Source organism: Pseudotamlana agarivorans, assembly GCF_001642835.1.
Lineage (GTDB): Bacteria > Bacteroidota > Bacteroidia > Flavobacteriales > Flavobacteriaceae > Pseudotamlana > Pseudotamlana agarivorans.
Genome location: NZ_LXEI01000002.1, coordinates 288358 through 346028, shown reverse-complemented (window position 1 = coordinate 346028; position 57671 = coordinate 288358). Strand labels below are relative to the sequence as shown.

The 57671-nt window shown below is 34.4% G+C and carries 51 protein-coding genes and 1 tRNA gene (2 of these 52 only partly in view); 25 read left to right on the top strand and 27 right to left on the bottom strand.

The window, feature by feature from the left end; all coding sequences use genetic code 11:
- Window positions 1-138 carry the end of a cytochrome ubiquinol oxidase subunit I gene (locus A6I66_RS04850; protein WP_067146173.1) on the top strand. The gene continues 1167 nt to the left of window position 1, outside the view, so 138 of the gene's 1305 nt are visible here — the last part of the coding sequence; the start codon falls outside the window, past its left edge; its stop codon occupies window positions 136-138.
- 1 nt (window position 139) lies between these two features.
- Entirely contained in the window at window positions 140-1159 is a 1020-nt protein-coding gene (locus A6I66_RS04845) for a cytochrome d ubiquinol oxidase subunit II (protein ID WP_067146171.1), read from the top strand.
- A 208-nt stretch (window positions 1160-1367) separates the two neighbouring features.
- On the opposite strand, the gene A6I66_RS04840 is transcribed toward A6I66_RS04845, so the two are convergent.
- Both A6I66_RS04840 and katG read right to left on the bottom strand, forming a co-directional pair.
- Window positions 1368-1838: an ankyrin repeat domain-containing protein gene (locus A6I66_RS04840; protein ID WP_067146169.1), complete on the bottom strand. Its 471-nt coding sequence runs from the start codon at window positions 1836-1838 to the stop codon at window positions 1368-1370.
- Between the two features lie 76 nt (window positions 1839-1914).
- Window positions 1915-4122 carry a catalase/peroxidase HPI gene (katG, locus tag A6I66_RS04835; protein ID WP_067146167.1) on the bottom strand — a complete coding sequence of 736 codons (2208 nt, stop codon included), beginning with the start codon at window positions 4120-4122 and terminating at the stop codon, window positions 1915-1917.
- A 198-nt stretch (window positions 4123-4320) separates the two neighbouring features.
- Between katG and tpx the strand changes: the two genes are divergently transcribed.
- The 7 genes from tpx to A6I66_RS04800 all read left to right on the top strand — a co-directional run bounded on the left by tpx (window position 4321) and on the right by A6I66_RS04800 (window position 13005).
- Entirely contained in the window at window positions 4321-4818 is a 498-nt protein-coding gene (gene tpx, locus A6I66_RS04830) for a thiol peroxidase (protein WP_067146165.1), read from the top strand.
- Between the two features lies 1 nt (window position 4819).
- The gene (locus A6I66_RS04825) at window positions 4820-5188 is read left to right on the top strand and encodes a diacylglycerol kinase (RefSeq protein ID WP_067146163.1); all 369 of its coding nucleotides are present in this window, start codon (window positions 4820-4822) and stop codon (window positions 5186-5188) included.
- A 110-nt stretch (window positions 5189-5298) separates the two neighbouring features.
- Window positions 5299-7716: a DNA translocase FtsK gene (locus tag A6I66_RS04820; protein WP_067146161.1), complete on the top strand. Its 2418-nt coding sequence runs from the start codon at window positions 5299-5301 to the stop codon at window positions 7714-7716.
- Window positions 7717-7727: 11 nt separating this feature from the next.
- Entirely contained in the window at window positions 7728-8363 is a 636-nt protein-coding gene (locus A6I66_RS04815; RefSeq protein WP_067146159.1) for a LolA family protein, read from the top strand.
- Between the two features lie 8 nt (window positions 8364-8371).
- Entirely contained in the window at window positions 8372-10393 is a 2022-nt protein-coding gene (locus A6I66_RS04810; protein WP_084399463.1) for an LptF/LptG family permease, read from the top strand.
- Window positions 10394-10448: 55 nt separating this feature from the next.
- Complete coding sequence (gene ribB, locus A6I66_RS04805) at window positions 10449-11615, top strand: 3,4-dihydroxy-2-butanone-4-phosphate synthase (RefSeq protein WP_245683424.1); 1167 nt, start codon at window positions 10449-10451, stop codon at window positions 11613-11615.
- A 235-nt stretch (window positions 11616-11850) separates the two neighbouring features.
- The gene (locus tag A6I66_RS04800; RefSeq protein ID WP_067146155.1) at window positions 11851-13005 is read left to right on the top strand and encodes a serine hydrolase domain-containing protein; all 1155 of its coding nucleotides are present in this window, start codon (window positions 11851-11853) and stop codon (window positions 13003-13005) included.
- A gap of 66 nt (window positions 13006-13071) precedes the next feature.
- Here A6I66_RS04800 and A6I66_RS04795 read toward each other — a convergent pair whose 3' ends face one another.
- The 4 genes from A6I66_RS04795 to A6I66_RS04780 all read right to left on the bottom strand — a co-directional run bounded on the left by A6I66_RS04795 (window position 13072) and on the right by A6I66_RS04780 (window position 17885).
- Window positions 13072-13821, bottom strand: a complete 750-nt coding sequence (locus A6I66_RS04795) for a hypothetical protein (RefSeq protein ID WP_067146153.1) — start codon at window positions 13819-13821, stop codon at window positions 13072-13074.
- Between the two features lie 328 nt (window positions 13822-14149).
- Window positions 14150-14231: transfer RNA gene (locus tag A6I66_RS04790), tRNA-Tyr, on the bottom strand.
- A 61-nt stretch (window positions 14232-14292) separates the two neighbouring features.
- On the bottom strand, window positions 14293-17004 hold the full coding sequence (locus A6I66_RS04785) for a TonB-dependent receptor (RefSeq protein ID WP_067146151.1): 2712 nt from the start codon (window positions 17002-17004) through the stop codon (window positions 14293-14295).
- A 26-nt stretch (window positions 17005-17030) separates the two neighbouring features.
- On the bottom strand, window positions 17031-17885 hold the full coding sequence (locus A6I66_RS04780) for a GLPGLI family protein (protein ID WP_067146149.1): 855 nt from the start codon (window positions 17883-17885) through the stop codon (window positions 17031-17033).
- Window positions 17886-18227: 342 nt separating this feature from the next.
- On the opposite strand from A6I66_RS04780, the gene A6I66_RS04775 reads away from it, so the two are divergent.
- Window positions 18228-19007: a hypothetical protein gene (locus A6I66_RS04775; protein WP_067146147.1), complete on the top strand. Its 780-nt coding sequence runs from the start codon at window positions 18228-18230 to the stop codon at window positions 19005-19007.
- Between the two features lie 4 nt (window positions 19008-19011).
- A complete protein-coding gene (locus A6I66_RS04770) occupies window positions 19012-19626 on the top strand; it encodes a deoxynucleoside kinase (RefSeq protein ID WP_067146144.1) in 615 nt (204 codons plus the stop codon).
- A 174-nt stretch (window positions 19627-19800) separates the two neighbouring features.
- Here A6I66_RS04770 and A6I66_RS04765 read toward each other — a convergent pair whose 3' ends face one another.
- Together A6I66_RS04765 and A6I66_RS04760 are read right to left on the bottom strand one after the other, a co-directional pair.
- The gene (locus A6I66_RS04765) at window positions 19801-22146 is read right to left on the bottom strand and encodes a sodium-translocating pyrophosphatase (RefSeq protein WP_067146142.1); all 2346 of its coding nucleotides are present in this window, start codon (window positions 22144-22146) and stop codon (window positions 19801-19803) included.
- Between the two features lie 428 nt (window positions 22147-22574).
- A complete protein-coding gene (locus A6I66_RS04760) occupies window positions 22575-23108 on the bottom strand; it encodes an inorganic diphosphatase (protein WP_067146140.1) in 534 nt (177 codons plus the stop codon).
- 338 nt (window positions 23109-23446) lie between these two features.
- On the opposite strand from A6I66_RS04760, the gene trmD reads away from it, so the two are divergent.
- From trmD to A6I66_RS04735, 5 genes are all read left to right on the top strand, one after another.
- Complete coding sequence (gene trmD, locus A6I66_RS04755; protein WP_067146138.1) at window positions 23447-24124, top strand: tRNA (guanosine(37)-N1)-methyltransferase TrmD; 678 nt, start codon at window positions 23447-23449, stop codon at window positions 24122-24124.
- 317 nt (window positions 24125-24441) lie between these two features.
- A complete protein-coding gene (gene rplS, locus A6I66_RS04750; RefSeq protein ID WP_067146553.1) occupies window positions 24442-24792 on the top strand; it encodes a 50S ribosomal protein L19 in 351 nt (116 codons plus the stop codon).
- A 798-nt stretch (window positions 24793-25590) separates the two neighbouring features.
- Window positions 25591-27801, top strand: coding sequence for an NADP-dependent isocitrate dehydrogenase (locus A6I66_RS04745; RefSeq protein WP_067146136.1), 2211 nt, complete (start codon window positions 25591-25593; stop codon window positions 27799-27801).
- Between the two features lie 120 nt (window positions 27802-27921).
- The gene (murQ, locus tag A6I66_RS04740) at window positions 27922-28743 is read left to right on the top strand and encodes an N-acetylmuramic acid 6-phosphate etherase (RefSeq protein ID WP_067146134.1); all 822 of its coding nucleotides are present in this window, start codon (window positions 27922-27924) and stop codon (window positions 28741-28743) included.
- Window positions 28730-28969, top strand: coding sequence for a DUF6095 family protein (locus tag A6I66_RS04735; RefSeq protein ID WP_067146132.1), 240 nt, complete (start codon window positions 28730-28732; stop codon window positions 28967-28969). The genes murQ and A6I66_RS04735 overlap by 14 nt, the downstream gene beginning before the upstream one ends.
- Before the next feature lie 9 nt (window positions 28970-28978).
- On the opposite strand, the gene A6I66_RS04730 is transcribed toward A6I66_RS04735, so the two are convergent.
- Window positions 28979-29482, bottom strand: a complete 504-nt coding sequence (locus A6I66_RS04730; RefSeq protein WP_067146130.1) for a DinB family protein — start codon at window positions 29480-29482, stop codon at window positions 28979-28981.
- A gap of 161 nt (window positions 29483-29643) precedes the next feature.
- Window positions 29644-32085 carry a helix-turn-helix domain-containing protein gene (locus A6I66_RS04725; RefSeq protein ID WP_067146128.1) on the bottom strand — a complete coding sequence of 814 codons (2442 nt, stop codon included), beginning with the start codon at window positions 32083-32085 and terminating at the stop codon, window positions 29644-29646.
- A gap of 144 nt (window positions 32086-32229) precedes the next feature.
- Here A6I66_RS04725 and A6I66_RS04720 point away from each other — a divergent pair, with 144 nt between their 5' ends.
- The 3 genes from A6I66_RS04720 (at window position 32230) to A6I66_RS04715 (ending at window position 36833) form a co-directional block, all read left to right on the top strand.
- Window positions 32230-36159, top strand: a complete 3930-nt coding sequence (locus tag A6I66_RS04720) for a two-component regulator propeller domain-containing protein (RefSeq protein WP_245683423.1) — start codon at window positions 32230-32232, stop codon at window positions 36157-36159.
- A gap of 109 nt (window positions 36160-36268) precedes the next feature.
- Window positions 36269-36406, top strand: coding sequence for a hypothetical protein (locus A6I66_RS16720; protein ID WP_169815706.1), 138 nt, complete (start codon window positions 36269-36271; stop codon window positions 36404-36406).
- A 13-nt stretch (window positions 36407-36419) separates the two neighbouring features.
- Window positions 36420-36833: a lipocalin-like domain-containing protein gene (locus A6I66_RS04715; RefSeq protein WP_067146126.1), complete on the top strand. Its 414-nt coding sequence runs from the start codon at window positions 36420-36422 to the stop codon at window positions 36831-36833.
- Window positions 36834-37020: 187 nt separating this feature from the next.
- Here A6I66_RS04715 and A6I66_RS04710 read toward each other — a convergent pair whose 3' ends face one another.
- From A6I66_RS04710 to A6I66_RS04650, 13 genes are all read right to left on the bottom strand, one after another.
- A complete protein-coding gene (locus A6I66_RS04710; RefSeq protein WP_067146124.1) occupies window positions 37021-37725 on the bottom strand; it encodes a response regulator transcription factor in 705 nt (234 codons plus the stop codon).
- A 4-nt stretch (window positions 37726-37729) separates the two neighbouring features.
- Entirely contained in the window at window positions 37730-39298 is a 1569-nt protein-coding gene (locus tag A6I66_RS04705) for a sensor histidine kinase (RefSeq protein ID WP_067146122.1), read from the bottom strand.
- Between the two features lie 62 nt (window positions 39299-39360).
- A complete protein-coding gene (gene coaE, locus A6I66_RS04700) occupies window positions 39361-39951 on the bottom strand; it encodes a dephospho-CoA kinase (protein ID WP_067146120.1) in 591 nt (196 codons plus the stop codon).
- A complete protein-coding gene (locus A6I66_RS04695) occupies window positions 39948-40850 on the bottom strand; it encodes a YbbR-like domain-containing protein (RefSeq protein WP_245683422.1) in 903 nt (300 codons plus the stop codon). The genes coaE and A6I66_RS04695 overlap by 4 nt, the downstream gene beginning before the upstream one ends.
- A 61-nt stretch (window positions 40851-40911) precedes the next feature.
- Window positions 40912-41910, bottom strand: coding sequence for a glycosyltransferase (locus A6I66_RS04690; RefSeq protein WP_067146116.1), 999 nt, complete (start codon window positions 41908-41910; stop codon window positions 40912-40914).
- Window positions 41911-42018: 108 nt separating this feature from the next.
- The gene (locus A6I66_RS04685) at window positions 42019-42840 is read right to left on the bottom strand and encodes an enoyl-ACP reductase FabI (RefSeq protein ID WP_067146114.1); all 822 of its coding nucleotides are present in this window, start codon (window positions 42838-42840) and stop codon (window positions 42019-42021) included.
- A 51-nt stretch (window positions 42841-42891) separates the two neighbouring features.
- Window positions 42892-44544 (bottom strand): DNA repair protein RecN, encoded by a 1653-nt coding sequence (recN, locus tag A6I66_RS04680; protein ID WP_067146112.1) that lies wholly within the window; start codon window positions 44542-44544, stop codon window positions 42892-42894.
- Between the two features lie 66 nt (window positions 44545-44610).
- The gene (gene porD, locus A6I66_RS04675; RefSeq protein ID WP_067146110.1) at window positions 44611-45498 is read right to left on the bottom strand and encodes a type IX secretion system protein PorD; all 888 of its coding nucleotides are present in this window, start codon (window positions 45496-45498) and stop codon (window positions 44611-44613) included.
- Window positions 45498-46703, bottom strand: a complete 1206-nt coding sequence (gene coaBC, locus A6I66_RS04670; protein ID WP_067146108.1) for a bifunctional phosphopantothenoylcysteine decarboxylase/phosphopantothenate--cysteine ligase CoaBC — start codon at window positions 46701-46703, stop codon at window positions 45498-45500. The genes porD and coaBC overlap by 1 nt, the downstream gene beginning before the upstream one ends.
- Before the next feature lie 9 nt (window positions 46704-46712).
- Window positions 46713-47042: a DNA-directed RNA polymerase subunit omega gene (locus tag A6I66_RS04665; protein WP_067146106.1), complete on the bottom strand. Its 330-nt coding sequence runs from the start codon at window positions 47040-47042 to the stop codon at window positions 46713-46715.
- An 11-nt stretch (window positions 47043-47053) separates the two neighbouring features.
- Window positions 47054-47854 carry an outer membrane protein assembly factor BamD gene (locus A6I66_RS04660; protein ID WP_067146104.1) on the bottom strand — a complete coding sequence of 267 codons (801 nt, stop codon included), beginning with the start codon at window positions 47852-47854 and terminating at the stop codon, window positions 47054-47056.
- A gap of 118 nt (window positions 47855-47972) precedes the next feature.
- A complete protein-coding gene (gene dapA / locus A6I66_RS04655) occupies window positions 47973-48851 on the bottom strand; it encodes a 4-hydroxy-tetrahydrodipicolinate synthase (protein ID WP_067146102.1) in 879 nt (292 codons plus the stop codon).
- Between the two features lie 3 nt (window positions 48852-48854).
- A complete protein-coding gene (locus A6I66_RS04650) occupies window positions 48855-49376 on the bottom strand; it encodes a DUF6913 domain-containing protein (protein WP_067146100.1) in 522 nt (173 codons plus the stop codon).
- 58 nt (window positions 49377-49434) lie between these two features.
- Between A6I66_RS04650 and A6I66_RS04645 the strand changes: the two genes are divergently transcribed.
- Both A6I66_RS04645 and A6I66_RS04640 read left to right on the top strand, forming a co-directional pair.
- Complete coding sequence (locus A6I66_RS04645) at window positions 49435-50193, top strand: 5'-nucleotidase C-terminal domain-containing protein (protein WP_067146098.1); 759 nt, start codon at window positions 49435-49437, stop codon at window positions 50191-50193.
- A gap of 4 nt (window positions 50194-50197) precedes the next feature.
- On the top strand, window positions 50198-51109 hold the full coding sequence (locus tag A6I66_RS04640; protein ID WP_067146549.1) for a bifunctional metallophosphatase/5'-nucleotidase: 912 nt from the start codon (window positions 50198-50200) through the stop codon (window positions 51107-51109).
- Window positions 51110-51305: 196 nt separating this feature from the next.
- On the opposite strand, the gene A6I66_RS04635 is transcribed toward A6I66_RS04640, so the two are convergent.
- The 4 genes from A6I66_RS04635 to A6I66_RS04620 form a co-directional block, all read right to left on the bottom strand.
- Window positions 51306-52028, bottom strand: coding sequence for a hypothetical protein (locus tag A6I66_RS04635; protein WP_067146097.1), 723 nt, complete (start codon window positions 52026-52028; stop codon window positions 51306-51308).
- Between the two features lie 92 nt (window positions 52029-52120).
- Complete coding sequence (ligA, locus tag A6I66_RS04630; protein WP_067146095.1) at window positions 52121-54121, bottom strand: NAD-dependent DNA ligase LigA; 2001 nt, start codon at window positions 54119-54121, stop codon at window positions 52121-52123.
- Window positions 54118-54966, bottom strand: coding sequence for a peptide chain release factor N(5)-glutamine methyltransferase (prmC, locus tag A6I66_RS04625; protein WP_067146547.1), 849 nt, complete (start codon window positions 54964-54966; stop codon window positions 54118-54120). Before prmC ends, ligA begins: the two co-directional genes overlap by 4 nt.
- A complete protein-coding gene (locus tag A6I66_RS04620) occupies window positions 54963-55454 on the bottom strand; it encodes a GNAT family N-acetyltransferase (RefSeq protein WP_067146093.1) in 492 nt (163 codons plus the stop codon). The genes prmC and A6I66_RS04620 overlap by 4 nt, the downstream gene beginning before the upstream one ends.
- A gap of 54 nt (window positions 55455-55508) precedes the next feature.
- On the opposite strand from A6I66_RS04620, the gene A6I66_RS04615 reads away from it, so the two are divergent.
- The 4 genes in view from A6I66_RS04615 to A6I66_RS04600 are tightly spaced (at most 8 nt apart) and all read left to right on the top strand, a layout consistent with a single transcriptional unit that may run on beyond the window.
- On the top strand, window positions 55509-55964 hold the full coding sequence (locus tag A6I66_RS04615) for an LEA type 2 family protein (RefSeq protein WP_067146091.1): 456 nt from the start codon (window positions 55509-55511) through the stop codon (window positions 55962-55964).
- 3 nt (window positions 55965-55967) lie between these two features.
- Window positions 55968-56972 (top strand): bifunctional diaminohydroxyphosphoribosylaminopyrimidine deaminase/5-amino-6-(5-phosphoribosylamino)uracil reductase RibD, encoded by a 1005-nt coding sequence (gene ribD / locus A6I66_RS04610; protein ID WP_084399460.1) that lies wholly within the window; start codon window positions 55968-55970, stop codon window positions 56970-56972.
- Window positions 56965-57579, top strand: a complete 615-nt coding sequence (locus A6I66_RS04605; protein WP_067146089.1) for an HAD family hydrolase — start codon at window positions 56965-56967, stop codon at window positions 57577-57579. Before ribD ends, A6I66_RS04605 begins: the two co-directional genes overlap by 8 nt.
- A gap of 8 nt (window positions 57580-57587) precedes the next feature.
- Window positions 57588-57671, top strand: the beginning of a protein-coding gene (locus A6I66_RS04600) for an IMPACT family protein (protein WP_067146088.1). It continues 525 nt past the right edge of the window; only the first 84 of its 609 coding nucleotides appear in the window; its start codon is at window positions 57588-57590; its stop codon lies beyond the right edge, outside the window.

The window sequence follows — 57671 nt, the reverse complement described above, 5'->3', positions numbered from 1 at the left end:
AAAGATGCCGTAACACCTATGCCTGGTATGATATATAGCTTTTACATGTATATGGGACTTTATGCCATATTAACTCTTGCAGTAACCTGGCTTATGATGCGTCAAATAAAATCACTTAACCACCCAAACTTGAATTAAAATGTTAAACGTTGTACTGTTTTTCTTAATGGTGTCGTTATTGCTCTATGTGATATTAGCTGGAGCTGATTTTGGTGCTGGAATTGTTGAATTATTTTCCACCAAAAAAAATCAGCAACTCACCAAAAAAACCATATATCGCGTGATGGGTCCTGTTTGGGAAGCCAATCATATTTGGATTATTATTTTGGTGGTTATCCTTTGGGTGGGATTCCCTGAATTTTACAATGTTTTGGTGGTGTATTTACACATTCCTCTCACTTTAGTATTACTGGGCATTACCATGAGAGGCGTCGCTTTTGTTTTTAGACATTATGATGCTTTTAAAGACAAATCTCAAATTTTATACGATTGGATGTTTCGCTTTTCTAGTTTGGTGACACCTATTTTCCTGGGTATGACCGCTGGTTCTATGTTATCAGGGCAACTTGTAATCACAGATGATTATGCCAACTACAACTTTATAGACCTTTTTGTACAACCTTGGTTTAATGGCTTCTCCATTTTAGTTGGTGTGTTTTTCGCATCGCTATGTGCCTTTTTAGCCTCCATTTTACTCATTGGAGAATCGCATGCTAACGACCGTAAGGTATATGTTTCTAAATCTGAAAAAGCCACTGCTGCCGTTGTTGGAATCGGTTTTATTATCATCTGTTATGGCTTTTATCACAACATTACTTTTGTAACCGATTTTATTAAAAACCCAGTAACCGTAGGATTAGTTATTCTATCCTTTATCTTAATTTTTCCGTTAATAATAAGCATCAAAAAAGCTAAAAAAGTTACCACAAGAATGTTAGCAGGCATACAAGTTTCTTTAATTTTAGTCGCTGCGTTTGTAACGCATTTCCCTGTGCTCATTATAGCCTATAACAAAAACATTAACCTGTTAGAAACAGCTTCTCCTGATAAAGTAATTAACGTACTTGGTATCTCCTTAATAATTGGTGGCCTCGTTATTCTACCTGGGTTATTTCACTTAATGAAGTCTTTTAAAATGATTAAGGTTTTAGACGATTAATCGGACGCTTAATGGATTATTGAATAATTATAATTGATTATTAACTTACCTAAGGCCACGAAATGTCATCTTGAACCTGTCGAAGGACTAGAAATGGTGAAGTTAAATATTAGATATGGGAAGTGAAAAGTATAAAGTTTAAAAGTTACGTCTAACGATTAACATTATCCAGACACGAGTTACACACATTTAGCATAAAGCTTACAGCCTATTGCAAATAGCTAACTACCTCCTCAAACCCTTTTGACTCTGCATGCTGAAATGCTGTTTTTCCTTCATTATCCTGAAGTGTTTTATCGGCACCTTTATCTAACAGAAACTTCACCATATTTGCTTTACCATACATCGAAGCAAAAATTAGAGCCGTAACACCATGATTATTTTTTGCATTAATATCTGCGCCATGAGTTAGCAAATATTCGGCTACCTCTTGGTTGTCTTTAAAAGCTACGCCTATTAAAGCGGTATTTCCCATGGCATCGCGCGCATCAACTGGCGCATTTTTATCAATTAAAACTTTAGCCAAATCATTCTTATCAAAATAAGACGCTAAAATTAAAGGTGTAAACCCGCGAGCGTCGGTAGCATGAATTAATTCAGGTTGATTGTCTATCAAAGACTTTACTGTTATAAGGTCTCCTGATTGTATTTTACTAAAAAAAGTTTCTACGTTTTCCATTACTTTATATTTTAAAATAGAATTGGGATAAGCATAATATACACCTATCCCAATATTAATAAACTACTTATTTCAATTATTTTAAATCAAAACGATCTAAATCCATCACCTTAGCCCAAGCCGCAACAAAATCGTTAACAAATTTTTCGTGCGCATCATCGGCTCCATATACTTCAGCAATAGCTCTTAACTCAGAGTTTGAACCAAAAATTAAATCGGCACGAGTTCCTGAAAAAGTTTCAGTTCCAGATTTTCTTTCAGAACCAACAAAAAAGGCATCATCATCAGAAGACGCTTTCCAGGTATATCTAAAATCTAAAATATTGGCAAAGAAATCATTCGTTAAATGCCCCACTTTATCAGTAAAAACACCATGTTTAGAACCATCATAATTGGCTCCTAAAACACGTAAACCACCAACTAAAACGGTCATTTCTGGAACGGTAAGTGTTAGCAAATTTGCTTTGTCAACCAATAAATCTTCTGAAGAAACTGATAATCCTGGTTTTAAATAATTTCTAAAACCATCAGCTTGAGGCTCTAAATAATTAAATGACTCGACATCCGTTTGTTCTTGCGTAGCATCACCTCGACCTCCAGAAAACGGCACATTAACAAGGTATCCTGCATTTTTAGCAGCTTCTTCAACGCCAAGTGCACCTCCTAAAACGATTAAATCGGCAATAGAAACTTCGCCACTATAATTTTTCTGAATATCCTCATAAACCGCTAAAACTTTAGCCAATGCTGGCGGGTTATTCACTTCCCAATCTTTTTGAGGCGCCAGTCTAATACGTCCGCCGTTCGCACCACCACGCATATCCGAACCTCTAAATGTTGACGCTGAAGCCCAAGCAGTCGTTACCAATTGAGAAATATTTAATCCTGAATTCGAAATTAAATTTTTCAACGTAGCCACATCATCATCACTTAAAGTATAATTTACTTTAGGAATTGGGTCTTGCCACAACAATTCCTCTTGAGGAACCTCTGGTCCTAAATAACGAGAAACAGGACCCATATCACGGTGTGTTAACTTATACCAAGCTCTAGCAAAAGCATCTTCAAAAGCTTTGTGATCTTTATGAAAACGTTTAGAAATTTCTAAATAAGTAGGATCTAGTTTGAGAGCCATATCTGCAGTACTCATCATCAAACCTTGAGTTTTTGACGAATCTCCTGCACGAGGCGCCATTCTAGCTTTTGAAGCCTCAGTTGGTTTCCATTGGTGCGCGCCAGCAGGACTTTTTGTTAACTCCCATTCATAATTTAATAAAACATCAAAATAATCATGATCCCATTGCGTTGGATTCGGCGTCCATGCCCCTTCAAGTCCACTAGTAATAGTATCATCTAAAACCCCAGTTCCGAAGCTGTTTTTCCACCCCGTACTCATTTCTTCAATGGTTGCTCCAGCTGGTTCTGCACTTAAATACTCATCAGGATTAGCAGCACCGTGGGCTTTACCAAAAGTATGACCTCCAGCAATTAAAGCAACAGTTTCTTCATCATTCATGGCCATTCTCCCAAAGGTTTCTTTAATATCTATGGCCGAACCATGCGGATCTGGCTTACCATTAGGTCCTTCTGGATTTACATAAATTAATCCCATATGCGAAGCCCCTAATTGTCCTTCTAATTCATCATCTTTATAACGTTCTTGGTTGCCTAACCATTCGCGTTCTGATCCCCAATAAATATCTTGTTCTGGTTCCCATATATCTTCACGTCCACCAGCAAAACCATAGGTTTTAAAGCCCATAGATTCTAAAGCACAGTTTCCTGCTAAAATTAACAAATCGGCCCAAGAGATGTGTTTTCCATATTTCTTTTTAACTGGCCATAATAATAAGCGAGCTTTATCTAGGTTTCCATTATCTGGCCAACTGTTTAAAGGTGCAAAACGCTGATTCCCGGTTGAAGCACCTCCTCGTCCATCCCCTACACGGTATGTTCCTGCACTGTGCCATGCCATCCTAATCATAAACGGCCCATAATGACCGTAATCGGCTGGCCACCAATCTTGAGAATCGGTCATCAATTGCATCACTTCATGCTTCAAATTTTTAAAGTCTATACTATTAAAAGCTTCTGCGTAGTTAAAATCTTCACCCATAGGGTTTGATTTTACAGTGTTTTGACGTAGAATATTTAACTTCAACTCATTAGGCCACCAATCACGATTTCGTGTACCGCTACCCGATGATACTTTCTGTTCGCCTCCAAAAAAAGGACACTTACTTTCACTACTCTTTGATGAATTTGAATTTTGATAACTTTCCATTGGTAATATGATTTAAATAGTTCCGAATAATTACAAATTTACTAAATATAGCTCCTAAAAAGATGTCAAGCAAATGTTAATAATCTATAAAAGAATAAGCAAAATCGATAGAAAACAAATTCTTAATAGAAAAATCAAATTCTTATATTCAATCACATTTATTTATCCTAATTTTATAAAAATTTAAAAACCAAAACAATGGCTAAAGTAACATTAAAAGGAAACGACATACATACCTCAGGAAGCCTACCAGAAGTAGGATCTAAAGCTCCTGATTTCACATTAACAGGAACCGATTTATCATCAAAAAGTTTAAGCGATTTTGCTGGAAGTAAAGTAGTTTTAAACATTTTCCCTAGCGTTGACACAGGAACCTGTGCACAATCGGTAAGAACTTTTAACAAAGAAGCAAGTAATTTAGAAAACACTAAAGTACTTTGTATTTCACGTGATTTACCTTTTGCTCAAGGACGCTTCTGTGGTGCTGAAGGTTTAGACAATGTAGTTAGTTTATCTGACTTTAAAGATGGAAGTTTCGGAAAATCATACGGATTAAACTTTGTTGATGGACCATTAGAGACCTTACATTCACGTTGCGTTATTGTATTAGATGAAAATGGTACCGTAAAACACACCGAGCAAGTAAGTGAAACCATTGATGAGCCAAATTATAAAGCTGCTTTAGAAGCGCTTTAAAATGCCGAAAAAAGAATCACTTTTAAAAAACCGATTAAAAAGTGTTGGTTACGCCTTTAAGGGCGCCGTTTTATTATTAAAAACAGAAGCGAGTATTAAAATTCAATTCGCCATCGCCTTAATCGTAACCCTATTCGGATTTATTTTTAATATTTCGGCATACGAATGGATGGCTCAAACCTTTTCTATTGGACTCGTTATGAGCATGGAAGGCATGAACACCTCGATTGAAGAAATAGCAAATTTTATTCACCCCGAACAACACTCTAAAATTGGTTTGATTAAAGATATAGCAGCAGGGGCTGTTTTTATAGCCTCTGTTTTTGCTTGTATCGTAGGGTTAATCATCTATCTTCCTAAGATTTTTTAAATACTTTTACCTCTAGGATAAACGTTAGTAATTTGTATTTTTGTTGCTTTGTGAAAACATGAAAGAGCAGCATGTATTTTAGTATGACATTTTGAACCAACAACGCATTAATGGCTAAAAGCAAACCCAAAACTAAAAAAGCACCTAGAAAGAAATTTAAAATGCCTGATTTTAAGTTATCTAGCCAGCAAAAACTGGTATTAGGTAGCTTTCTTGTTATTAGTGGCCTACTCATCTGTATCGCTTTTGTTTCACACTTATTTACTGGTAAAATTGACCAAAGTGCCTTATCGGAATTTACTTCTCGAGAAGTTAAAACTGAAAACTGGCTTAGTAAATTTGGCGCCTGGTTGAGTGATTTATTCATTCAACGTGGTTTTGGTATTTCTTCATTTATATTCTCTGGCTTAGTTTTTCTTTCTGGCGTATTTGTTTTAATGAATTTAAGCCTAAGCAAACTTCGTAAACACTGGTTTTGGGGCATGTTTATTATCATTTGGATATCCATTTTATTTGGGTTTTTCGGTGATAGAAATGATGTTTTAGGTGGTACTATAGGATTTGAAGTCAACAGCTATTTACAAGATTACATTGGTAAAACCGGCACCGTTCTTTTACTTGTTTTTGGACTCATCACCTACTTAGCCATCCGATTTAAAGTCACGTTTGAAAGCATTATTAATGTGTTCAAATCCGCTAAAAAAGACATCAAGGATGAGCTTTCTAATAACGTAGAAGACCAAATTGTTCCTTTAGATAATAATTTAACTGAAGAAGCCGAAGCTATAAAAGAGGCATATAAAGTATCGCTAGACCAATCTGAAACCAAAGAAGAAGTTGAGGAAGAAGAAAAAGTAGCAGTTACCACATTAACACCTGAAGTAGCTTCTACATCATTTGAAGTTAAAGTAACTGAGGAAGAGCCTGAAGAGGACGATTCTGCCCTAGAAATTAAAGTGGAAGAAGTTAAAGAAGAGCTTTCTGAAATAGATAATTTAGCCAATAAACTGGTTGAAGATTTTGGACAATTTGATCCTACTTTAGAGCTTGGAAAGTTCCAATTTCCAACCCTCGATTTATTAAAAAAATACGATACAGAAGGGATTAAAATTAATCAAGAAGAGCTCGAAGAAAATAAAAATAGAATTGTAGATACCTTAAGCAATTATAAAATTGGAATTGCAAGCATCAAAGCGACGATTGGTCCTACGGTAACCCTTTATGAAATTGTTCCAGAAGCCGGCATTCGTATTTCTAAAATTAAAAATTTAGAGGACGATATTGCACTCTCTCTTTCGGCCTTAGGGATTCGTATTATTGCGCCAATTCCAGGAAAAGGAACTATTGGTATTGAAGTACCTAACAAAGATTCTACTATTGTATCGATGCGTTCGGTAATCGCTTCTAAAAAGTTTCAAACCACCGATATGCAACTGCCTATCGCCTTAGGTAAAACCATTAGTAACGAAACTTTTGTAGTTGATTTAGCTAAAATGCCTCACATGCTTATGGCCGGTGCTACAGGTCAGGGTAAGTCGGTAGGATTAAACGCTGTTTTAACCTCTTTACTTTACAAAAAGCACCCTGCTGAAGTTAAGTTTGTATTGGTCGATCCTAAAAAGGTTGAGCTTACCTTGTTCAACAAAATTGAACGTCATTATTTAGCAAAGCTACCAGACAGTGAAGAAGCGATTATTACCGACAACAACAAGGTTATCAATACCCTAAATTCACTTTGTATTGAAATGGATAACCGTTATGAACTGCTTAAAAACGCCATGTGTCGTAATATTGCAGAGTATAACGAAAAGTTTAAATCTCGAAAATTAAATCCGAATGACGGACATCAATTCTTACCATATATAGTTTTGGTGGTTGATGAGTTTGCTGATTTAATTATGACCGCAGGGAAAGAAGTTGAAACCCCTATTGCGCGATTAGCACAATTAGCACGTGCCATTGGTATTCACTTAATTATCGCCACACAGCGTCCTTCTGTAAATGTTATTACCGGTATTATTAAAGCAAACTTCCCAGCGCGTATTGCGTTTAGAGTAACTTCAAAAATAGATTCTCGAACCATATTAGATGGTTCTGGAGCCGATCAACTTATTGGACGTGGAGATATGCTTTATACCCAAGGAAACGATTTAATTCGTGTACAATGTGCCTTTGTCGATACACCTGAAGTAGAACGTATCACCGAATTCATAGGTTCTCAAAAAGCTTATCCCGATGCTTACCTCCTACCCGAATATTTGGGTGAAGAAGGTGGCACAAGTCTTGATATAGATATCTCCGACCGAGATAAACTGTTTAAAGATGCCGCTGTCGTAATTGTAACGGCACAACAAGGTTCGGCATCATTATTACAACGAAAATTAAAATTAGGATATAACCGAGCAGGAAGAATCATCGATCAACTTGAAGCCGCTGGTATTGTTGGCCCATTTGAAGGCAGTAAAGCCAGACAAGTTTTAATCACCGATTTAATCGCTCTTGATGCACACTTAGAAAACGAAATTTAATTTCTTAAATCATGAAAAAAATTATAGCAATACTTATAATCGCCATCTCTTTTAACGCTTTCGGACAGAGCGATGCTAAAACCTTATTAAATCAGGTTTCCAAAAAAATAAAAAGCTACGATAATATTTCTTTAGACTTCAAATACAGTCTTGAAAACCCATCAGAAAATATAAAACAAGAAACTAAAGGTGATGTTATTTTACAAGGCGAGAAATACCGTTTAAATATTTTAGGGGTAACGCAGCTTTTCGATGGTGAAAAACTTTATAGCATCAGTACTGAAGACGAAGAAGTCACTATTTCTTCTCACATCGATCAGGATAAAGATGTTATTACCCCAAGTAAAATGCTTTCATTCTACGAAAGTGGTTACACTTACAAAATGGACATCAAACAAGATATAAAAGGTCGTAAAATTCAGTATGTGAAATTAACACCTATTGATTCTAATTCTGAAATTAAAAACATCCTTTTAGGAATTGATGCGCAAACGAAACACATTTACAACCTTATTCAAATTGGTAATAATGGTACGCAAACAAAACTTACTGTAAATTCTTTCCAAACGAATGAGCAATTACCAAACCATGTGTTTACTTTTGATGCCACAAAATATAAAGATTATTACATCAATAATCTAGACTAAATGAACTTGTGAAAATACTAGATCGCTACATACTTACGTCTTATTTAAAAACTTTCATCAGTGTATTTCTAATACTCATGATGATTTTTGTTTTACAAACCATCTGGCTATACATTAAAGAGTTGGCTGGAAAGGACTTAGACATCATCGTCATTGTAAAATTTCTGTTTTACTTTATGCCTAAACTAATTCCTTTGGTGCTTCCATTAACCATTCTACTGGCTTCCATTATGGTTTTTGGTAGTTTTGCTGAAAATTATGAGTTTGCAGCCATGAAATCTACAGGGATTTCACTGCAACGTGCCATGTCTGGTTTAAGTATTTTTATTGTAGGTTTAGGTATCGTAACATTCTTCTTCTCTAATAATGTGATTCCTTGGGCAGAATACAATTCGTTTAATTTAAGACGAAATATAGCCAAGTTAAAGCCTGCCATGTTATTGGCTGAAGGTCAATTTAACGAGATGGGCGATTACACCATAAAATTTGACAAAAAACATGGTGATCGCGATCAGTTTCTCGACAATGTAACCATTCATATTAAAGGAAGCAACGGAAGAACCAATGCCACTGTTATTAAAGCCAAATTAGGAGAATTGACTAGTAAAGAAGACTCCAATGTGCTAACGCTTATTTTAACAGATGGCCATTATTATAATGATGTGGCTACAAAAACCCATAAGTCTCGCGAGAAAAAACCTTTTGTAAAAAGTAATTTCGATAAAAAACTGATGAATATCGATTTATCGGAATTAAATAAGGTTGATTTTGACGATAAATCCCAAACCGATAAATACAACATGCTTGATGTTCCTGGTTTGAATAAAGCCATCGACTCTTTAGTACAAAAAAGTGAATCGGACTATGAAGGATTTACCAAAAATCTCTATCAACGTACAGGTTTTATACGATACCTCGCTCCTTCTAAAACCATTGATAAGGACTCACTTTATACCGGGGAAATTCTAGACATTTTTGATACGAAAACCCAATTGCAATTGGTAGATATCGCTAATAAATCACTTATTAGCTCACAACAAATTTTAACTACAAAAGAAAAAAGTCTGAGAAACTCTCAAACTTGGCTTAACAAACACATCATTTCTCTACATGAAAAATTTGCTTTAGGCTTTGCATGTATCATCCTATTTTTCGTAGGAGCGCCATTAGGAGCCTTAATTAGAAAAGGTGGTATTGGTTTACCAATGGTTATTGCTATTTTACTATTTTTAACTTATCACTTCATTGGAATTTTCTCAACAAACAGTGCTAAGAGTGGTGGTTTTAATCCCATTTTGGCCAGTTGGTTTTCAACGCTTATCATGTTACCATTAGGCATCTTTTTAACTAGACGTGCCACTGCCGATCGTGGTCTTTTTGAAAGTCAGGGTATTCTAGAACCGCTTAAAAAAATATTCGGAATTAAAATTAAGCCGCAAGAAAAGGACTTGTCAACTTTCAGTACTGAAACCGATGAGTACACAACTTTAACCACCTATGATAATGCTAAACTTATTGATATCATAAAAAATTACAAACACTACAATTATGATATTAAATATAAAAACTCGGCATTAGAGATATTAAATGAAAGAGGCGTTACCAAACAACAATTAAAGTTTACTGGTGAATATTCTGATGAGCGTTTCGATGAAACCATCCGACTTAAAAACGCATGTGATGAAGATGCTAATCTTGCGCTTATCCTCTATCTGTTTTTTGCCCCATTAGTATTGGTAGGTAAAATTTTAGAAAACAATCATTATGAATCCATTGGAAAAGGCTTATTTATTGCAGGTGTGGTCATTGGGGTGGTTTACCTCATTGCGCTTTCACGTTCGTTTATTAGTTTTTCAAACTTCAAAAAACATGTAAAAAAGGAAGTTTTTGCCAATTCGATTCTTTACATTTTAGTTGGATTACCACTGTTCTTTATTGTGTATATCGTGCAAAAGGGCATGCTTAATAGAGATGTGAAAGAGGATGAAATCCATGATCCGTTAATCCAAGTTTCCAAAAATCAGAATTAAAATAGAGCTGTAATCAAATTGTTTGATTTCTATAAAATAGCAATATCTTTGCAGCATGATATTAGAAGAACCTATGACACAAGATACCACACAAAAAATCAAGCTTGATACCATCCATTCTGCTATTGAAGATATTAGACTTGGTAAAGTTATCATTGTTGTGGATGATGAGAACCGAGAAAATGAAGGTGATTTTCTAGCTGCCGCAGAAAAAATAACGCCTGAGATTATAAATTTTATGGCTACTCAAGGTCGCGGACTCATTTGTGCACCGCTTACCGAAAATAGATGTAAGGAATTAGATTTGCACATGATGGTTAGAAACAACACCGACCACATGGAAACGGCTTTTACTGTATCGGTTGATTTAAAAGGTAAAGGTGTAACTACAGGGATTTCAGCAGCGGATAGAGCTTTAACTGTTAAAGCCCTTGTTGACGAAGACACAAAACCATACGATTTGGCAAGACCAGGTCATATTTTCCCTCTAGTAGCCAAAGAAGGTGGCGTTTTAAGACGTACAGGACATACCGAAGCTGCTATTGATTTTGCACGATTAGCAGGCCTAAAACCCGCTGGTGTGATTGTTGAAATCATGAATGAAGATGGTACCATGGCAAGACTTCCTCAACTTATGGAAGTAGCTAAAAAACATGATATCAAAATTGTATCTATTGAAGATTTAGTTGCTTACCGTATGCAACATGATTCTTTAATTGAGAAAAAGGAAGATTTCCAAATAGAAACTCGTTTTGGTAGTTTTAGGTTAAGAGCCTACGAACAAACCACAAACAAGCAAATTCATATAGCTTTAACTAAAGGCGTTTGGAAAGCCGATGAAGCTGTTTTAACCAGAATCAATTCTACATTAGTTAATAACGATATTTTAGGTACCCTTACCAATAAAGCCGACGATGATTTAAACGCCATGTTTAAAGTGGTAAATGATGAAGGTAAAGGCGCTATCATTTTTATTAATCAAGAAGCACAATCTATGAATATTCTAAAGCGATTGGCTTACTTGAAAAACCATCAAGTGGAAAATGAAGTAAGCAAAGCTCCAAAAATTAATATGGATAATAGAGATTTTGGAATTGGTGCTCAAATATTACACGATTTAAACATTCATAAACTGCGTATTATTTCTAACACACAACAACAAAGTAAGCGTGTAGGTTTAATTGGCTATGGTTTAGAAATTACCGACTATGTAGGGTACTAACCTTATAAAGTATACTACAAAGAGGCTGTTTGAAAAGTCAATAGCATTTGATTTGTCAAGTTGAATCTGTCGAAACCCTAGTGTTTTTAATGCATTGAAGCATTTAGACAAGATCAATTTGATGGCGAATTTACTTTTCAAACAGCCTCTTTTTTATTTTTCAACCGTTTATTTAAAGGATATCATTAAATTTAACTCAAATTAAATGATTATTATCTCCTTTTAAATTAAACTCATGAAAAAAATTACCCTCTTAGCTGTTTTTTTAATTACAATCATTGCTTGTAAAAAAAGCACCTCCACCACCACGAATAACGACATTAAACCGAAGGTTGAAACGGCATCTGTAGAGATTTCAGATTCCATCAAAGCACTTTTTGATTCTATTGTTTATAAAGTAGCTCAAACCAATGGCTGCAAAATGAAAGCCGTTATTAAAGGTCCTAATACATTACCTTATTACAGCGGCCTTGATGCTAGAACCAATACAAAACCAAGCGAATTTGATGAATTGTTTGAGATTGGTAGTTGTACTAAAATTTTCACTGCGACATCCATTCTTCAACTTGTAGAACAAAACAAGTTAGAATTAGATGATTACCTCGTCTCCATTTTGCCAAATAACGATTTGTATAAAAACTTACTTGATATAGATGGTAAAAACTATATTGATTCCGTAAAGGTTATCAACCTATTAAACCACACTTCAGGACTGCCTGATTACGTAGAAAGTGACGAGGATAAGTTAATCGCACACTACAGTGATCCAAGCGAAAAATTCACTTATGAAGCCCTTATTGAAATGGCAAAAGGCAACCCTGAAAAAAAACTTTTTATTCCTGGGTCGAAATTTGAATACTGTAATACCAATTATATTCTTTTAGCATTACTTATTGAAAAATTCTCGAAGCAAACGTACCAAGACTACGTCAAAGCGCATATTATAAATCCGTTAGAACTTAAAAACACTTATTTCGGATCATTATACCCAGAAAATAAAAGACCACAAGGTTATTACAAAGGTAAAGTTGCACTAATGCCTTTTACTTTAGCAGGACCAGCAGGAGAGATTTTATCCAATTTAGACGATATGCAAACATTTATTGATGCATGGAATAAAGGTTTGTTGTTTGAAGATCCGAATACCATAAAAAATGTTAAATCTCAGGATTTCCAAACTATGGTAGCAGGAGCTATAACTTACGGAAAAGGGATTATTAATATCATGGACCTTTCTTATGGGCATGGCGGACAATCGTTCGGGTACCAATCTTATGTTGGTAGCATGAAATCTAATAACTATTCTTTTGTATTTTATGTTGATGATGCTAACGTTTCCTCATGGTATCCAGCCATTGAAATATCAAGTTTACTTCAAGAAATAGAGTAATAGCAGTTTAAAACCACGCCTCAACCTCATCATTTTTTGAGATTAGGATTATTGGGCGTGGAAATTTTAGTGCTTTTTTAGAGGCTTAGCCAAAATAGAATCTAAGGCTGGCGTTGGTCTGTATTTTACAAAGTCGTCATCATCAGTAATAAATTCTGCTTTGTAAAATTTAAGTTTATGGTCTGTTAATTTCGCGTAGCTTTTAAGGGTTATTGAAGGACAACAATGTGCATCGTTATAATGACAAACGGCACGCCCTGTAAACAAGCCATTTTCAATTTTCTGATTTCTAAATATATTAGGCCACCCCTGCTCTTCACATCCAGCTAGATCGGATTCGCAAGCCACATCTACCAGCTTAAAGGTATCTCCTTGGTTTAAAAACACGTAAAAAAAGTGAATTTCGTTATAGCTATTAGAACGTACCGCCGTGACCACAGCATCATTTAAACCATCCATGTTTAAATCACCAAACACAAAATTATTGCTACTATACGTTTTTGTATTTGCTTCTGTTGGTAAACTAGAATAGTTTAATTCATCATAAACCGTTTCACTAAACCAACCTGGTAGCTTGTTTTTTTTATCGTAAGCTTCAATAATATCTATATAGTTGCTTTTTGTTTTAAATTCTTCAAATGCTTTTTTAGAAATACTATCTGGCTCTTGGGCTTTAATGAGATTTTCAATCAGCACTTCGCTACTTAAGACAGATTTCGGTAGATCTGTTTTAGGTGTTTCACTTATGTTTGATTTACAAGCTAGAGTACAAAGTAGAATGAGGATGACTAAAAAGGAAATAGAGATGGTTTTCACGGTTGGTGGATTAGATTGTTGAGTAAGACTTCTTCAAATAGATATGTGATACAGCACTAAAACATATACCATTCACCATTTGTATAGGAGCTAAATTTCTAACGCCACCATTTATAAAAAAGTATAGCTAGTTGATAATATACTGTTCTAAAAATTCAGTTATAGATAGTATTAAAATATAATTTATAAAACTGATTTTTCAATAGTTAAAACAATTTTTGCATAAACACAACAATTAGGATTGATCCCCATTTTGACTGTACTTCAGAAATTTAGAAAAGTGCAAAAACAAAAAAAGCAAGCTTTTTACAGCTTGCTTTTTGTTTTGTGGGGAGAGCAGGATTCGAACCTGCGAAGACGTAGTCAGCAGATTTACAGTCTGCCCTCGTTGGCCGCTTGAGTATCTCCCCAAAACCGAGCGCAAATATATAACGCATTATTGGTTCTGCAAAATAAAATACTAAAGTTTTTTTATAATTCGTAGCGCAATCTAAAGGTTACAAATCGCGGTTGAATGTAATACTCTGTGGCACTTACAGATAAATTACTTGAACTACTTGTATTTTGCGATTTAGTATCTAAAATATTTGTCGCTTTTAACTCATACTCCCACTTACTATCTTTATTATTTCGGAAAGATAGCGAAGCATCCCAGAATTCGAAGGTGTTTAAAGTACCAGACTCGTCACTAAATCGGTTGTGGGCATAATTGGTTTTAAAGGTGAATTTCTTAAGAATAAGGGCATCAAAATCTATTGAAGGAGCATTGGTATAAAATTTTGTACGACTAGCGCCTTGATCGTTATCCTGAATGGTAAAACGATATCCTAGTTCAAAATTTGGAGCTTCCCTAAAATTAGTACGCACTCTAGCGCGGTAGGTTTGGGCATAATTTTCGTTGGTTGAGGCCTGATTATTTACAAACTGATTAAACTTATTATAACTCAGGTTAGCATTTAAAGTTGACCTGAATTTACCAATGGTTTTATCAATGTTTCCGCTTACGCTAGCAGTTTCATCGGCTAAGCCCGAATTAAAAGGCGAGCTTACACGTACCACACCTCCCGGAACGAACTGCGAACTGGTTCTTATTCTATCTACCGTTTTACTATAATTAATACGTGCTCGCACATTGGTATAATTGAACATATTAAAACTGAAATAAGACAAGTTCAAATTATGAGATAAAGCACTTTCTAACTCCGGATTTCCAGAAAATATCGAACTGTAACTGTTTAGTACCAACCCTCGAGCTAACTGATTAACATCGGTAAAATCGGTTTGCATGGCATAGTTGAATGTGATTTGTTCGCTTTTTTTAAGTTGTAAAATCACATTAAAATCTGGCAATAAACGGAAGAAGTTATCAATATACTCTTCATTAAACTGTTCGTTTTTAGAACTGTAAGCATGAGCAGAAAGCCCTGGAGTAAAGGTAAACAACCCAGATTTTAATCGGTAATGTGCCCCTAAATACACATCACTAAATCGATAGCCAATATCATTAGTGGATAAACCATCATTTATAGTAGGCATAGCCTCCACTTGTGTGCCATCGTCTAAGGTTTGAAAAATATTGGAGTCAAAATCCTGCTTGCTATAGATGGTTCCTAAAGTTATGTTCAAATCACTTTTCTGATTTAAAATATGCCAATAATCCAATCTAGCATCCAATTGATTGGATTTCACACGTTTTTCTTGGGATACGTTGTACGCCGATTGTAGATTGTTAAGCCCCAAAGCATCGGCTACATCATCATAATTAGCTTTATCTTCAATAAAGGCGTTGTAAAATGGATCTTCATCCTGAATTAAACTTTGCGCTTCAACAGCAAAAATATTTTTGTCGTTTAAGGTATAATAGTAGTTGAAATTCTGATTGATACTATAAGGATCGGCACTTTCTAATTCGTTCACATCACCGTTCACAGAAGAGTAAAACAGCTGTTCTTGCGATTCTTTGGATACACGTCCTAAAATATCATAATCCAACTGATTATTGGTATTTGGCTTATAGGTAGCACTTAGTTTTAGCATCCCCAAATCGCTTCTTTGTACTGTATTGCTTTCAGTATATTCGTCTGGAATACCTAATTCAGGATCGGTATATTGAGTTGTCCGATGCTCTTCCATTAAGGTTTTATTATTTGAAAAAATAGCAAAACCACTTAAGTCTAAGGTCTCTTTTGGTGAATAACTGAAATTAGCCGCACCAAACTTGGTGTTTATTTCCTTCGCCCTATTATTTTGAGCGGTTAGAAAACCTAAACTATTGCTTCCTAAATTGATATTGGTACCACTGTTCCGACTTGGACTCCTAAACCCGCCAGTGAAATTAAAGTAATCTCGACGTGTAAAAGCTACTTCACCAATATTGTTTATGTCGCCAATAACATTAATGCTGTACTCCGGACTGTAATAAAACAATTTAGGCTGAGCGAGATATAAACCAGCATCGTCGGCTACTCCACTACCACCAGTAACATTTCCAAACCAAAAATTCTTCTTGCCTTCTTTTAATTTGATATTGATGGCAATATTATCTTGATTGTTGGTCACCCCACTTAATTGTCCGATTTCAGCATAATTTTTTAAAACCTCCACTTTATCAATCGCATTGGCCGGAATGTTTTTAGTCGCTATTTTAGAATCGCCATCAAAAAAATCTTTACCTTCTACCATCACTTTTCCAACCGTCTTCCCTTCTACTTCTATCTCGCCGTCATCATTTACCTCAACCCCAGGGAGTTTATTTAAAACGTCTTCCAATTTACGTTCGGTTCCCGAAGTAAAAGAATCGGCGTTATAAACTATGGTGTCTCCCTTTACAGTCACGGGCATTTCATAAACCAACTCTACAGCATCTAAAGCATTGTCATACTCCAGTTTGAAATTTTTAACCACATCATCAGTGGTTGTGATTAATTCTGTTAGATGGGTTTTCATACCTATATAACTTACTTGAATATTATAGGCTGTATTTTTTTCAACAGATAAGCGGTAACGGCCTTCGGGTGTTGTAATCCCATAAGACTCTAATTTTTGTGTTTGTTTGTTAATAGCAATAACATTGGCTAGCTCTAAAGGCGTACCAACACTATCTTTTACCACGCCTTCCAATTTTATTTGTCCGTTTACAGCAAATGCCATTAAAAAGAGGGTTAAAAAGATGAGTTTTTTCATGAATAATGTTTTAGTTGAAGTTTTAATTATCGACGTCCGCCACGGCCACGACCTCTATACATGTCGCGCATTTCTTCCATTTTCTCTTTTGAAATTTTATCAAATTCGGCTTGAGTCACTTCTTTACCCTTGGTTGGCGCTTTAATATCTTCTTTATCGGAAGGGTTAATCACAATTTTAGAACATAGCATGGTTGTATTATCTGCACTAATTTCTAAAATTAAACCTGGTAGCCCCCAGTATACATCAGGTCCAAGATTTACTGGAATCTGCGGCGTATACCAAGCGACCACTTTAATATCATTTTGCTGCTCCGCTTCAGGATGATCTTCTTTTTTTGATGACTCTTCTGCTTTATCGCGTGGTGGTCGTCTAAAATCTCTGAAATCAAAACCAGTTTTTGGTTTTACGGCTTCAGCTCTAAAACAAGTGTATTGCCCTATAATTTTAGATTCTCCTGTTAATTTCCAATCCAAACTCTGTAGACTATCCTTAATTAGAAATTGCTTTCCGAAAAGGTCTTTTTTCTGAATAAATGCCTTCGACTTGACATTTTTATATTGATCGCCACCAGACGTATTCATCATACCAAATCGCATCCCTCTACCTCCAGTTGGAGCATCTAGACTTTCTTCCTCTTCATATAAAGCTTCAGATTGGTTAAAGGTTAGAATGAATGTTTTTTCTAAAGCGCTTTTCATACGCTCTGCAATCTGTTTTTTACGTTCCTCGGTCATGTCTCTACCACCGAAACTGCTCATATCTATGGAGGTTTTAGTTTCATAATAGGCTTTCCCTTGAAAATCTTTTTGAGCAAATAAGGTACTTGAAACGGTTAAAAAAAGTAAGATGACTTGGATTCTTAAATATTTGAAAATCATATAAAATGTATTTATGCGTGCTATAATTATCTTATTGAATTAATTTTTAGTAAGAGATTCTTCAGTCGTGCCTCCTTCAGAATGACAGAATCGTACTTTTCTCAAAACACTGATTGTCATGCAGAACATAGTGATGCATCTCTATTCTATTAAGCTAAAAATTCTTCAGAAGTACGTCCTTATGAATGACATCTCCTATCCACTAAAACCCATTGGACTAAATAAACACCCCAAGGTTTAATGCCTATATGTTAAAAATTGAAAATAAATGAATATGCTAAAAATCAACTAGGTGATTTTATACACTAAAACCAATTGGAATTTTGTAATTTTCCAAAGTCTATGAAATACACCTGCTTTATATTATTTTTTTTTACAGCCCTTCTATTTGGTCAAACTACTATAGAAACCGAGTTTATTAAAAAAATTGAACTTAAAGCCGATGCGTTTATTTCGATTGATAATTTCGGAACGACCTACTACATCACTAACAATGTGTTTCATAAAAAAGACAAAGATCAAACCACCAACTTTAGCGCTTTACAATTGGGTAGTTTATATGAAGCTGAAGTTTTTAATCCTTTAAAAATCAATCTATTTTACAAAGATTTTAATACGGTAATTATTCTAGATAATCGATTAGCTGAAATTTTTAAAATTGATTTCAATCAAATCACACCATATAAAAACGTTTCCAAAATTTCTACGGGATATGATAATATGGTATGGATTTTCAATCAGGATCAGCAAAAACTTGAACTTTTCGACTACAAATCGAAGACCACTAGAGCGCAAACCGTTCCTGTACAAAGTGCGGTTTTAGATTTAAAAAGCAACTATAATTACTGCTGGTTACTCACCGAAAAATTCCTTTACGTTTACAATTATTTTGGTAGTTTGATTAAAAAAACTGAAAATAAGGGCTTTACTGCGATGGTAGAAAGCAATGAAAATATCATCCTTAAAAAAGACAACACTTTATTTTATTTGAAAAAAAACAGTGACACCATAAATGCTATCGATACCGGAAATTTATTAATAAATGATTTTTTTGTAACCAATGAAACCTTGTATATTTACAGCAACGAAAGCGTACATCAATTCAAATTAAAAATAAATTAAGACCATGCACATTGCTATTGCAGGAAACATTGGAGCAGGAAAAACGACACTTACCCAATTACTCGCTAAACATTATAAGTGGGAACCGCAATTAGAAGATGTGGTGGACAACCCTTATCTCGATGATTTTTACAATCAGATGGAGCGTTGGAGTTTTAATCTACAAGTTTACTTTTTAAATAGTCGTTTCCGACAGGTTTTACAAATTCGTCAGAGTGGAAAAGATATCATTCAGGATCGTACCATTTACGAAGATGCCCATATTTTTGCGCCTAACTTACATGCTATGGGTTTAATGACCAATCGTGATTTTGAAAACTACCGATCGCTTTTTGAACTGATGGAATCCTTAGTTCAAGGTCCAGATGTTTTAATTTATCTGCGAAGTTCAATTCCCAATTTAGTGGCACAAATACAGAAACGTGGTCGCGATTACGAAAACACGATTAGCATCGATTACTTAAGTCGCCTGAACGAACGCTACGAAGCATGGATTCATGGTTATAATAAAGGAAAGTTACTTATTATAGATGTAGATAAACTGGATTTTGTAGATAACCCTGAAGATTTAGGTTACGTTATCAATACCATTGACGCCGAAATAAACGGCTTATTTTAAATACCCTACCAAATACATAAAACAAGATCACCATGAAAATTCAATTCAAATTGTTTTTTCATGGTGATTTTGTTGATTTATCATGTTGAGCTTGTCGAAACTGACTTTGACCATCAGTTCACTAAACTTATTTCGACAATCTCAATATGACAACATGTATAGTTGTTATAAAATTTATTCCAATTTTATAGCGTCAACTTTAGCTTTAACTTCAGCTTCTGTGCCTTGAAAGGTATCATAACTGGTAACCACCTCTTCATTTGTTGTAGTAATCGTTGTCACTACAGCCTTTACAGTACCATCGCCGTTATCTGTCATTTCTACTTTTACCTCTTTAGACATAGAATTAGGAGCCACCTGTTCTGTTATATTGTCTTCGGAAGTGTATGCATTTAAAGCTTCAGATGAAACGGCAATACTTGGCGCAATCACCAAAGCAACAACCGACATTAATTTTAATAAAATATTCAATGAAGGTCCCGACGTATCTTTAAAAGGATCACCAACAGTATCACCAACCACAGACGCTTTATGAGCCTCTGAACCTTTTCTACCTTCTTCCTCAATAGTTTTTTTCGCATTATCCCAAGCACCACCTGCATTCGATTGAAAAATAGCCATCAACACCCCGCAGGTTGTAACACCAGCTAATAAACCACCTAACATTTCAGCGCCACCAATAAATCCGATAGCAACTGGTACAGCAATGGCTAATAAACCTGGAAGAATCATTTCTCTAATAGAGGCTTTGGTTGAAATATCAACACATTTATCATACTCAGCATACCCGTGAGCAGCATCAAATATCGCACGATCTTCAACAGTAGCTTTAGACATATCAGAATCATATTTACGCATCACATTTAAGGCTGCTTTTAATTGAGGAATATCTCTAAACTGACGACGTACTTCTTCAATCATAGCCATAGCTGCACGACCAACGGCGTTCATAGACAGCGCTGAAAAAACAAAAGGTAACATCCCACCTACTAACAAACCGGCCATAATATCTGGTTTAGACACATCAATCGCAACCACATTAGCCGTTTTCATAAAAGCAGCAAATAAAGCAAGTGCTGTTAGCGCTGCTGAAGCAATAGCAAAACCTTTCCCGATTGCAGCAGTTGTATTTCCAACGGCATCAAGTTTATCGGTACGCTCACGAACCTCATTCGGCAATTCAGCCATTTCGGCAATACCACCTGCATTATCAGAAATTGGGCCATAAGCATCTACAGCCAATTGAATTCCAGTGTTTGCTAACATACCAACCGCAGCAATGGCGATTCCGTAAAGTCCTGCAAAATGATGAGAGACTAGTATAGCCGCTGCAATAAGAATGATTGGAATGGCTGTTGACATCATACCAATACCTAAACCGGCTATAATATTGGTAGCTGCGCCAGTTTCCGATTGTTTTACTATGGATAAAACAGGCTTCTTTCCTGTTCCTGTGTAATATTCTGTGACTTTACCAACGGCTAAACCTGCTACCAAACCAGCGATTGTAGCCCAAAACACCCCCATAGCACCAAAGCTTAAACCTTCCACAGACTCTGGAATTAAGGCGTTAATTATAAAATATGACGCAATAACCATAAGTCCTGCCGAACCAAACTCACCTATATTTAAGGCAGATTGCGGATTTCCACCATCTTTAACACGCACGAAAAAAGTCCCTATAATAGACATAACAATACCAACTGCCGCTAATACCAAAGGCAGGTAAACAGCACCTAAGCCATTAAATTCTGGGGTTATAATAAAAGCTCCTAAAACCATGGTTCCTATGATGGACCCCACGTAAGACTCGAATAAATCGGCTCCCATTCCAGCAACATCACCTACATTATCCCCTACATTATCGGCAATAGTAGCCGGATTTAAAGGGTGATCTTCCGGAATACCAGCTTCTACTTTTCCTACTAAATCGGCCCCCACATCGGCAGCTTTGGTGTAAATACCACCACCAACACGTGCAAAAAGCGCAATAGAAGATGCACCAAGTGAAAACCCTGAAAGCACATTAAGCACTTCGCTAATACCCCAGCCCATTTCGCTATAAATCATAAATAAGCCACTAAGACCAAGAACCCCTAGTCCAACAACACCTAAGCCCATAACGGCGCCCCCAGCAAAAGCCACTTCTAAAGCTTTTCCTAATGAAGTTCTAGCTGCATTGGTGGTACGTACGTTAGCCTTGGTAGCGACTTTCATACCTATAAAACCAGCCAATCCAGAACAAATAGCTCCTACAATAAACGAAACAGCCACCATACCATTGGATCCTATTTCAGCATTGCCTTTAAAATAAAGTAGGATAGCTACAGCAATAACAAAAACCGACAATATTTTATATTCCGCTTTAAGAAAAGACATGGCGCCATCGGCAATATTCTTGGCAATGCTTCTCATTTCATCATTGCCTTGATCCTGTTTAGTGACCCAAGCACTTTTAATAAATACAAACGCTAAGGCCAATACACCAAAAAGCGGTAAAAATTTTACAATTAGTTCCATAATAGTTAGTCATTTAATAATTAGTTATTTTTTTATCCTGCTAAAAATAGAAAAATATAAGTGATAAAAAAAGCAAGGATTAACTAAAGATTTCTCAATAAAACCTCTGTTTAAATATCTTTTTTATAAACCAATGACATTTATCAGCTTCACAAACTTCAAAGTGGAATAAATAAATCCAGAGTTCAATTAATATATATTCTGAACATAACTCCGATTAAAAATGAGGAGGTTTAAAAGTTAGAATTTGCCTCATTCGGTGTTCGACATAGAGTTACATCACAATACATTTATATGACTGTGTGAATATGAAATAAATTCAGATTGACGAATAAAAAATTTAATTAAAAATAGGTTGGATTTTGACAAAAAAAAACCACCTTCAAAAATTTGAGGTGGTCTTTAAAATATAGTATTAAGAAATCGTTCTAAATAGTGAACGTTCTTTTTTTCTTGTGTTCACTGTCATCGTAGCGTTTAACACACTCGTGATAAATTTTTACTGCAGCTTCGGCATTACCCCATCCACCAGTATCTACTTTTTTCTTTTCTAAATCTTTATACACTTTAAAAAAGTGCTCGATTTCTTTTAATCTATGCGGATTTAAATCAGAAATATCAGTTTTATTACTCCAAATAGGATCTGAAACTGGTACACAAATTACTTTTTCATCTGGTCCTTTTTCGTCGGTCATGTAAAACACTCCAATAGGTCTTACTTCCATAACCACCATAGGATAGGTTGGCTCATGTCCTAAAACCAATACATCTAAAGGATCCTGATCCAACGCTAATGTTTCTGGAATAAACCCATAATCACCAGGATACATCATTGATGAAAATAATAAGCGGTCGAAACGAATTTTATGTAGTGTAAAATCGTATTCATACTTATTTCTACTACCTTTTGGAATTTCAATTAGCACATCGAAAGTTACTGATGCTTTTTTTTTGTCACTCATTGTTATTTGTTTAGTTATATATTTAAGTAGTTTTCTTTTTATTTAAGTTAACAAATGTACTGAAACCGACTGCTTTTAACAACAAAAAACAGGTTGATTTACCCACCTTTACAAAAGCATAATAGCCACTTGTAACTTAGAAAATTTTCAATTTATAGCATAAAAAAGACCTAGAACGCATTTTTGCGTATTTTTTAACGTTTTTAATGCATTCGTTTTAATATTTAGAGCAATAGTTTGAGTTTCATTTTCTGCTGATTCTTTTAAAAAAGACCTAAAAATTTAAGTTATGAAACTCTCAAACAATTAAATTATCTTTGTCCCTCTTAAATAAAATCATGCGCATAGATATTATTACGGTGTTACCGGAGTTACTTAAAAGTCCGTTTGAAGCCTCCATTCTAAAACGAGCTATAGAAGCGAATTTAGTGGAAGTTCATTTTCATAACTTACGAGATTATACCAGCGACAATTACAAATCCATTGACGACACCCAATTTGGTGGTGGCGCCGGCATGGTGATGATGATTGAACCTATAGACAAATGTATTTCGGCTTTAAAGGCAGAACGCGACTATGACGAAGTGATTTACATGACTCCCGATGGAGAAACCTTAAAACAAGGCATCGCCAATCATTTATCTTTAAAAGAGAACATTATTATTTTATGCGGACATTACAAAGGTGTAGACCAACGTGTACGTGATCAATTTATAACCCGTGAAATTTCGATTGGTGATTATGTCCTATCGGGAGGTGAATTAGGAGCTGCGGTACTTTGTGATGCTATTATAAGGTTAATACCAGGGGTTTTAGGTAATGAGACTTCTGCCCTAACCGATTCTTTTCAGGATAACTTACTAGCGCCACCTATTTACACAAAGCCACGTGAATACAAAGGATGGAAAGTTCCTGAATTACTATTTAGTGGCAACTTGCCTGAGATTGAAAAATGGCGTGAAGAACAAGCCTATTTGAGAACCAAGGAACGACGCCCAGATTTGTTGGAAGATTAGGGAGGCTATTCAAAAAAATTTAACCCGTTTAAACATAAGGTTTACTTGTGTTAAGGATAGAAGCGTCATCCTTTTTTGTGTTTGGTGCTATTTTAAGCTACTATAGTGTTGAAATGACTCCTAAAATTTGACTAAAAACTCAGGTTTTCAACAAAAAAGATATAGCGTATAGCCTGACCTGCAAGGGAACACCAAAATAAATAGAATAAAAAATTGCAAATAATTAATTAATGATTATTTTTGCAGCCAATTTCGGGTTAACCTCTGGCGAGAATCGTGAATGTTGTTCTGAATTAAACATAATAAAATTTAAAGATATGGAATCTTTAGTAAAATTTGTACAAGACGAATTTGTAGCAAAAAAAGAATTACCTGAATTTTCAGCTGGTGATACAATTACTGTATACTACGAAATTAGAGAGGGTGAAAAAGTGAGAACTCAGTTTTTTAGAGGTGTAGTAATCCAAAGAAGAGGAACTGGTGCTTCTGAAACTTTCACAATTAGAAAAATGTCTGGAACTGTTGGTGTAGAGCGTATCTTCCCAGTGAACTTACCAGCATTACAAAAAATTGAAGTTAACAAACGTGGTAAAGTACGTAGAGCAAGAATCTTCTACTTTAGAGGTCTTACTGGTAAAAAAGCCAGAATTACTGAGCGTAGACGCTAAGCACAATACAACTACAACCGTAGTTTTTAAAAGCCTTGATTTTTATCAAGGCTTTTTTTATGAACAAATGTTAACAACTGCTGTTTATAAACCGTTGATAATTAAAATGTTAAAACTCTTGGCCATAGCGGTTATTTTTCGTAATTTAGTAACAGAATAAACGTTCTTATATATTTAAAGGTTGCTTTTTTAGATCGCTATTTCATATTCGTTATGAAGTAATTAAAAAGATCAAGTTGCGTTTCAAGAGTTGCAGATTTATAATGTAATGTTTAATATTGAAACAAGACGCTTTAGTCAGGATAATCAAAATGAATATACTGCTAGAAAGTATTACTAGATAAATCATCGTTTAAACGAGTAAGGATTTATTAGTATAAAAAAGCAATTAACAGAAGCATTTAGTTAATAAGTCAATACATTTTGAAAATTAAATGAATGTTTCATTGAAATAACAATACTTAAGCTGAAAGTTTAATTGAAAATTTTAAAATTTTTAGTGAAATGCTAAAAATAGGTTTAGTAAGGTTATTTCGAGAAAGCCATGTCACAGTAGATTTAGTTCTGCAGGGATATGGCTTTTGTTTTTTAACAAAATCTTCACAATTATTTTATCATATCCATACTTTATCAGTACAATTTTTTCATAATTACAAAAATTTTATGCAAAAAAACCATTCGTATAATGATTGATTTCAATTACGTATCTAATTTTGTATATTCGCCTGGCTAAAAATGTTACAATTATTAACTACAACGTTTTAGCCCTAAATAATTCATTAAATAAATCCGACACTAATGTCTAAAATAATTTACACAAAAACGGACGAAGCTCCGGCGTTAGCAACGCGCTCATTTTTACCTATTGTTAAAGCGTTTGTTAAATCTTCTGGTATTGACATTGAAACCAAAGATATATCATTAGCAGCCCGAATTCTAGCTGTTTTCCCAGACTTTTTAACAGATGATCAAAAAGTATCTGACGACTTAGCTATACTTGGCGAGTTGGCAAAAAAGCCTGAAGCTAATATTGTAAAATTACCAAACATTAGTGCTTCTGTACCACAATTAAAAGGTGCTATTAAAGAATTACAAGGCTTAGGTTTTAACATTCCTAACTACCCAGATGAGGCTGCAACCGATGCTGAAAAAGACATCAAAGCCCGCTACGATAAAGTTAAAGGTAGTGCCGTAAACCCTGTTTTACGTGAAGGAAACAGTGACAGACGTGCGCCTAAAGCTGTTAAAAATTACGCTCAAAAGAATCCGCATTCAATGGGTGCTTGGACTAGCGATTCAAAATCTCACGTAGCTACTATGAGCGAAGGTGATTTTGCACATAATGAAAAATCTACAACCATTGATATAGCTACTTCTGTAAGTATTCAACATACCTCATCTACTGGAGAGACTACTGTTTTAAAAGAAAACTTAGCGCTTTTAGATGGTGAAATTATCGATGCAACGGTAATGAACAAAAAAGCCTTATTAAGCTTTTTAGAAGCTCAAGTTGCCGATGCCAAAGAAACTGGCGTATTGTTTTCATTACACATGAAAGCTACGATGATGAAAGTGAGTGATCCTATTATTTTTGGACACGCTGTTAAAACTTTTTTCAAAGATGTTTTCGCTAAACACGCTGAAACCTTTGAAAAACTAGGTGTAAATGTTCACTCTGGGTTTGGTAATGTAATAGAGTCTATTCAAAAATTACCAAATGAAGAGCGTCAAGCTATAGAAGCTGATATTCAAGCGGCTTATACAAACGGTCCTGCCATCGCCATGGTAAATTCTGATAAAGGTATTACTAACCTACACGTTCCTAGTGATGTGATTATTGATGCATCTATGCCTGCAATGATTCGTACGTCTGGACAAATGTGGAATGCTGCTGGTGAATTACAAGATACTAAAGCTGTAATTCCAGATAGTAGTTATGCTGGAATTTATTCGGCTACCATCGATTTTTGTAAAAAACATGGTGCTTTTGATCCTACAACTATGGGAACAGTTCCTAATGTTGGACTTATGGCTCAAAAAGCTGAAGAATACGGATCACACGATAAAACATTTGAAATTGCATCTAACGGAACTGTAAAAGTAATTGATGCTTCTGGAAATACTTTATTAGAGCACAGTGTTGAAGAAGGTGATATCTGGAGAATGTGTCAGACTAAAGATGCTCCAATCCAAGACTGGGTTAAGTTAGCCGTAACACGTGCTAGAGCTTCTGAAACTCCTGCTGTTTTCTGGTTAGATGAAAATAGAGCTCATGATGCTGAAATCATTAAAAAAGTAAATGCCTATTTAAAAGATCACGATACTGATGGTTTAGACTTAAGAATCTTATCACCTGTCGATGCGACTTTATTTACTTGTGAGCGTCTTATAAAAGGAGAAGATACTATTTCGGTTTCTGGAAATGTATTACGTGATTACTTAACCGATTTATTTCCAATTTTAGAAGTTGGTACTAGTGCAAAAATGTTATCTATCGTACCTTTAATGAACGGTGGTGGTTTATTTGAAACTGGTGCTGGTGGATCGGCTCCAAAACACGTACAACAACTTGTTGAAGAAAACCACTTACGTTGGGATTCTTTAGGTGAATTTTTAGCCTTAGCGGTTTCTTTAGAACACTTTAGTAACGTAAACAACAACCCGAAAGCTAATATTTTAGGAGCTACTTTAGATGATGCTACAAGCACACTTCTTGAAAATAGAAAAGGACCATCTCGTAAAGCTGGAGAATTAGATAACAGAGGAAGTCATTTTTACTTGGCTTTATACTGGGCTCAAGAATTAGCTAAGCAAAATGATGATGCCGATTTAAAAGCAGAGTTCACTCCTATTGCTGAGCAATTAGAAGCTAACGAAGCTAAAATTGTTGCTGAATTAAACGATATTCAAGGGCAACCAACTGATATTGGTGGTTATTACGAACCAAACGAAGCGTTGGTTAGCAAAGTAATGCGTCCTAGCAGCACGTTTAATGCGATTATAGATTAATCTCGATTAACATATATATTTTAAAAGCTCCTGTTTTCAGGAGCTTTTTTTATACCTAGATTTTTACTTCAAATTAAGAATCGAACTGAAGTTAAACTAAAAAAAACGTATTTTTGGCGCATGAGTTTCACAAAAACAACCGAACAAGATTCGAACTACAACCATCTGGAAAAGATGTCGGTTTCAGAATTACTACAAAACATCAATAACGAAGATAAAAGTGTACCCTTAGCGGTTGAAAAAGCTTTACCACAAATTGAAGCTTTAATTTCACAAACCGTAGAGAAACTAAAACTTGGCGGACGCCTTTTTTACATGGGAGCAGGTACCAGTGGTCGTCTTGGTATCGTCGATGCCTCGGAATGCCCTCCTACTTTTGGTGTGCCATACGATTTAGTTATAGGCCTCATTGCCGGTGGTGATACAGCCATTAGAAAAGCGGTAGAATTTGCTGAAGACTCTACCACCCAAGGTTGGGAAGATTTACAAGCCTATCAAATCTCACAAAATGATGTGGTGATTGGTATTGCGGCTTCTGGAACGACGCCTTATGTGATTTCTGCTTTAGAAACCTGTAATAATAACAACATCGTTACAGGGTGTATAACCTGCAATCAAAATAGTCCGTTATCACAAACCGCACAATTCCCAATAGAAGTTGTTGTTGGTCCCGAATTTGTTACGGGAAGCTCTAGAATGAAAGCAGGAACGGCTCAGAAGTTAGTTCTAAACATGATTACGACAACGACTATGATTCAGCTCGGACATGTAAAAGGCAACAAAATGGTAGACATGCAGTTGAGTAACAACAAGCTTGTTGACCGTGGCATTCGCATGATCATGGATGAAATTAAAGTCTCAGAAAAAACAGCTTCAGAGTTACTTGAGCAATATAAAAATGTAAGAGAAGCTATAAAAAACTATTCAAATGGAAGAAACTAAAACCAAAAGAACGGATAAAACGGTATTATTTAAAGGCGTTAAAATATTAGTATTTGCTGCATTAAGTCTTTTTATGGGCCCTATCCTATTAAGTTTTGCTTACAGTAAGCCAGAATCTCCTTATTACTTACCGCTTTTAGTTGTAGGTTGCGCAGTATGTGCTATGGCTGTTTTTATGGTTTTTAAAGGTCTTAAAACCATTATGGATAGTATGTTTAAGAAATAAACGCTGTAACTATTTATTAATCAAACTCTCTTTTGGCGTACTTGGGTTAAATCCGAAGTCAGAATCGTTGATTTTTATATGCAATCGATCAAATATATAATTGATAATAGCATAATGATGAATGGTATGGCTATTAGCCTGAGATAACAAAGCTCCATAGGTGTACGGAATTTCAATTTTTCCGGTTCCCAAATCATCCACAACCCTTATCAATTGAGTTTCATTAAATTGAAAAGCTTTAAGATGATCTATTATTTTTTTTAGATAATTTAAAGCTTCATGGCAATCTTCTTCAACCCTTTTATTTCTGCTTCTAGCGGTAAGGTCAACCATATTATTTGGTGCCCCTTTTAAAATACAGTCGTAAAAATCTAAAATATGCCTAAGATGAGTTCCAATACTAGAATAATATGGTGAAACTGTAGCATCACACAATTGCGTATTGCACAATTGTTTTAAAATAACTTCAGATTTATTTAATGTTTGTAAAGAAGCTTGAAGAATGATGTTCATGAGTCTAAATATAGATAATTTTTAATTTAACCAGCTTGTTTTACTTCAACAAAAGCACCTTTAAAAGGTAATCATGAAATTTTAGCGTTATCACGATAGTATCATGATATTAATTCTCAACGGTGTGGTTATTAGTTAACGACTATTCAAAATTAAGTTGATCACTCCTTTGCTTGCTCCAACTCATTTAAAACTAAGCGAATCTCACCATAAGTATATTTATCATCCAATTGATGTTTTAAATCCGAAATGGTCTCGTAGGTTTTCTGTGGAATAAGCGTTTTTAGATCATTATAATGCGCAACAGACATTAAGTCTAAGACTTCTACTTCCCCGGAAGGGATAAAGCTCGCCAGGTGTCCGAAAATGGTATTTTCATTTAACTCACGCATATCTGAAATCTCCTTAATGGTTTTTCCCTTTTTAAATAACTCTAAAGATTCTAATTTGGTTTCACCAACTTTCCTCTTCGGCTTATCACTAAATATTTCGATGTCTTTCTCTATTTCGATGTCATTTTCTTCACAGTAATCAATGATTTCCTTTAAGATGGCATCACCATATTTTTGCACACGGGTTTTTCCCATACCATTAACCTTAAGCAAAGCACTTTTAGTTGTTGGAAGGTTTTCACACATATCGTAAAGCGCTTTTTGAGTAAATACTTGAAAATGGACCAAGCCTTTTGCTTCCGCAATTTCATTTCTAAGTACCCGTAAACGTTCAAAAAGCTCCACATGACTTGTACCGTCGACCACCGATTTTCTAGTACGTTTGGGTTTATTTTTCTCTTGAAATATCGCTTTGGTACGTAATTCTAAAAAGGACTTGGTTTGAAATCCTTGATTTAGCTCATTAAAATACAACACTTTAAAATCCAGAAGTTCCTCTAAAGCATCTAAGTTTTTGGTGATATCTGAACCTACAACTTGGTTATCTGTCGTAAAAGCAAAAGATTTCAAGGGTGTTGTAAAATGTGCAGCAGTCTCGGTTTTAAAATAGGTAATCGCCTTTTTAAACCGCTCTTGAATTAAGGGACTGGTCTCTGGCAAACCTTCATCTTCAGAAATTTGTTTGAGTTGCACCATAAAACCATTGGCTACCTTTAAGAAATCGGCCAACTTATCTTTAAGAGGTAACATGATTGCTTCTATATTACCTTCTACAACCGATTTGTTTTTGTAATAAATATCCAAAATGCGACTTACAGGGTATAAAAAGCCATAAAAATCGAAAATCTCATGAATGAGATCCAGTTGAAACCGTTTTTTTGAAGCTTCTAAAACAGCATCATCTGGCGTATTCTGTTCGGCCTTTTCATTGAAAGCAATCACATTGATGTCGCTTATAATTTGATTGGACTGAATTTTACTTTTTAATACTAAGCCCTCTAAGGATTTACAACGACTTAGTGCTACGTATGTTTGTCCGTGTGCAAAAGCACCTTCGGCATCAATAATGGCTTTATCGAAGGTTAATCCCTGACTTTTATGAATGGTTATCGACCAGGCCAAACGCAACGGCATTTGGGTGTAGGAACCTATTTTTTCTTCAGAAATTGCCTTGGTTTCTTTATCTACCGTGTAATTAATATTCTCCCAAACTTCAGGTTTCACTTCAATATTGAAGTCATCGTCTGGACAATGCACTACAACCTCATCTTTATCGAGATATAGAATTTTACCAATTTTACCATTAAAATAACGTTTGGAAGGATCGCTATCGTTCTTGACAAACATAACCTGTGCGCCAACCTTTAAATCTAAAGATTCATTATTTGGATAAGCATACTCTGGGAACTTCCCTTCTACCTCAGCTTTATAGGTAAATATTTTAGAATCTAATTTATCAAGTTCCGCTTGATTTGTGGCTTCAGCCTTTCGATTGTGAGTTGTTAATGAGATGTATCCTGCATCTGGTTTTGGCTCAAAATCGGCGATATAGCGTTTATTTAATTCTTCCGCGGAAGCGATACTTAACTTATTGTTTCTAATTTCATTTAAGATATCAATAAACTTAGGGTTCTCTTGGCGGTAAATATGTTTTAATTCTACCGAAATAGCCTCACATTGCATATAGGCGTGGCTACTAAAAAAGAAGCCGTTTCGGTAATGGGGTTTTAAAAGTTCCCATTCTTGTTCCTTTATTACAGGCGATAATTGCTGTAAATCCCCTATCATGAGCACTTGCACACCACCAAAAACTTTGTTTCTATCTCTATAACGGCGTAAGGTTTTATCAATACCATCTAGTAAATCGGCGCGTACCATACTAATTTCATCTATAACCAGAAGGTCCATAGACTTTATAATATTGATTTTTGTTTTGCTAAATTTTCTATTAAACCCTTGAGATGCATTTAAATCGGCGTCTGGTAAAATAGGTCCAAAAGGCATTTGAAAAAAGGAATGTATGGTAACTCCTTTCGCATTGATAGCAGCTACTCCTGTAGGAGCCACAACAACCATACGTTTTAAACTATCTCTTTTTAAACGGTGTAAAAAGGTCGTTTTTCCCGTACCTGCCTTTCCTGTTAAAAATATAGATCGGTTTGTATTATTTACAAACGCCCATGCCAATTCGAGTTCCTTGTTTACAGCCATTAAAAGTTGAAAAAATAATTTAATTTTTGAAGGTAATAAATTCTTACGTTTTTAATCTGCCCTTTAAGTCATAAAAATTGCTTAAATTCATTAAACTATTGATAATAAAGTTCTTTCGCCCCAAAGACGAAAAAATAATTATTATTGAAACCACACTTTATAAATACCATTGTTTTCTATGCCATCTTTACAATTGGGGTGTTATCTGTTCAATGGGGTTTTTCGCAAAATATAAAAACTCAAAAAACGCTTGATAAGCAGTTTGCCTTTAAAGCGCTTACTATAGAACACGGCTTATCACAAAACTGTGTTATTAGCATCGCTCAGGACAGTATTGGGTATTTGTGGCTCGCAACTCAAGATGGGCTAAACAAATACGACGGTAGGGAATTCAAGTATTACGATAAGCAGTTTGAAGACAAAACACGATCGCGATTTAGTAAATTAGGCAAGATCTATATAGATAACCAAAACAAACTTTGGCTAATTACATATAGCGGAAAATTAGAATACTACCATCCAAAAACCGACACCTTTATTTCCGTTAAAACACCATACGGTATTAGTACTATTTTTCAAGACAGCAAAAATGACTTGTATCTAGGTACTTATAATCAAGGGGTGATAAAAATAAACTCCACAACCAAAGACACCACTCAACTTCCTTTTAATGAGCTTAAAAACCAGACGGTTTATGAATTTTTAGAGACCAATAATAGCCTATACATGGCCACCTCTCATGGTGTTTTTAATTATTCTGAAGCTTCTGGTCTAAAAAGAATAGATATTGACCATACAAACCAGTGCAACTACAGTACTTTGGTAGCTACTAAAGACGGTACGTTATGGTTGGGCTCCTATGGTGATGGTATATTTTACAAACCTCCCCATATTCAAGAATTTAAGAAATATTATCACGATAACATCCCTAATAATATAAATGTCGAAGATTTACTAGTAGACAGTAAAAACCGCTTATGGATTGCTACTTATGGTGATGGTATTTTTCTAGTAAACCATGAAACCCAAGAAGCAAAAAACTTTAAAGCCAATAAAAGCAATCCTTTTGCCATTCATTATAACGACATGCTTTGTTTATTCGAGGATAAAACAGGGGTTATCTGGTATGGATCGGATGGTACTGGTGCTAATTATTATGACGAACATCTCGTAAAATTTAATATTTTAACGAATAACCAAGTACCTCATGATATTAACGTAGATATGGTGAGGTGCATAAATACCGATGCTTTAAACAACGTTTGGATTGGCACATCGGGAAAAGGACTGACTTGTTTCAATTTAAAAGCACAAACCTATAAAACCTTTACGGAAGACAATTCAACCCTTTCAAGCAATAGAGTTATAAGTTTGAATGATTTTGATCATGAACTTTGGATTGGACATCAAGTCAACGGCCTAAACATTCTAAATGATTCAGGAATTTTTATCAACTATCCAGAACTATCCAAACATACCATTTGGCGAATTTTAGCGGAAACTAAAGATAGACGTTGGTTATGCACCGAAAGTGGCATTGTACTTTTTGATAAAAACTTAGGGATTCTTAAAACCTATAATCAAAGTAATTCTAGTCTTCCTATTAACAACGTTAGAGCCATAGTTAAAGAAAACGATAGCATCATTTGGGCTGGAACCGATAACGCAGGTGTTTATAGAATAAATACCAAAACCGATGAAATAAAAGAGGTTAAACAACTCCACTATAAAATTAAAACCTTATTTATAAAAAACGGAATCCTTTGGATTGGTTCGAACGGCTCTGGTTTGATTAAATACAACATTAAGGAAAACACTTTAATTAGATATAAGAAAGAAGACGGCCTCCCCAATAATGTGGTTTATGGCATTTTAGAAGGGACTTCAGACGATTTATGGCTAAGTACCAATAATGGACTTAGCAGATTTAGCACTTCCAAGTCTAATGGGGCCTTCGAAAACTTTAGCGCTGACGATGGCCTACAAGGTTCTGAATTTAACACGGGGGCCTATTTTAAAAGTGAGGATGGTACCTTGTTTTTTGGCGGTTTGGAAGGCATAAATTGGTTTAAACCTAATGAACTTACTTACAACAAAGTAAAACCTAAAACCATTATTTCCTCTTTTGAAGTGTTTTCTAAAAATCGAGAAATGACCAATAACCTAGAATTAAAGCATAATGAAAATACCATAAGCTTTACTTTTTCTAGTCTTCATTTTTCTTCACCAGAACGTAGTACCTTTAAATACAAATTAGAAAATCATGATGAGAATTGGGTTATTTCAAAAAATTTCAATCTTGCACACTATACCAATTTACCCCCAAACACTTATACTTTCAAAGTTATTTCTAGTAACTATGATGGCGTATGGAATGAAAACCCGGCTAAGTTCACCTTTAAAATAAACAAGCCTTGGTATTTGAGTCTATATGCCATTTTATTTTATAACATCATTTTTATTCTTCTAAGCTATTTAGTGTACTATTTGGCCAAAGTACGGTGGCATATGAAAATGCAATTGCAGTTTGAAAATACAGAAACCAATCGTTTAAAGAAATTGGATGAATATAAAACGAAGCTATACACCAATATCTCTCATGAAATTAGAACACCATTAACGCTTATTCTAGGACCAATAACAAATCAATTAAATAAAGCTGAATTAGCTCCTAAGGATAAAAAGGAACTTAATTTAGTGAAGCAAAACGCTAATCGCCTTTTAAATTTAGTAGACCAAATGCTGAACCTGTCTATGATAGACTCCGGTCAGATAAAACTCAAGCTGGCTCAAGGAAACTTGGGGTTATTACTTAAACAGATTGCAAATGCTTTTCAGTACCATGCGAATAAAAATGATTTAAAAATAGTGTCTAAGATTCATAATTTAAATGATGTGTGGTATGATAGTGACATGATAGAAAAAATTTGTTCTAATTTGCTCTCTAATGCTATAAAATATGCCACTAAAAAGACTGATATCATTTTTGAGGCCAATAGGCAAGACTCATTTCTCGTACTGTCGGTAATAAACAGTAGCGAACAAATCGAAGAGAAAGATTTGAGCCTTCTATTTCAGCGCTTTTATCAAGACAACGAAATGTCGGATGGTGTAGGTGTCGGTTTAGCTTTAGTTCGTGATTTGGTAAACCTTTCTAAAGGAACCATTGTAGCCAATAGCTTGGGAAATAACAGAATTCAGTTCACCGTTTCTCTGCCGATAAATAAGGAAGCTTTTAATGAAAGTGACTTCGTTTGCTCAGAAACAACTCCAAAAAATTCAGTTATACCAATTTTAAAGCATAAGGAAACTTCAGAAGACACACCTCTTATTTTGGTTGTGGAAGATGACATCGATATTCTAGAGTTTACCACATCAATATTTAAAAACGAATATCAAATCTCCAAAGCTTCTAATGGCCAAGAAGCCTTTCAAAAGGCGATAAAAACAAATCCAGATATCATAATTAGTGATATCATGATGCCTATTAAAAATGGTATCGACTTGTGTGAATCCATAAAAAATAACCCAGCCACCAGTCATATTCCCGTTGTTTTATTAACTGCTAAAGTTGGTGAACAGCATGAAATTGAAGGTTTAAAAACAGGAGCAGATGCATATATTACAAAACCATTTAATTCAGATAAGCTTAAAATCATTATTAGGAATTTACTTGAAAACAGAAAACAAGTCCATAAGCACTTTAGTGAAACACTAAGTATTAGTCCGAATTTAGCTGTTTCGACAACAGAATCTGAATTCTTAAAACGTTTGCAAGAGGTCATAGACTCAAACGTTACCAACCCTGAATTTAATAGTGAAATGTTTGCCTCAAAAATGGCTTTAAGTCGTACACAATTACACCGCAAGTTAAAAGCGATAACCAATACGAGTACTAGCGAGTTTATTCGTCTTCAACGCTTAAAAATAGCAAAAGAATTGCTTAAACAATCGGATGTCACCGTTGCTGAAGTTGGCTACCAAGCAGGTTTCAATACCCCCTCCTATTTTATTAAATGTTTTAAAGAGGTTTATGCTTGTACCCCTCACGAGTATATTGACAATCCGTTTTAAACTCAGAAAACACTTCTTTGGAACATACCTTCTATACTTTGAAACATATTAAGTATCCTATCACGCTTTATCCTTATAATTTTATCCTAGGCAATATATAAGCGTGGTCATGAACAATAATACTGATAATACTGATAAAGAGACTACGGTATTTATGAGTATCGACCATCTTAAAAAAGGAAAATATGAACTTAAAATCCTATTAGACAATAAAGTAATAAAAACAGTACAATTTATAAAAACCTAAACCATGCAACATTATGAAAATTCTAAAAACAATTTGCTTTGCGTGCTTAATAATATTTGCACCAAGCTGTAGCAACGACGATAATGGTGATTCTTCGGAAAAAACAACCAGGGAGTTATTAACCACAGGAAAATGGTATCAAGAATCTAAAAGCCCAGGTAGTTTTACCGATTGCGAGAAAAACGGCTACGTGGAATTTATGGATAATGGGGATGCTATTGTTGATATTTATGATGATTTTTCTGGGACCTGTGAATCGCTTGGAGCCATTATTGCTGAATATACCTTATCAAACAATATAAAAATCACCATTACTTTTGGAGCTGATGTTACTGAAATAAATATCGAGGAAATCTCTGATGATGAACTGGTCCTTAAAAATGTTAATGACGGTGAAATAATTAGGTTTGACAGAACTCCAGGTTAGGAAACAACAAACTTCTTGAAAACATAAAACATGCTATTATCTTGTATGCCCTTAATCACCTATCTGTCCTCTTAAATTTCTGGTCTCTCTTGGTCAAATACAGAAAATAAAACCTACCTATGTTATGGAATTCTACAAAAAAAATCCAGCGTATGGCTGGATTTTTATTTATTATCATGGTTAGATTTTAATTATTTACAACCAACCTAAAACCTTCTCCGTGGATGTTTAGTATTTCTACTTTTTCATCAAGCTTTAAGTATTTACGTAACTTGGCAATATAAACGTCCATACTACGCGAAGTAAAATAATTATCGTCACGCCAAATTTTTGTAAGTGCTAATTCACGAGGCATTAAATCATTTTCGTGAAGGGCTAATAAGCGTAATAACTCATTTTCTTTAGGTGATAATTTAACAGGCTCTCCTCCTTTAAACTTTAAGAATCGTAATTTTGAATTTAAATCGAATTCACCAATTTTAAACTCAAATTGCTTGCTATCGGAAATAGTTTCTGTAGCCTTACGTTGAATAATGGCCTTAATTTTCATTAAAAGCACTTCACTATCAAACGGCTTATTTAAGTAATCGTCTGCCCCAACTTTATAACCTTTTAAAACATCTTCTTTCATTGTTTTAGCGGTTAAGAAAATAATTGGAACATCTGTGTTTTTCTCTCTTATCTCTTTAGCTAATGTGAAGCCATCTTTATAAGGCATCATAACATCTAGAATACACAAGTCAAAATCATCTTTTTTGAATTTTTCAAAACCTTCCATACCATTTTTGGCATGTGTGACTTCATATTCATTCATCATTAAATAATCCTTAAGAACCGTTCCAAAATTAGGATCGTCTTCTACTAATAATATTCTCTTTTTTTGCTCTTCCATGATATTATGATATTAGCGGTAGCTTTATTGTAAATGTGCTTCCTTTGTCTTTTTCACTTTCTACTGATACATGACCTTGATGGTCTTCTACTATTCTTTTAACATAGGCCAAACCTAAACCGTGACCTTTAACGTTATGAATATTTCCGGTGTGTTCTCTATAAAATTTTTCAAACACTTTTTTAGCGGCCGTTTTACTCATTCCGCTCCCGTGATCTTTTACTTTTAATAAAACATTAGTGCCTACATTTTCCGTATACACTTCTATTCTTGGGGCTTCAGGGGAATACTTAATAGCATTATCCAGCATATTAACTATCACATTTGTAAAATGCGTTTCATTGGCTAAAACCGATGTCTTTTCCGCATTTAAAAACGTTTTTATATAGCCTTGTCTATCCTCCACAATTAACTCAACATGAGTAATAGCATCTTCGATTAATTCGTGTAGGTTTACTCTATCCTTATTAATGTTAAGTTCGTTCTTTTCTAATTTAGATATCCTTAAAACATTTTCTACCTGAGCATGCATTCTTTTATTCTCCTCCTTGATCATCGATAAATAACGAACAACTTTTTCTTGATCGGCAATCACTTTCGGGTTTCTAATCGCATCCAATGCCAAGTTAATAGTAGCAATTGGTGTTTTAAACTCATGCGTCATGTTATTAATAAAATCGGTTTTAATTTCTGAAATTTTACGTTGTTTCACCAGTTGATACAATGCCAAACCAGAAGCCAAAATAATAATTAGTGTAAACATTATGGAGAGTGCAATCATCCCTATAACGCCAGATAAGATAAACTTTCTTTTATCTGGAAAATTAACTAATAACCTATAAAGACTACGGTTATTTTCATCATAAAAAATAGGCACTCCGAAAGTAGAATCTTTATGATAATCGAAATTATCACTATGTACTTTGGTTGCTAAATCATTACCGTAAATGGCAAATTCAAAATCAATACCAATACCATATTTAGCCAATTTTTCGGCTAATAAAGTTTTGATTTCCTCTTCAGAAACCCTTTTATGAACCGGTTTTCTTTTTAAAACCTCTTTGAAGTTTTTCTCAAAACTCAGTTTTTGGGCTTCATCGATGGTACCACTTCTAATAATTTTAGAAATCGGACTTTTAAGATCTTTATCTGCCGACTCCAAATTACTATAAATTTCGGTAGTTGAATTCCCTATGATGTTTGTTATATCTAGGCTATCTAAACCAATATCAAAGAGCGATGAGGACAATTTATAATCCTCTTGTAAAACGTTACTTTTATAAATAAGTGTTTCTTTCGTGCTGTTGTTTTTCCTGTAAATTAACAGTTGAGAGACAGCATCCTCGTCAGCTTTTTTTTCTTTATCTAAACTTAAATACTCTGTAAAATATTTTTCGAATTCATTCTCTTCAATCGTATTAGAAACGTTGTTTAAAACGGTAACGACATTAGACTTGAACCGATTTCTTTCATTATTTACAGAATCATTAATATAATAAGCCTGAATAGCAATAATACCGATTAGCGACAAGCTCATCAGTATAATTAATAAGATAAATATCCTTTTACTCATCGATCAAAATTAACATTTTAACATTAAAAATCTTATCATTTAACCTTACATTAACAAAAATGTTAAAATTTAAGATTTCTTAAAATTTCCTCATGTATTTTTAAGACTTGAGTATAAGTTTCCTCTAAAACAGTGTTAAAAACTACAAAATCTGAAAGCTTTGTTTTTTCTTCATCAGACCATTGATTTTTCATGATATTTTCAATCTTTTCAACCGTTGTATCATCTCTCTCTAACAAGCGTTCGATTTTAATATTTTTAGGTGCTGTGACACTTATTACGAGATCGCAAGCCTTATGGCCTCCGTTTTCAAATAAAATGGCCACTTCTTTTATAACATAAGGTGATTTTTGTTCTAAAACCCACTTCTTGAAATGCTCGGCAACCCTAGGGTGCACAATCGCATTCATTTTTTGGAGATAGGTTTTATCATTAAAAATAATATTAGCTATATAAGGCCTATTTAAACCATCATTAAGATACGCATTTTCTCCAAATAATTGCGTTAGTTCTTGTTTCAATACACTTGATTCATTCATGAGCTTCTTAGCTTCATCATCAGCAATGTAAATTGGCACACCGAGTTCTTGAAACATTTTTGCAACTGTGGTTTTCCCACTGCCTATACCGCCTGTAAGTCCGACTATTTTCATTTTGTAATAATAAATTCGATACGTTGCTGACTAATTTTTGAATGTTTCGCTAGTTCTGGGGCCTTAACCAATTCGGGCATTAAGAAATTTTGATCATCATGCATTTTCTCAAAATCACATACCACTTCAAAGTCTTTCTTTGTAATTCGTTCAAAATCATTTAAGCTTACAAAATAGGAAACACTAACCGCCTTTGGAAAGTAATTCACAACACTATTTTTAGGTGTATTGATGACTTTTACCGGAATTTTCAAGGTGCCTTCTGTAAATTTCTCAACGTTAGCTTTTAGGTTCACTTGAGAAACAGAATATTGCACTTCTGATGTGTTTTCTGGGAATTTAAGCTTCAATGGTTGGTTTAAATGAGTTCGAACCTCATTAATTTGCTTCGCTTCTGTTTCTAGGTATTTGATTTTAGAAACCAAAACGTCCGGCCCCACAACAACTACGGAGTCGGGCTCAACTCGAATCTCATCAGAAGTATTAAAACCAAGCGCATAATTCACTTCAGCTTTAATTTTAACAGGAACTTTTTTGACCAAATTTACGCCATAACGAAAGGCTATTTTATCTGGTGAAATATTTAATATTTGAACTTCCTTATCAAACTGTGTATTATTTAAATAGGCTTTGGTTTTATTATATACAAAGGCTTGGTCATTTTTCTGAACGTCTTTACTAAAATCTACTGTCACTTTAGGCTGTGTAAAATAATACTTCAACCATCTAAAACCATGTGTTTTTAAAGTGATGTTCATAGTTACAGAATCATCTAAAATCACATACTCTTGCGGGATTTTTACTTTTTCAACCTTAAAAGGAATGGTGTCTGTATAGGATTTAGATAATTTAGAAATAATTAAGATGACGAAAGCAAACAATAGAAATAAAAGAAACACATTGATTCTTTTATTTTTTATTGAACTTAATAATTTAGACTTTAAGGTATTAAGCATACGATTAAAAAAATAGTTTTGGGAATTGAATTTCAGGTTTTTTACCTAATACAGAAACCGCCCATGTTGATCTTAAAAAACCATATCCATATCCGAAAAACTGAATCATAATGGCTGGAATAACTAATATAGCGACACCTAGGCTTTTAGAGCTCACTAAAGCTAATATAAAAGCTACTACAAAATACAATAAATAGGCTATTAAGAAGATTTTTATTTTGAAAAAACTAAGCCCTATGGCGCATAGCAAACCTGCACTAAACAGTGCAGGAAACCAATAGGTTATCTTTTTAGACTCTGGGTGCCATAAATTTAAAATAGGACGTACCAATCCGAATTTATGAACTTGTGTATAAAATTTCTCCCATGAGATTCGGCGTTTATGATACACGAAAGCCTCAGGAATCAATTTGGTTTTAAATCCTAGTTTCCATAATCTAATAGACAAATCAGGGTCTTCTCCAGGATGAATTTTACCAAAGCCATGGGAGGCTTCAAAAGCTTGCTTGGACAATCCCATATTAAAACTTCTTGGCTGAAACTTATCTACACTCCCCTTTTTACCCCGTATACCTCCTGTGGTGATAAAAGAGGTCATTGAAAAATTAATCGCCTTTTGAAGATTTGAAAACGATTCATGAGCCGTATCTGGGCCACCAAAACAATCAACAAAATCGTGAGTTAAACTATTATCAACGGCTTTTAAATAGCTTGTTGGTAAAATACAGTCGGAATCTAAAATGATAAAATAATTGCCTTTTGCTTTACGCATACCAAAATTCCTAGAATCTCCAGGTCCAGAATTGGGTTTGTAATAATAAGCGATATTTAGATGTGACTGAAAGGCCTTCACAATAGCTTCCGATGATATATCAGAACCGTCTTCAACAATAACAATTTCATATAAAAAATCACCTTCTAGAGATTTGAAACTCTCTAAAAGTTCTTGAATTTCATCAGGCCGGTTGTAAACAGGAATTATAAATGAAAACGCTATAGACATATTACAAAAATAAAGAAAGCAACATCAAAACAAATGATAATAACCGATTAACTTTAAACCAAAAAAGCCACCTAAAAACAGGTGGCTCTTTCATATATTATTGTGTTTTTACTTTGTTTCGTTTTCAACAAAGGCTTCCATAACTGCGGTACTTACACCCATGTTACTAAACCCACCATCGTTATAAAGATTTTGTAAAGTCACACGTTTTGTTAAGTCACTAAACAGAGAAACCGTATAATTAGCACAATCTAAAGCGGTTGCATTACCTAGTGGAGACATTTTATCGGCATAAGCAATAAAACCATCAAATCCCTTTACACCACTACCAGCAGTTGTAGGTGTTGGAGATTGTGAAATAGTATTTACTCTTACTTTTTTATCTTTTCCGAAGAAATAACCAAAACTACGCGCAATACTTTCGAGATATGCTTTATTATCAGCCATATCATTATAATCAGGAAATACACGTTGTGCTGCCATATAACTTAAAGCTACAATACTTCCCCATTCGTTCATAGCATCCGCTTTGTATAAGGTTTGCATTACTTTATGAAAAGACATCGCAGAAACATCAGTTCCTTTTTGTGTAAAATCATAATTCTGATTGGTATAATGATTTCCTTTTCTAACGTTAATAGACATCCCGATAGAGTGTAGTACGAAGTCAATTTTTCCTCCTAAAATCTCCATAGATTGCTCTACAAGCTTTTGTAAATCTTCAAGAGAAGTGGCATCTGCAGGAATAATTTGAGATCCTGTTTTTTCAGCTAACTCATTAATTTGTCCCATTCGCATAGCAACAGGCGCATTAGTTAATACAAACTCACCGCCTTCTTCATGAACGCGTTCGGCAGTTTTCCAAGCAATTGAATTTGAGTCTAATGCTCCAAAAATGATCCCTTTCTTTCCTTTTAATAAGTTGTACATATATCTAGTTTCTTGTTTTTTAATAAATTAATTCGGCGACAAAGATAGTAATTAATTGAGTAATTCTTTAGCATGAGCAATAGCCGATGATGACATTTCTTTACCACCAAGCATTTGGGCTATTTCTACAATACGTTCATCAGGATTTAACCTGATTAAGTTTGTTTGCGTTTTATTATCCACATCTTCTTTAAACACTTTAAAATGCGCGTGACCTTTAGCAGCAATTTGTGGTAAATGTGTTATTGAAAACACCTGCATGGTTTTACTCATTTCCAGCATAATATCACCCATTTTATTTGAAATTTCACCAGAAACTCCTGTGTCAATTTCATCAAACATCATGGTTGGTAACTGAATATATTTTGCGAGTATAGATTTTATAGACAGCATAATTCGGGACAATTCACCTCCCGATGCTGCTTTTTTCAATTCATTAAAACTACCGCCTTTATTTGCAGAGAATAAAAATGTTAACCGGTCTTTTCCATTGATAAAAAATTCCTTGTCCAGGTGGGCTTCAATTTTAAATTGAGCATTGGGCATACCTAAACTGCTTAGTAGTGCCTCCAATTGAACTTTTAAATCTGGGATGACTTTAACACGGTTATGGTGAATTTTCTTGGCTATTTTGTTTAATACTTCTTGTTGAGAAGCTATTTCTTCTTCTTTCTGTTTTAGGGTCTCATCGAGGTTTTCGGTCACAGATACTTTGTCTTCTAGTCGATCTCTAATCTCTATAAGTTCTAGAACCGTTGTTGCCACGTGTTTTTGCATCAAACTATGTCGCAACTTCAATTTAGCATCAACAACCTCTAAACGATTTGGATCGGCTTCTAAATCTTCTTGAAAACCGTTTACTTCCCCAAATAAATCATCCAATTCAATCAAACTGCTATTGGCTCTTTCAAATAGCGTCTTGTATTTTGAAGAATACCCTACTAACTTTTGTAATACATTCTTTAAAGTTGTTAAAGAAGCAATCACACCAATTTGTTCATCATCTAGTAACTGATAAGCTTCAGAAAGTTTTTCCTTTACGCCTTCTATATTATTTAAAGTTTCATACTCTTCTTCAAGACTCTCAAGCTCACCGTCAACAAGGTTTGCTTCATTCAATTCATTCAACAAAAAAGTATTATAATCGTGTTCTTTAATAGCCTCTGCTTTAAATACTAACAATTCATCACGTTCTTTTTGTAATCTTTTATAAACTTTAAGTTCTACTTTGTAGTTATGTAGTAAGTCTTCATTTCCTCCCAAGGCATCGATAACCTGAAACTGAAAATCGTTACTAGTAAGTTGCATGGTTTGATGTTGCGAATGGATATCGATAAGACGCTCACCAAGTACTTGAAGGCTAGATAAATTTACAGGTGTATCATTCACAAAGGCTCTGGACTTCCCTGAAGGCAAAATTTCTCTACGGATGATGGTATTAGCATCATAATCAAGATCTTCAGCTTCAAACAGCGCTTTTAAGTGGTATTTAGACACATCAAAAACAGCTTCAATGATACATTTTTCTGAAGCATCTTTCAAACTACTTAAATCGGCGCGTTTACCAAGAATTAGGGACAATCCTCCTAAAAGAATAGATTTACCAGCTCCAGTTTCACCAGTAATGATAGAAAAACCCGAATTAAAATCGACCTGCATAGCATCGATAAGGGCATAATTTTTTATAGAAAGTGAGGTTAGCAAAGCTTTGAAAAGTATTAGAAATAAAAATTAAATATAGTAAAAGTGGCTTAAAAAATATATTAAGTTTTAGTACTTAATATTTTGCCATTTACTACTGTACATAGGCGCTACTTTTTGAAGTAATTCCTTCACTTTAGCCACATTAACATTTGGCCCTTCGGTAAAGATATCTTCTATTTCGTCGGATTTAGCATCGAAAAACACACGTAGCAAAAAAGAATTTGGACGGCGTTTGTTCATAGCATCAAATTCCATCAAACTTGCTGCTATGGCTTCCTTTCCTGCCTTTACATCTTGATGCATAACATCCAAGCCTTTTCTGTGATAATCATAAAGCACACTTCTGTACTCTTTAAAAGTTGGTGACAAAATATTGTCTATAAGCGCGAAACGACTTTGTAAACCGTCTTCAACTTTCCACCCTTTGTAATTACCTTGATGTGAATAATTTGTAATTACCTGAGCTTGTTTATAGTATGCTTCTCCCCCATGATGAGAAAACGTATCGGCATCCAAAGCTAAAATCATATACACATGAAAAGATAACACTGAAATTAAATTCGATTCGTATTGGGTTTCGTTATAGATTAGATTTTGAAACTCTAAATAATTAAAATTAAAGTCTTTATCATTAAAGTTATATACGGGTGTACTATAGGAAGAACCATAAATGGGGCGCGAAGATTGCACTTGAATCGTACCTTGAAAAGATTCGCCACTATAGTTCGTTACATTAATAACCATACTGCAATTTATACGTTCTTGAGACTTAAACGTTTTATTCGACCATTTTCTATTATTAACAAATTCGGTAAGTTCCTTTTCTAAAGTATTAAAAATGGGGAAGTTTTCATTTCCTGTTAACTGCGCATTAACGACAACTTTACAGTTTAGTTCTTGCGAAACACCTTTAAATCCGATAAAAATTAGTAATAAAACGACTATGCTACGCATTAAATATGAGATATAATTTTGTTTAATAAGTCAATGGCGACTTCAGATTTAGTTTTTAATTCAAATGCTGTGATGTTATCTTGATCGTCAATAAAAGTAACTTTATTAGTGTCACCTTTAAAACCAGCTCCTTTATCATTTAACGAATTTAAAACAATTAAATTTAAATTCTTTCTTTTTAGTTTTCCTTTGGCATTTTCCAGTTCATCATTTGTTTCTAGCGCAAAACCAACGAGATACTGTTGTTTTTTAATGACTCCTAAAGAAGCTAAAATATCTTTTGTTTTTTCCAGCTCTAATGTTAACGTCGAGGACTTCTTTTTTATTTTTTGATGAGCTACTTCTTTAGGGCGATAATCGGCTACAGCAGCAGAAAGAATGGCAATATCACATGAATTAAAATACGTATGCACAGCATTAAACATATCTTCAGCACTCACGACTGGAATCTGTTGAATTAAACTGTGAGATACTTTTTGAGCCGTAGGACCGCTAATTAAAATCACTTCGGCACCAAGATTAGCAGCTGCTCTGGCTATTTCAAAGCCCATTTTACCACTAGAATGGTTCCCTATAAAACGAACAGGGTCGATAGCCTCATAAGTTGGCCCAGCTGTAATTAATACTTTTTTACCTTTTAAAGGTAATTTTCCTAAAACATCGGCTTCAATAAAACTAAAAATTTCTTCAGGCTCTGCCATACGGCCTTCACCTACCAATCCACTAGCTAGTTCTCCACTCGTGGCTGGAATCATAATGTTTCCAAAGGTATTAAGCTTTTCAAAGGATTGTTTTGTTGTGGCATGTTTATACATGTCTAAATCCATGGCAGGCGCAAAATACACGGGACACTTTGCAGAAAGGTAAGTCGCCATCAATAAATTATCGCATACCCCATTAGCCATTTTAGCTAAAGTATTGGCGGTAGCTGGAGCAACAATTAAAAGGTCTGCCCAGAGACCTAAATCGACGTGATTGTTCCACACCTCCGTATCTTCGTCTTCATTTGTAAAAGTCGAATATACCGGATTTTTAGAAAGTGTAGATAGTGTTAAGGGTGTTACAAATTCTTTTGAAGCTGGTGTCATCACAACTTTTACGTTGGCACCAGATTTCACGAACAACCTTACAAGTGAAGCTGTTTTATAAGCGGCAATACCACCCGTAATGCCTAACAGTATGTTTTTGCCGCTTAAAATACTCATATAAAGAAATTAATCCTGAGCGTCATCCTCAGTATTTCTGAAATAAATTTTATCAGTTAACCATTCTTGAACGGCTAAAGCATGAGGTTTTGGTAATTTTTCGTAAAATTTAGAAACCTCAATTTGCTCTTTGTTTTCAAAGATTTCTTCAAGACTATCGTTATAAGTAGCAAATTCTTCTAACTTATCGATAAGTTCTTTTTTAATCTCTGTATTAATTTGCTCAGCACGTCTTGCGATAATAGAAATTGACTCATAGATGTTCTCTGTAGGCTCATCTATTTGATTTCTGTCGTACGTAATCGTATTAACTGGAGCATTGGTTTTTTTTAAATCCATTGTATAAATGTTTAACTTTGTGAGCTGTAATTTTGTAATTCTTCTTCTATTTCAACTGCCATTTCTTCAACATCTTCCTGATATTTTGAATCGGCATAATCATTTTTAAAATCTAAATAATATTCTTTAGCGGACTCTAAACGTCCTTTCTTCTTACTTTCAACACTATTAATAGCCAATTTATAAGCCGAATCTAGCTTATAAAAGTAAGCATCTTCCAAATACGAAGACCCTGGGTTTTCGAAAATAAAATTATCAAATGACTTTATAGCCGCTTCGAAATCTGAAATCGTATTGTACTGCTTAGCTATTTCAAAGGCTTTCTTTTCTAGTTTATCAGACAACTCCTTAGTTAAGGCGTTAGCTTCAGGAACGTATTTAGATTCTCTAAAGGCATTGATAAAATCTTGAAGCTTTTCAATAGCATTCTTCGTTTCTGTTTGATCCTTACTATACACCGGTGATAGCATATAATAACTTTTAGCGGCTAAAAAAGAAGCTTCTTCTAATTTTTCACTTTTAGGGTAACTGGAAGCAAATCGCTCGAACTGATAACCTGCAACGTAATAATCTTTAATCTCATAAAAAGATTTCGAATACAAGTACATGAGTTTTTCAGCCTGAGGCTTACCTCTATAGTTGGGAACAATTTGAGCAAAAAGCGCATTGGCTTTAGTAAATTCGCCCTCATTGTATAACGATTCACCTAATTTAAATTTCGCGGAAACATCTTCCGCCTTTAAAGTCTTGTGATATTCGCTACAACTTGTTAAAACTGTGAATACTACTAGTAAATATAAAAGCTTGTTCATAAATTTTTAAACAGGATGCAAAATTAAGTGATTAATATGGATTTTAAAAATATAATTTCAAAGCTAAATTAAATGCTTAACCTCTATAAAAATAAGGTTTAAGTTATATTTAACACGACTAATAATTATCAACAAAGGCTTTGATCTTAGCTTTTAAAGCATCCGACGCAGGTACTAGAGGTAATCTCACTGTATCTCTACATAATTTTAAGGCTTCAAACACTCCTTTTATGCCTGCTGGATTATTTTCCTCAAAGATATATCCAATGACATCAATCAATTTAAAATGCAATTTAAACGCTGCACTTGCATCACCTTTTAATCCTAAACGAATCATTTCTGAAAAGTCTTTTGGGAAACCTTGTCCGATTACAGAAATTACTCCTGCTCCACCAGCTAAAACAACTCCAAGGGCTAAATCGTCGTCTCCAGAAATAATTAAGAAATCCTCCGGCTTATTTTTAATTAAATCATAGTACTGAGACATGTTATTACCAGCCTCTTTAACCCCGATTATATTTTCAAAGTTCTGAGCTAATTTAATGGTGGTTCCTGCCTCCATATTTTTTGCAGTTCGACCAGGAACATTATAAAGAATAATGTCTATTGGGCAAACTTCTGAGATAGCCTTAAAATGCTGATAAAAACCTTCTTGAGTTGGCTTACTATAATATGGAACAACCGATAAAATAGCATCAATACCTCTTAAATCAGTACTTTCAATTTCATCGATAACTGCAGCCGTATTATTTCCTCCAATACCTAAAACTAAAGGCACACGACCACTATTAGCTTTAGAAATCGTTTCAATAACCTCCTTTTTTTCTAACTTCGTTAAAGTTGCGCTTTCAGCCGTTGTGCCACAAATCACTAAGTAATCTGTACCATTTTCAATATTATAATTTACAATATTTGTTAACGCGCTATGGTCGATACTTAAATCGCTATTAAAAGGTGTTACCAACGCCACTCCAGTTCCTAGAAACTTACTATTCATGCTTTAATTAATTTTATTTAATATCGTTAGGTATTTAAAAAGCTCTGTTTTAAATACTTTAAAATCTTTTAATTCAGTTTTAATTATCAAATCGTTTATACGTTCATCCTGTTGCAGAATTCCAATTTTTAGTTTTGCTTTAGAAAGCACGCTTAACAATTTCAATTCCAATATATCTTCAGCGTAATAATTAATCAAAATATCAAAATCATAATCCAAAAAAGATTGCAACTCAACATTTTTCACTTGACCATTTCTGTTAAAATCTTCTAGATAATAACAAGTCCCTATAGCATTAAGCTCGTTTTTCTTATTTACAGAAAACCCTATAATTTTAAAATTATTAGGCTGAATTTTAATCTCCATAGCCATTTTTTCAAATACAGCTACATCATTAAATGCATCCATATTTATAAGGACTCCTAATGTTTTTGCAGCCGAGTTATCAGATTTCACTACGCGCTCAGCTAACAATTTATTAATACGCTTTTTTATAGATTTTTCTTTAAAAACCTTTAAAATCATTTATCTTTATAATTTGCGCAAAGGTAGCAAAAGTACGTTCAATATTTAAGATTAAAGAATGAGGTTTACACATTTAATTTATTTGTTATTTTTTTTCCTTTTACTCCATTGTAAAAATAGTGATGTACAACTTTCTAAAATAGAAGGAAAACAAATACAAGTCACTGATAAGCTAGAACTTGATTCCGAAATAGATCAATACATAGCGCCGTATCGCGAACATATTCAAAAAGATTTAGATAGTATTATTGCAATTTCTCCTAAAACCTACGATAAAACAGACGGTGAATTAAATACAGCTCTTGGCAATTTAATGGCCGATATAGCCTACGAACAAGCCAATCCCATATTCTTAAAAAGAACCGGCCATAATATTGATATGGTCTTATTGAATTACGGAGGCATTCGCTCAAATTTACCTAAGGGAGCGATTACGAAAGGAACCGCTTTCAAATTAATGCCTTTTGAGAACAGCCTTGTGGTTGCTGCTATTAAAGGAAACCAAGTCAATGACTTGGTGAACTACCTTGTAAAAGCACGAAAAGCTCATCCAATTTCTAAATTACAAATTACAGTCGACAAAAATAACACCTTAGTTGCATCCAAAATTGATGGAGCTCCTATTGATGCTGACAAAACTTACTATGTGGCTACAAATGATTATCTATATCAAGGTGGAGATAGCATGACTTTCTTTCAGCCAAACGAAAATTTATACACATTAGATTATAAAATAAGAAATACTTTAATTGATTATTTTATGAAAGTAGATAGCATCTCCCCTGTTCGTGATGACAGATTTATTAAAATTAATTAAAATTATGAAACGTAGAAATTTTATACAACAAGCAGCAGCAGGAACAGCATTAATATCACTTGGAGGGCTGGGGTTACAATCATTTTCAACTATAAATAATTTTAAAAAAATTACTATTTTACATACTAATGATGTTCATAGTCACATCGATACTTTTCCACCTGACGACCCTCGGAACCCAAATCAGGGCGGTGTCGCTAGACGCGCAACTTTAATAGATAGTATTCGAAAAGAAAACCCTAACACCTTATTATTAGATGCTGGTGATATTTTTCAAGGCACACCGTATTTTAATTACTACGGTGGGGAATTGGAATTCAAACTCATGAGTAAATTAAAATATGACGTTGCCACTATCGGTAATCATGATTTCGATAATGGTATAGAGGGCCTTTATGCTCAGTTACCACACGCGGAATTTGAGTTTATTTCGGCGAATTATGATTTCACAAATACAGTAATGGATACCCATTGTAAACCTTATAAAATCTTTAAAAAGGACGGCATTAACATCGGTGTATTTGGATTAGGAGTTGAGTTAAAAGGCTTAGTTACGGATACGAATTACAAAGAAACCAAATATCTAGACCCCGTTGAAATCTCCCAAGATATGACACGAATATTAAAAGAAGAGAAAGGTTGTGATCTGGTTATTTGTTTATCACATCTAGGATACGAATACAATTCAGATAAAATTTCAGACATCAAACTTGCAAAAGCGACCAAAAACATCGACTTAATTATTGGAGGACATACACATACTTTTTTATCAAAACCTACAGTCGTAAAAAATATTGAAGGTAAAAATACGCTTGTTAACCAGGTAGGATGTTACGGTATTAATGTTGGGCGTATCGATTTTTATTTTGATTCCAATAAAAACATTTCTGCTGAAGGGGTTTCCATTAGCGTTTAATCCTATGATTTTAAATTAATTTAGATAGGCTGACTGAAGGAAAGTCAATGAAATTAAACTTGTAAAGTTGAGCTTACCTAAACAGATTTTGATTAACACCAAGTTCAAAATATTTCGACAAACTCAATATGATATAAAGTTTGAAGGATCCACTTGGTTTTCTTGATTGAAGATAATAGCTATAAAAAGAAATCACTTAAAATTTATTATCGAGAGCCACCCGCGACTCTTCGCCTTCTTCTACAGCATATTGTACCTGCTTATAAAAGCAAAAGAAAGCCCCTAAAGCTAAGGTCGAAGAAATAATGGTGAGCAAATTTTTCTTAACGATGTAGTTATCAGCCACCCAAATAAAAACAGAAAACACAATTAAAATTACGCCGAGAAATAAAAATAAAGCTTTTTTATTCTCCTTATGAATGTAATTAAGCAAAGCGAAGGACAATAAAGCAACTAGCAGTGTATTATATACGATTTCTATATAATACTTATTCGTAGACTCTACAAATGGACTTACAATATCCTGAAGCACATAGATAAGATATACACTTAAAGCTAACAGAACGACTAAATGAGTTTTAAAACGTTTTATCAGGTAATTAAAATCTGTAGATTTTAATATTTCTAACAATAAAAAAAAGTAACCTAAAATATATAATACATTACCCACATAGTAATATACATCATAATTTATGTAATCAACAATAAAATCTAGCAGGTCGGACACCGCATATAGCAAAATAAACAATGTAAAATAAACCGTTTTTTTATTTTCAAAAACCATATACCCCAAAGCAACTAAAGGTACTAAGAGAGCCTCTAAATTATTAGCCACCAAATCATTACCGTTTATCTGTAAATAAACAAATAACAAATAAACAAGCGCTATAATAACACCAAGAACTCTGGGTTTTATCATAAAAAATAACGTTTCATTTCTAATTTAGACCAAATATAAACTAAAATACCACTTAACATTTAGGAAAGCCTTATTTCAGGTACAAAAATAAACTAGAAACCTACTTTTTGTAAGAATTCGTCTTCTGAAATTAATGCAACGCCTAATTTTTCTGCTTTATCTTTTTTACTAGGCCCCATATTTGCTCCTGCTACAATATAGCTGGTTTTGGATGAAATCGAACTACTAACTTTTCCACCGTTATCTTCAATAAGTTTTTTAAGCTCTGTTCTTGACACTTTTTCAAAAACACCTGTAACAACAATGATATCCCCTTTAAGCAATTCTGTTTGACCTTTTAACTGCTCTTCACTTATTTCTAATTGCACACCAAAGGCTTTTAATCGGTTTACAATTTGCACATTCTCTTCGGCATCAAAAAACAAACGAACACTTTGAGCAATTTTAACACCTATTTCATCTACAGCAACTAAATCTTCTTGAGAAGCAACCATAATAGCATCAATACTTTTATAATGTTTGGCTAATTTTTTAGCCACCGTTTCCCCTACATAACGAATCCCTAAAGCAAATAAAACACGTTCGAATGGAATATTTTTAGACAGTTCAATTCCGTTGATCAAATTGTCAGCACTTTTTTCAGCCATACGCTCCAAAGGCACTATTTGCTCTTTTGTTAACGTATATAAATCGGCATAATTAGAAATTAAATGCTCATTAACTAACAAGGCTACTGTTTCTCCACCCAAGCCATCAATATCCATTGCTTTTCTAGATATATAATGCTGAATCCTACCTATTACCTGTGGTTTACATCCATTATAATTAGGGCAATAATGCTGTGCTTCTCCTTCTTGACGCACCAAAGCCGTGCTACATTCCGGACAATGCGTTATATATTCTGTTGGCGTAGATTCTGGAACACGTTTAAGTAAATCAACTCCCAAAATTTTTGGAATGATCTCACCACCCTTTTCAACATAAACTTCATCGCCTACTCTTATATCTAATTTTTCAATTTGGTCGGCATTGTGCAAGGAAGCGCGTTTTACCGTTGTTCCGGCTAGTTCTACAGGTTCTAAATTAGCAACTGGGGTAATCGCTCCCGTTCTACCAACCTGATAACTAATACTGTTTAATTTTGTTGAAACTTGCTCGGCTTTAAACTTATAAGCCATAGCCCATCGCGGGGCCTTCGCGGTATAACCAAGCTCTTCTTGGTGCTGTAAACTATTAACCTTGATCACCACTCCATCGGTTTCATAAGCTAAATGATGACGGTTAATATCCCAGTAGTTTACAAATTCTAAAACATCATCAATGGAATGGGCTAATTTAGACGCATCTGGTACTTTAAATCCCCACTGTCTTGCTTTTTCTAAACTTTCAATTTGAGAAGAAATGCCTAAATTATTTCCAGTAATATTATACAGCAAACACTCTAATGGACGTTTAGCTACCTCGGCACTATCCTGGAGCTTTAAACTCCCTGAGGCCGTGTTCCTCGGGTTTCTATAGGGCTCCTCACCTATTTCAATGCGCTCTTCATTCATTTTATTGAAGCCATCAAAAGGTAAAATTATTTCTCCTCGGATATCAAATTTATCAGGAAAATCACCTTTCAACCGTAAAGGCACCGACTTAATGGTTTTTACGTTGGCCGTCACGTTATCACCTTGAAATCCGTCACCACGCGTCACAGCTTTAACTAATACCCCATTCTCGTAAGTCAGACTAATAGAAGCGCCGTCATATTTTAATTCACAAGCATATTGAATTTCACCATCAACCATTTTTTTAATCCGGTTTTCCCAATCCTGTAAATCTTCTTTAGAATACGAATTATCTAAAGAATACATACGATGTTCATGAACTATGGTTTCAAAATTTTTGGTGACTTCTCCACCTACCCGTTGCGTTGGCGAATTCGAATCAAAAAACTCTGGATGTTTTAATTCTAAGTCTTGAAGCGTTTTCAGTTTTAAATCGAAATCGTAATCTGATATCTCCTTCTGATCCAAAACGTAATAACTGTAATTATAAGCGTTTAACTCGTCGCGCAGACGCTTTATTTCTTGTTCAACTGTATTCATGAATGCTTTACTCCTTTTATCATTCTATCTTTTCTAAAGATATCTTGTTTTAATTCTATGTTAGAAAATTGATGTTTTTGTAATAGTCTAATCATTTCATTTCCTAAAAACTCATTAATTTCAAATAATAATTCGCCATTTTCAACTAGATTATGAACTGAAAACTCTGTAATAGCCTTATAAAATTGCAAAGCATTATCGTCTTTAACGAACAAGGCCAAATGCGGTTCGTTCTCCAAAACATTAGGCTTCATTAGGCGCTGTTCCTTTTCTCTTATGTAAGGCGGATTCGAAACGATAATATCAAACTTTAAATCTCTTATGGAATTGGTTGTAAGAATATCAGCATTAATAAACTCAACATGAACCTCATTAAGTAATGCATTTCCTTTAGCGACTTCTAACGCTTTTTCGCTAATATCAAGTGCATAAACCGACGCATTTTTTAAATGTTTAGCGATAGAAATGGCTATACAGCCGCTACCGGTACCAATATCTAAAATATTAAGCGTTTCATCTTCTTTTTTATGTTTTAAAATCCATTCGACAAGTTCTTCTGTTTCAGGCCTTGGGATTAACACATTTTTATTCACTTTAAATGGTAAGCCATAAAACTCTGTTTCCCCAATAATGTATTGAATAGGCTTGTGTTTTATAAGTTGATTTAAAGCCTTTTCAATGGGTTCATCGTCATCAATACTAAGCTCGGTATCCATCGCTAAATCTATACGCGAAACTTTATAAAACACATCGATAAGCGTATAGAAAAAACTATTGACTTCCTCTGTCGCATAGAGGCTATCTAATTCGGCGTGAAACTTCTTTTGTATATCTTTTAGTCTCATAATTCTTTTATCATCCATATACCACAAGCATGATGTCCTGTGTTTCCTAATGCGGCATCTAAATGCACGAAGCCATTTTCTTCATAAAGGTGAATAGCCGCTTTTAATTGTGGTGCTGATTCCAAATAACACTTTTTATAACCTAATTCTTTTGCTGCACTAATACATTTTTGCAACAAAAGATGACCAAATCCCTTACCTCTTACTTGGGGCGAAAAGTACATTTTCTGAATTTCGCAAATTTCAGACTCATGATTTACCAACGGTTTTAGTCCGCATCCACCAAGAATTTCACCTTTAAAATCGAGTACAAAGTACACGTCATCTTCATTTTGGTAAGCCTCAAACATATGTGATGTTTCAGGGTCGGTGTAAGCTGTACCTTCCAAAGGAATATTAAATTCGTAAAAACACGCTCTGATAACACCCTCAATTTGAGCATTATCCTTAGCTTCAATTTCTCGAATAACTGTAGTATCTTTACCCACTTTAATTAGCCTTTAAGAATACGTGAAGATACGCCAAATCAAAACTAAATAGAAATGAAAAAGCTATTAATCTTATCAACATTATGCTTAGCTCTTTTTAGTTGTTCAGTTCAAGAAAAACCTGAATTTCTAAGCGTTCATCATGTCAAAGTTTCAGAATACAATGCCCAATACATCATTTTAAATGCTGAAGCCCATTTTAAAAACCCGAATTCTGTTGGAGGCGAACTTTCAACCAACGGACTAAAAGTTTTTGTTAATGATAATGATATAGCAACAGTAACTTCTGAGACCTTTGAGGTTCCGGCTAATAAGGAGTTTTCAATTCCTTTGACTTCAAAAATCCCAACAGATAGTTTGTTTAGTAGTAAAAACCTAAGCAGCATCTTGGGCAGTTTTTTAAATAAAAACATCAAAGTACAATATAAAGGAGATATAAAATATAAAGTTTTTGGATTTTCTAGAACCTATAATATTGACAAAACCGAAAACATAGAAATAAAACTATAATTAGTGAACACTAACGAAGTCTATATAAAACGCTGCATTGAAATTGCTAAAAACGGATTAGGCTCCACCAGACCTAACCCTATGGTAGGCTGTGTTATTGTTCATAACCATAAAATTATTGGCGAAGGATTCACCAGCCCATTCGGCGGAAACCATGCAGAAGTTAACGCCATCCATTCGGTTGAAAATAAAGACCTACTTAAAGAAGCGACCATTTACGTCACCTTAGAACCATGCTCACACCATGGAAAAACCCCACCTTGCAGTGATTTAATCATCAAACATCAAATCCCTAAGGTCGTCATTGGTTGTATCGATGACAATGAAAAAGTAGCGGGTAAAGGTATCACCAAATTAAAGGACGCCGGTTGTCATGTTACTGTGGGTGTATTAGAAAGCCTCTGTAAATCGCATCACAAACGCTTTTTCACCTTTCATAATAAACAACGTCCCTATATTATTTTAAAATGGGCCGAAAGTCAAGACGGTTTTTTATCACCAGAAAAAAAAGAAGTCCAAGCTCCTGTTTGGATTACCAATCCCTATTCCAGAATTTTGGTACATAAATGGCGTATGGAAGAACAAGCTATTCTAGTTGGTACAAACACCGTTATCGAAGACAACCCTAGCCTAACTGTTAGAGATTGGACCGGACAAAACCCGATTAGAATTGCCATTGATAAAAACCAGAAGCTTTCCAAAGACCTCGCTGTTTTTAATAATGAAGCAAAAACTTTAAGCATCACTAAAGACCAAATTGATTTCTCAAAACCTATAGCTTCGCAAATTTGCGACCATTTATTTAACATGGAAATCAATTCTGTCATTATTGAAGGTGGCGCGCAAACTTTACAAACCTTTATTGATGAAAATCTTTGGGACGAGGCACGTGTTTTCACGGGGCCCGTTCACCTCCAAAAAGGCACCAAAGCACCACGATTCTCTGGTCAACTAATTCACGAAGAAAACATCATTTCTGATACTCTTAAAATTTACAACAATGATTAATACTATAATATTCGATTTTGGTAATGTTTTTATCAATTTAGATATTCCCGACTCTCAACAAAACGCCTTTGAAACCATGGAAATAGACAGCTTTCCGGATGAAATTTTAGGTTTCAACAGTTTTTACGAACAGGGCTTAATTAGCACAGAAGAATTTTTAGATTTTTATTCTGAAAACTTCCCAAAACTTTCAAGAGAAGCATTGGTGAATCTTTGGAATTACATGCTGAAAGATTTCCCAAAAGACCGATTAGAGTTTATTAAGGACTTAAAAAAATCTGGTGATTACAAACTCATTTTATTGAGTAACACTAATGCGCTTCATATTGAGTACATCAAACAAAACGTTGAATTTTTTGATGAATTCAAAGCCTGTTTTGACAAATTCTACTTATCGCACGAGATCAATCTTATAAAACCTAATGCAGATATCTTTGAATTTGTTTTAGCAGACAATAATATTAAGGCCAATGAATGTCTTTTTATAGATGACAACAAAGACAATATAGCAACTGCCAATAACCTAAACTTTAAAACTTGGCATATCACTCCTGGCACTGAAGATGTGTGCACACTTTTTGAAACCAAAAGCAACCTTTTTAAATAAATATTTTTTTGACTGAAAAAGACACCTATAAAACCATTGCTAAATCCATTGAACCTACCTTATTCAAAGAAAAAAACAGCAAGTTCTTTGGG

Bases quoted from the DNA above. Each gene is read 5' to 3' on its own strand.
- A6I66_RS04845 (WP_067146171.1), top strand. From the start codon at position 140: ATGTTAAACGTTGTACTGTTTTTCTTAATGGTGTCGTTATTGCTCTAT.
- A6I66_RS04840 (WP_067146169.1), bottom strand. From the start codon at position 1,838: ATGGAAAACGTAGAAACTTTTTTTAGTAAAATACAATCAGGAGACCTT.
- katG (WP_067146167.1), bottom strand. From the start codon at position 4,122: ATGGAAAGTTATCAAAATTCAAATTCATCAAAGAGTAGTGAAAGTAAG.
- tpx (WP_067146165.1), top strand. From the start codon at position 4,321: ATGGCTAAAGTAACATTAAAAGGAAACGACATACATACCTCAGGAAGC.
- A6I66_RS04825 (WP_067146163.1), top strand. From the start codon at position 4,820: ATGCCGAAAAAAGAATCACTTTTAAAAAACCGATTAAAAAGTGTTGGT.
- A6I66_RS04820 (WP_067146161.1), top strand. From the start codon at position 5,299: ATGGCTAAAAGCAAACCCAAAACTAAAAAAGCACCTAGAAAGAAATTT.
- A6I66_RS04815 (WP_067146159.1), top strand. From the start codon at position 7,728: ATGAAAAAAATTATAGCAATACTTATAATCGCCATCTCTTTTAACGCT.
- ribB (WP_245683424.1), top strand. From the start codon at position 10,449: ATGATATTAGAAGAACCTATGACACAAGATACCACACAAAAAATCAAG.
- A6I66_RS04800 (WP_067146155.1), top strand. From the start codon at position 11,851: ATGAAAAAAATTACCCTCTTAGCTGTTTTTTTAATTACAATCATTGCT.
- A6I66_RS04785 (WP_067146151.1), bottom strand. From the start codon at position 17,004: ATGAAAAAACTCATCTTTTTAACCCTCTTTTTAATGGCATTTGCTGTA.
- A6I66_RS04780 (WP_067146149.1), bottom strand. From the start codon at position 17,885: ATGATTTTCAAATATTTAAGAATCCAAGTCATCTTACTTTTTTTAACC.
- A6I66_RS04775 (WP_067146147.1), top strand. From the start codon at position 18,228: ATGAAATACACCTGCTTTATATTATTTTTTTTTACAGCCCTTCTATTT.
- A6I66_RS04770 (WP_067146144.1), top strand. From the start codon at position 19,012: ATGCACATTGCTATTGCAGGAAACATTGGAGCAGGAAAAACGACACTT.
- A6I66_RS04765 (WP_067146142.1), bottom strand. From the start codon at position 22,146: ATGGAACTAATTGTAAAATTTTTACCGCTTTTTGGTGTATTGGCCTTA.
- A6I66_RS04760 (WP_067146140.1), bottom strand. From the start codon at position 23,108: ATGAGTGACAAAAAAAAAGCATCAGTAACTTTCGATGTGCTAATTGAA.
- trmD (WP_067146138.1), top strand. From the start codon at position 23,447: ATGCGCATAGATATTATTACGGTGTTACCGGAGTTACTTAAAAGTCCG.
- rplS (WP_067146553.1), top strand. From the start codon at position 24,442: ATGGAATCTTTAGTAAAATTTGTACAAGACGAATTTGTAGCAAAAAAA.
- A6I66_RS04745 (WP_067146136.1), top strand. From the start codon at position 25,591: ATGTCTAAAATAATTTACACAAAAACGGACGAAGCTCCGGCGTTAGCA.
- murQ (WP_067146134.1), top strand. From the start codon at position 27,922: ATGAGTTTCACAAAAACAACCGAACAAGATTCGAACTACAACCATCTG.
- A6I66_RS04735 (WP_067146132.1), top strand. From the start codon at position 28,730: ATGGAAGAAACTAAAACCAAAAGAACGGATAAAACGGTATTATTTAAA.
- A6I66_RS04730 (WP_067146130.1), bottom strand. From the start codon at position 29,482: ATGAACATCATTCTTCAAGCTTCTTTACAAACATTAAATAAATCTGAA.
- A6I66_RS04725 (WP_067146128.1), bottom strand. From the start codon at position 32,085: ATGGCTGTAAACAAGGAACTCGAATTGGCATGGGCGTTTGTAAATAAT.
- A6I66_RS16720 (WP_169815706.1), top strand. From the start codon at position 36,269: ATGAACAATAATACTGATAATACTGATAAAGAGACTACGGTATTTATG.
- A6I66_RS04715 (WP_067146126.1), top strand. From the start codon at position 36,420: ATGAAAATTCTAAAAACAATTTGCTTTGCGTGCTTAATAATATTTGCA.
- A6I66_RS04710 (WP_067146124.1), bottom strand. From the start codon at position 37,725: ATGGAAGAGCAAAAAAAGAGAATATTATTAGTAGAAGACGATCCTAAT.
- A6I66_RS04705 (WP_067146122.1), bottom strand. From the start codon at position 39,298: ATGAGTAAAAGGATATTTATCTTATTAATTATACTGATGAGCTTGTCG.
- coaE (WP_067146120.1), bottom strand. From the start codon at position 39,951: ATGAAAATAGTCGGACTTACAGGCGGTATAGGCAGTGGGAAAACCACA.
- A6I66_RS04690 (WP_067146116.1), bottom strand. From the start codon at position 41,910: ATGTCTATAGCGTTTTCATTTATAATTCCTGTTTACAACCGGCCTGAT.
- A6I66_RS04685 (WP_067146114.1), bottom strand. From the start codon at position 42,840: ATGTACAACTTATTAAAAGGAAAGAAAGGGATCATTTTTGGAGCATTA.
- porD (WP_067146110.1), bottom strand. From the start codon at position 45,498: ATGCGTAGCATAGTCGTTTTATTACTAATTTTTATCGGATTTAAAGGT.
- coaBC (WP_067146108.1), bottom strand. From the start codon at position 46,703: ATGAGTATTTTAAGCGGCAAAAACATACTGTTAGGCATTACGGGTGGT.
- A6I66_RS04665 (WP_067146106.1), bottom strand. From the start codon at position 47,042: ATGGATTTAAAAAAAACCAATGCTCCAGTTAATACGATTACGTACGAC.
- A6I66_RS04660 (WP_067146104.1), bottom strand. From the start codon at position 47,854: ATGAACAAGCTTTTATATTTACTAGTAGTATTCACAGTTTTAACAAGT.
- dapA (WP_067146102.1), bottom strand. From the start codon at position 48,851: ATGAATAGTAAGTTTCTAGGAACTGGAGTGGCGTTGGTAACACCTTTT.
- A6I66_RS04650 (WP_067146100.1), bottom strand. From the start codon at position 49,376: ATGATTTTAAAGGTTTTTAAAGAAAAATCTATAAAAAAGCGTATTAAT.
- A6I66_RS04645 (WP_067146098.1), top strand. From the start codon at position 49,435: ATGAGGTTTACACATTTAATTTATTTGTTATTTTTTTTCCTTTTACTC.
- A6I66_RS04640 (WP_067146549.1), top strand. From the start codon at position 50,198: ATGAAACGTAGAAATTTTATACAACAAGCAGCAGCAGGAACAGCATTA.
- A6I66_RS04635 (WP_067146097.1), bottom strand. From the start codon at position 52,028: ATGATAAAACCCAGAGTTCTTGGTGTTATTATAGCGCTTGTTTATTTG.
- ligA (WP_067146095.1), bottom strand. From the start codon at position 54,121: ATGAATACAGTTGAACAAGAAATAAAGCGTCTGCGCGACGAGTTAAAC.
- prmC (WP_067146547.1), bottom strand. From the start codon at position 54,966: ATGAGACTAAAAGATATACAAAAGAAGTTTCACGCCGAATTAGATAGC.
- A6I66_RS04615 (WP_067146091.1), top strand. From the start codon at position 55,509: ATGAAAAAGCTATTAATCTTATCAACATTATGCTTAGCTCTTTTTAGT.
- A6I66_RS04605 (WP_067146089.1), top strand. From the start codon at position 56,965: ATGATTAATACTATAATATTCGATTTTGGTAATGTTTTTATCAATTTA.